The following is a 57671-nucleotide window of genomic DNA, read 5'->3' as shown; positions in this document are numbered from 1 at the left end:
TACATTTCAATCCAAGATGATGGATTGTTATTTGTATAAATCTCCATTGCTTCTTTTATAAATTGTAGATCCTTATCTGTAAACGGATTGGGAAATGGGAAAGGTCTTGTGTGCGGCAGTGTTTCTTTAAACAAATCAATATTCCCTTTCATGGTTTCATTCACAAGCAGCATCAGATTTTCTATAGTTTTTTGCGATTTCATAGAAGACGGCGGGGTTTCAGTAGAGATTAAATGTTTGATTTGAGTTAAAATCTTAGTCCATTTTTTATCTAGATCGATTTTTTCGGATTTATTTATATCCAATAATTCATTCACTACATCTTTAGAATAATGTTCTTTAAACCATCGTTCTGTTTCCTCTTCAAACATTAATTTTTGAACCATAGCACAAAATATATCGATATTGATCGTTTCCTCTTCCTCAATTGTTTCAATCATGTGATCTATATCGGTTAAAATATTCATAATCTCAAGCTTTTTGGCTTCAAATAACTGTTTTTGGTCATTTAGAGATTGTAATATCGCAGTGCCTTTAACAGTATGGTTTTTAAGCATGTTTTTAATATCTTTTAGGGATAGACCGAGAAACTGTAGGCATTTAATTTTTTGCAGAGTTATTATATCCTCTTTTGTATATAGTCTGTGTCCACCCTCTGTATAATCACTTGGTTTAAGCAAGTCTATACTGTCATAATATCGAAGTGTTCGAATGCCCGTACCAGACTTTTGCGCAAATTCTCCAATGGTAAAAATGTCTTTTTCCATAATTTCACCTCCTCTGTCCTAAATGGACTTAAAAATCCTATAGTTCAGACTTTAAAATAGCGTATAACGGGGTATGAAAATATTTTTCCCTTTAAAGCATAAGCTGCTGCAATAATAATCAGTATGGTTTCAATTACAAGAAGTGCCTTAGAAAGAATTGAAGCTGCACTCCATATTTGAGAAGTAAAGGTTAATGCCAAAAAGATGGGGAAAAAAGTGAAGTGAAGGTTCATACCTTCTTTTGCATGATCAGCCAAATATTTATTTTTATTTTTTGATATAAAGTATACAGCGATTGGTAATGCAAAGGTTAGTAAAATCGAAAATACATGCACTAAACTTGCCAATATCCTATTCAGTAAACTTTCTTTTTTCATAGTACTTTACCTCCAAAGTGTATTTGATGGTTACCTTTTTATTAACAACTGAAGTCATCATAAAAGGTGACGTAGCTAGAGGTTCAAGTACCAAATTCAAATTTAATGGAAAAAATTATTAGCGTGGCTAAAAGCATCGAACTTAAGAATGGTAGTATCCTGTAGCGGTAGGAAACTGATGTCTGATGGGGAAGGGAGTGTTTCACTGCGGTCAGTTAACTTGATGGAACTTACATGTCTCGCATGGTATAAGGCAGATCTATTGTTGCATAATAGGTTTCGACTGTTGCGTAGGTGAGTATGGAAGAGATGGTGATTTCACTGCTGTCGTTCGATATGATGTAAGAATTTCAGTAGAAGCGCGTGATAGCGTGCGTATGCGGAGAGATGGCTATATGTGCAGACTTTGAGCAGCTGAACCAGTAGGATTCAAGTTAATGTTGTAAAAAGTGTAACAAAATTACTGAAATTAGACGGTTAGGGGCGAATTGTTGTATTTATACAACAATAGGGATAGGAAGCCACCTATTTAGTAGATATCGTTGTAGAAATTACAACAATACCAACTTGCTTGGGCATTTTGCGGTTCTAGTATTGTAGAAATACAACATTACTTATCGGATTATGTTTGACCACGGCCTTACGGGCCGACTGCGAAGCGTATCCTAACGATGTCTATGCTCCGACGAACTCCCAACTGTGGTTCTCACCCTTCTGGAATACGCAAAAAAACCGCCATAAAGGCGGTTTTACTCAGAACGTCCCAGAAGGGATTCGAACCCCTGACCGACGGCTTAGAAGGCCGTTGCTCTATCCAGCTGAGCTACTGGGACATATTTTTTCAAGCAGGGAATATCATACCATGTGATAAAAATAAATTCAAGAGTTAAATTCAAAAAAATAACGATTAAACATAACCGCATCGTGTTATATATTTTAGATATACTATATAATCACGTATTTTATAACAGCCAATGTATATGAAAAAGCGTTACTCTTCCTTGAGTTTTTCTGTTTTTTTATCTTGGCGGGGGATATGCTATAATCTACAAATATGAAAACGGAAAAGAAAGGAGGTGTCCTTTATAAAGGACTCCTACTCCCCAGACCAACAAGACAAAAATATCATCCTGTTTCCGAAGACATTGGATTACTACCAGATTCAACTCACCGTCATGCTCGAAAACGAACGTTACGGGGAGGCCATGGAGCTCCTCCGATTTCTGCTTCAGTGCCAAGGCCAGAACGAACGGAATTACGAAGAATGGCAGGCGCTGCTGGAGTGGCTGGAAGCTGCTTTTCCACAAGCTGTATCCGGTCCCGCCAGTCAAGAGGAAGCAGATAGCGAGAGTGACGAGGAAGAGGCAGACATGGCCCGCCGCATGGTTCAAGATAAACTTGCTCAGGACGCTGGTTATGCGGATAAATTGCTGGACACGGTCATGAACGGACCTCTAACGGAGCAAACGGTACTAGCGCTGGAACAACTGGCTTATCTTGATCGGCCGGAGGTCGATGTGGCTCTGACTACATGGCTTAAGGAACAACCTCTTCATCCGCTGCTGCAATTCCGTGTACTGCAAACTTTGCGCCGCCGAGAGATGACCGGTTTCGTAACACTTCAGAGAGGGGCGGAGACGGTAGAAATCGAGGTTGAGCATGTGCCTTTGAGTCATAGCGAATTTCCGAATGCCATCCTGCAAATATTGGAGCGTGTGGCCGAAAAGACCGAAATCCATGAGCCGACGCTGTATTATTTTGCTCAAGAGTTGTGGACACAGTTTGTTATGGCAATTTATGGTACGATGGATTATCTTTCCATGCTGGATGGCGAAGAAACTACTCTGGATATATGGGCTGCGGCTCTTCATGATATCGTCTCCGAAAGTTTGAAAGGCATGCGCGCTGAAGAGGAAGTCCGGTCTTACTATGAGATTACGGATACGATGCGATTCAGATACGAGGGGGCATATCGCTCTCTCAAGCAATTTGTCTCGGCAGGCGTAGAGGATTGACAGGGGCGGGGAAACGTTTTCGATGTGGAGCCATAAGGGTTCGCCCTTGAAAAAGGATTTAATGTTGTTTATACTATAGTGGTTATTCGGTACGTGATATATTATCTACGCCGACCACGTGAATTTTTTTGGAGGGGAAAGCATAAATGAAAGCAACTTGGGAAAAAATAGAGAAGAACCTTGGCGTTCTTGACGTTGAGGTTGAAGCGGACCGCGTAGCGGCTGCCCTCGACAAAGCTTTTAATAAAGTAGTTAAAAAAGTGAATGTACCTGGTTTCCGTAAGGGTAAGGTACCGCGTTCAATCTTTGAAACACGTTATGGGGTAGAAAGCCTCTACCAAGATGCTATCGACATCCTTCTTCCTGAAGTATATGGCGAAGCTGTTGAACAAGCGGAAATCTTCCCTGTAGATCGTCCGGAAATCGATATCGAGCAGTTCTCCAAAGGCGAAGCATTCAAGTTTAAAGCAAAAGTAATCGTTAAACCTGAAGTGAAGCTTGGAGACTACAAAGGTATTGAAGTAGCAGCAGTGGCTGCTGAAGTCTCCGACGAAGAACTTAGCCAAGAGTTGGAGCGTCTGCAAGAGCGTCATGCCGAGCTCGCTGTAATCGATGAGGGAACAGCAGCTTCTGGTGACATCGCAGTCATCGACTTTGACGGTTCAGTTGACGGAGTTCCTTTCGAAGGTGGACAAGCTGAGAGCTATTCCCTCGAACTTGGAAGCAACACATTCATTCCAGGATTTGAAGAGCAGGTTATCGGAATGGGAACTGGAGACTTCAAAGACGTTGAAGTAACATTCCCTGAAACGTATCATGCGGAAGAGCTCGCTAACAAAAAAGCAGTCTTCAAAGTAAAAGTACACGAGATCAAGCGCAAACAGCTTCCTGAGCTGGATGACGAGTTTGCTAAAGATGTGAGCGAATTTGATACTCTTGACGAGTACAAAGAAGACCTGAAGAAGCAACTGTTGAGCCGTAAAGAGCAGGAAGCTAAAGGTGTTCGTGAAAACGAAGTTGTCGAAAAAGCGGCAGCAAACGCTGAAATTGAAATTCCTGAAGCGATGGTTCAATCCGAAGTTCAAAACATGATGCGCGATTTTGACAATCGTCTTCGCCAGCAAGGCATGAACCTTGAAATGTTCCTCAGCTTCTCCGGTCAGTCTCAAGCTGACCTGGAAGGTCAAATGAAGGACGATGCTATGAAGCGCGTTCGCAACAACCTGGTTCTTGAGCAAATCGGGAAAGAAGAGAAGCTCGAAGCAACTGAAGAGGAAATCAATCAAGAGCTTAGCAACATGGCAGAACAGTACAAGCGTCCTGTTGACGAAATCCGTAACATTTTGGCTTCCAATGGTTCCCTTGACAGCCTGCGTGAAGAACTTGTTCTTCGCAAAACGATCGACTTCTTGCTGGAAAACAGTGTAGAAGGTGCACCGGCTGCAAAAGAAGAAACAGCAACAGAAGAATAATAAATAAGGCTGCTGCAGAAGCTGCCATTACATTGGATAAGGCACGTATTTTATGACGTGCCTTATTTTTACCTAAAAATACCCAATTTATTACTAAATATGACATGAAATGGGTGTTTTTTGCGGAAATACATAATGAGACAAGTTGGCAGGATATAATTTTTGAGAAGTTCATAGAATGTAAACATGGTTAAAAAATGACATAGGGCGTTGAACATGTTAGAATAACTTTTGTAAAGCAAAAGTATAATTTTCAAGGAAAAGAGGTTGGTCGCATGAGTCTGGTACCTATGGTTGTGGAACAAACCAATCGAGGCGAGAGATCTTATGATATCTATTCCCGATTACTGAAAGATCGCATTATTTTCCTCAGCGGTGCGATCGATGACGATGTCGCCAATCTTGTCATTGCCCAGCTGCTTTTCTTGGCTGCGGAAGATCCGGAAAAGGACATCCATTTGTACATCAATTCTCCTGGTGGTTCTGTAACAGCCGGGATGGGTATATATGATACGATGCAGCTTATCAAGCCAGATGTATCCACCATTTGCGTGGGTATGGCCGCAAGTATGGGTTCACTGCTGTTGACTGCCGGAGCGCCGGGTAAACGTTATGCGCTGGAGAACAGTGAAGTAATGATTCACCAACCGCTCGGTGGTGTTCAAGGCCAGGCTACTGATATTCAAATCCACGCAGATTGGATCATCAAGACTAGACAGAAGCTTAACCGTATCTATGTGGAACGCACGGGTCAATCCCTTGAAAAAATCGAACGTGATACGGACCGCGACTATTTCTTGAGCGCGGAGGAAGCGAAGTCTTACCGGATTATTGACGAGGTCCTGTCTTCACCGATCAAATCTTAAGAGGTGGTATAGTATGTTTAAATTTAATGACGACAAAGGGCAGCTGAAATGCTCTTTCTGTGGCAAATCGCAGGAGCAGGTCCGCAAATTAGTTGCAGGGCCCGGCGTTTATATATGTGACGAGTGCATTGACTTGTGCTCCGAAATCGTGGAAGAGGAACTTGGCCACGAGGAAGAAGTGGATCTGAAAGATATTCCGAAGCCACGGGAAATCCGTGACATTCTGGATCAGTACGTTATCGGACAGGATCAGGCGAAAAAATCGCTTTCTGTAGCCGTTTATAACCACTATAAGCGTATCAATACGCAGAACAAAATTGATGACGTTGAATTGCAAAAGAGCAATATTTTGCTGCTTGGACCAACGGGTTCCGGTAAAACACTACTTGCGCAAACCATGGCTAAAATCCTTAACGTTCCTTTTGCTATTGCAGATGCGACTTCCTTGACAGAGGCCGGATATGTGGGCGAAGACGTTGAGAATATTTTGCTGAAACTCATTCAAGCTGCAGATTTTGATGTGGAAAAAGCGGAACGCGGCATTATCTACATCGATGAGATTGATAAAGTGGCCCGTAAATCCGAGAACCCGTCTATTACACGTGACGTTTCCGGTGAGGGTGTTCAACAGGCTCTCCTGAAGATTTTGGAGGGAACTGTAGCTTCGGTTCCACCTCAAGGAGGACGAAAGCATCCGCATCAAGAATTCATTCAGATCGACACAACCAACATTCTGTTCATTTGCGGCGGAGCGTTTGACGGTCTGGAGCAGTACATCAAGCGCCGGATCGGCAAAAAGGTTATCGGCTTCAACGCTTCCGGTGAAGGTCAAAAAGACCTTAAGCCGGGTGAGTACCTGACAATGGTACTGCCGGAAGACCTTCTGAAATTCGGGCTGATTCCGGAATTCGTAGGACGTTTGCCAGTCATCTCCACGCTGGAGCCGCTGGATGAAAAGACGCTCGTTCGGATCTTGTCTGAGCCGAAGAATGCTCTTACGAAGCAGTATCAGAAGATGCTTGAACTCGACAACGTTAATCTGAAGTTTGAACCGGATGCGCTGGAAGCTATTGCTCGCGAAGCGATTAAGCGTAATACTGGTGCGCGCGGTCTTCGCTCCATCATCGAAGGCATTATGCTGGATGTGATGTATGAAGTTCCGTCCCGTGATGATATAACAGATTGCGTCATTACCGAGAAAGTTGTTCAGGATAAAGTCATCCCTGAACTTAAAGGAAATGGCAATAATGACAAGAAACAGGAAGAGAGCGCCTGATAAAGCGCTTTTGAAATAAATCAATGCCGATTCTCCACCCCTATCCTTTGTTAATTCATCTGGGTAGAGGTGGAGCTTTGGCGTTATATGGGAGAGATACAACCATGTTTTTGAGACAAGACACACGGCCCGTAAAAGTGGGGAATCTCACGATCGGCGGAAGCAATGAAGTCATTATTCAAAGCATGTGCACAACCAAAACCGCAGATGTTGAAGCCACAGTTGCTGAGATACTGCGATTGGAAGAAGCCGGATGTCAGCTCGTACGGGTTACGGTAAACAATGACGAGGCTGCAGCAGCCATTAAGGAAATTAAGAAACGAATTCATATTCCGCTGGTCGCAGACATTCATTTCAACTATAAATTGGCACTCGCCGCCATTGAGAATGGAATCGATAAAGTCCGCATTAACCCCGGCAACATCGGTAAACGTGAGAAAGTCGAAGCTGTCGTGAAGGCGTGCAAAGAAAAGGGAATTCCGATTCGCATCGGTGTAAACGCAGGCTCTTTGGAGAACCACTTACTGGAGAAATACGGTTACCCGACGCCCGAAGCTATGGTGGAGAGTGCCTTATTCCATATTGGTATTCTTGAAGAACTGGATTTCCATGATATCATTGTGTCGCTTAAAGCCTCTGATGTGCCTATGGCTATTGCCGCTTATACAAAAGCTGCGGAGGTCATTCCTTATCCACTGCATCTTGGTATCACTGAAGCCGGAACTTTGTTCTCTGGAACAGTAAAAAGCGCGGCTGGACTTGGTGTCCTATTATCCACGGGAATCGGCAGTACAATGCGGATTTCACTTAGTGCGGATCCGGTTGAGGAAATTAAGGTTGGTCGTGAATTGTTGAAAACATTCGGCTTGATCTCTGACGCTGCAACTCTCGTATCATGTCCGACATGCGGCAGACTAGACATTGATCTATTCTCCATTGCTAATGAAGTGGAAGAATATATTGCGAACATTAAGGTACCGATTAAAGTATCTGTCCTCGGGTGTGCCGTTAACGGTCCTGGCGAAGCTAGAGAAGCCGATATAGGTATTGCCGGAGCACGGGGTGAGGGACTGTTGTTCCGCTACGGAGAAATGATACGTAAAGTGCCTGAAGAGACGATGGTCGAGGAATTGAAAAAAGAGATTGATCATATCGTTAAAGTGTATGAAGAAACCGGTGAGATTCCGGGCAGAAAGCATAAAACGGGTGTGTAAACACTCGAAATAACTATAACTTAGAGGCTGCCTGAGGATTTATCCTTGGGTGGCCTTTTTTTGGCTCCGCGGTCTATGCTACGTTTCACTAGCAGACTGATGTGGTTGACACATAAAGCGCGCTACGGATTCGGACTCACATTCCACTATTTGCTGCAATCGACGAGTTTCGAAATTGTTCCGGCCTGTGATTCCGTTATTTTCTTAAAACATACCTGGTTTCGCATGAATAGGCGTAAATAACGGCTTCTCAGTCCGTGACCTCACTTGAATAGACGAAATTGCTCCATATAACGGAACGGGTGTCCCTCAAAATATCGCATATTTATTTTAAGGGCACACATTAATTTTCAGATTCTTTGCATTTCCTTTCAATGAGCCGTTTTACCATCCGATTAACAGGCAATACTACCATGTATTAACGTTTGATAATTGACATAATGGTAAAACGGGAGGAATGACTTATGAATCTGAATATTGTGCTCATGCTGGTTCAGCTGTTCTTTGCAGTGATTATCGGCATTTATTTCTGGAATCTGTTACGTGGACAAAAAACAAGTAAAACAGCGGTTGATCGGGAGTCCCGCAAAGAGCTGGATAAGCTCCGGAAGCTTCGATCGATATCGCTGACCAAACCTCTTGCAGAGAAGACCCGGCCACAGACGATGGATGATATCGTAGGTCAGAAAGATGGGCTCCGTGCCTTGAAGGCGGCTCTGTGCAGCGGCAACCCTCAGCATGTTATTGTATACGGGCCTCCTGGAGTAGGTAAGACGGCAGCGGCGCGTGTGGTCATGGAAGAAGCGAAGAAGAACCCGCAGTCTCCTTTTAAATTTGACGCCAAGTTTACGGAAATTGATGCGACAACCGCACGATTTGACGAACGGGGTATTGCCGATCCGCTGATCGGTTCCGTTCATGACCCGATTTATCAAGGGGCAGGAGCCATGGGAGTAGCCGGAGTTCCTCAACCAAAGCCAGGTGCTGTCACAAAAGCGCATGGAGGAATCTTATTTGTTGATGAAATCGGTGAATTGCACCCCATTCAGATGAATAAGCTGTTAAAAGTGCTGGAAGACCGCAAGGTGCTTCTCGAAAGTGCGTATTACAACTCGGAAGATGCCAACACGCCGGCGTATATCCATGATATTTTCCAAAACGGTCTGCCTGCTGACTTCCGATTGGTAGGTGCGACAACACGATCGCCAGAAGAGATTACGCCCGCTTTGCGATCGCGCTGTATGGAAATATTTTTTCGTCCTTTGCTTCCAGAAGAAATTGGACAAATTGCGGAAGATGCGATACAAAAAATTGGCTTACTTCCGTGTCCTGAAGCGGTGGAGGTTGTGAAACGGTACTCTACCAATGGGCGTGAGGCTGTTAACATGATTCAGCTTGCGGCAGGTTTGGCGCTTACAGAGAAACGGGAGACGCTTCGGGCAGCCGATGTGGAGTGGGTGGCGAGTAGCAGTCAGCTACAGCCGCGTCCGGACCGTAAAATTCCGGAAAGACCGCAGATCGGTCTCGTCAACGGCTTAGCCGTCTATGGTCCGAACATGGGAGCACTGCTTGAGATTGAGGTTTCAGCTGTTCCGGCAGAGAAGGGCCAGGGAACTTACAATATTACAGGAGTGGTCGATGAGGAGGAATTCGGAGGCGGTTCCCGTAAGCTCCGGCGCAAGAGCATGGCCAAAGGCTCCATAGAAAACGTGCTCACTGTACTTGGCTTCATGGGGTATAGACCGAAGGATTTTGATCTGCATATCAATTTCCCAGGAGGAACGCCAATCGATGGTCCTTCCGCGGGCATAGCGATGGCAACGGCGATTGTGTCAGCCATTAAAGGGATTGAAGTTGACAATAAAATCGCCATGACCGGCGAGATCAGCATTCACGGTAAAGTAAAGCCGATTGGCGGTGTCATCGCCAAGGTGGAGGCTGCATTCCAGGCAGGAGCGACCACGGTTATCATTCCGAAGGAGAACTGGCAAAGTCTGTTTCAGGATCTGAACGGTCTACGGGTTATTCCGGTGGAATCCGTTGATGAAGTGTTCGCTCAAGTGTTCGGGGGAGCCGTTACACCGGGAGTGGTTCAAATGCCTCAAGCGGAGACTTTTCCAGCGGCTTCGCCCTCTTTGTTGCAGGCGACTCCGCCGCGCAATGGGAAGATTACAGATGCAGGCAGCTGTTAACACCTACTTTGTTGGTTTTTATATGAAGATTTGATAAAATAGGAATAGTGTCAACATTGAGAGCCATTGGAGGTGTGAAAGCGATGGGACCCAGTAAATCAAAAGGTCGTCGTTTTCCTTTACTGCCTTTGAGAGGACTTCTCGTCTATCCAAGCATGGTATTGCATTTGGACGTAGGGCGGGAGAAATCGGTTAAGGCATTAGAAAAGGCGATGGTTGAAGACAATTTGATTCTCCTATGTTCTCAATCGGAAGTGAACATTGAAGAACCGACGCAAGAAGATATTTTTCGGATCGGTACAGTTGCGAATGTAAGACAAATGCTCAAACTTCCGAACGGTACCATACGTGTGCTTGTGGAAGGTATGGAACGGGCGGAAATTATTCAATATACGGATAACGAGGATTATTATGAAGTCCTCGCGCGTGAGCTTCCTGAAGAGGAGAACAGCGATTCCGAAGTAGCCGCTCTCATGAGAACGGTTCTGGGGCAATTCGAGAATTACATTAATCTGTCCAAAAAAGTGACGCCCGAGACACTGGCTGCGGTATCCGATATCGAAGAGCCGGGCCGGCTTGCGGATGTGATTACAAGCCACCTGTCCCTGAAGATCAAGGATAAGCAGGAGATTTTGGAGACGATTGATGTCCAGAAGCGTCTGGAGAAGCTACTTGATATCCTGAACAATGAGCGCGAAGTGCTGGAGCTTGAGCGTAAGATCAATCAGCGTGTCAAGAAACAGATGGAAAAAACCCAGAAGGAATATTATTTGCGTGAGCAAATGAAAGCGATCCAGAAAGAACTGGGGGAGAAAGAAGGGCGCGTCGGCGAAGTTGAGGAACTTCGCAATCAGCTGAAGGAACTTGAACTCCCGGAGCGTGTTAACGAGAAAGTTGAGAAAGAGATCGATCGTCTGGAGAAGATGCCGGCCAGCTCAGCTGAAGGCGGTGTCATCCGCAACTATGTGGATTGGCTGCTAGCACTGCCATGGACAAAACAGACTGAGGACGATCTGGATATTTTGAAAGCGGAACAGATTCTGGATGAAGATCATTATGGTCTGGAAAAACCGAAAGAGCGTGTTCTAGAATATCTGGCGGTTCAGAAGCTGGTAAAGAAGCTGAAAGGTCCGATTCTTTGTCTTGTTGGCCCGCCAGGGGTAGGTAAGACTTCCTTGGCCCGGTCCATAGCCCGTTCCCTTGAACGTAAGTTCGTACGTATTTCACTAGGCGGCGTGCGGGATGAGGCGGAAATCCGCGGTCACCGGCGCACCTATGTAGGTGCCATGCCGGGAAGAATTATTCAGGGCATGAAGACAGCGGGATCGAAGAACCCAGTGTTCCTGCTTGATGAAATCGATAAGATGGCTTCCGACTTCCGGGGGGATCCGTCATCTGCTCTGCTCGAAGTACTGGATCCGGAACAGAACAATACATTCAGCGATCATTTTATTGAAATTCCGTTTGATCTGTCACAGGTTATGTTTGTAACGACAGCCAATGCGCTGCACAATATTCCACGTCCGCTATTGGATCGTATGGAAGTTCTTTATATTCCAGGTTACACGGAGCTGGAGAAGCTGCAGATCGCTTCGCGCTACTTGCTTCCGAAGCAGAAGAGCGAGCACGGGCTGGAAGCAGAACAGCTGCAACTGGATGAGAATGCAATTTTAAAAGTGATCCGGGAATACACGCGTGAGTCGGGTGTACGGAATCTGGAGCAGCAAATTGCGGCATTATGCCGTAAAACGGCCAAAAGAATCGTAACGGATAATTCCGAAAAAATCACCATCGATGAAGAAGATATTAAGGACTATCTTGGCGTTTCGAAGTTCCGCTACGGTATGGCTGAGCTTGAGGATCAGGTGGGCAGTGTAACCGGTCTAGCCTGGACCGAAGTCGGTGGTGATACCCTCACCATCGAAGTTACCGTTGTCCCAGGCACGGGCAAGCTGACGCTCACAGGAAAACTTGGTGATGTCATGAAGGAATCTGCTCAAGCCGCATTCAGCTACACGCGGTCCAAAGCAGTGGAGCTTGGGATTGAACCGGATTTCCATGAGAAGCTGGATGTGCACATCCATATTCCAGAGGGCGCTATTCCGAAAGATGGACCTTCCGCCGGAATAACAATTGCTACCGCGCTCATATCATCATTGACGAAGCGTTACGTAGCACGCGATGTTGCCATGACTGGCGAAATTACTTTGCGCGGCCGGGTGCTGCCGATCGGCGGCTTGAAGGAAAAATCCCTTGCAGCCCACCGTGCAGGTTACAAAAAAATTCTACTACCGAAAGACAACGAACGGGACTTGCGCGATATACCAGACAGCGTAAAGAACGATGTTGAATTTGTTCCCGTATCCCATATGGATCAAGTGCTCCAGCACGCGCTGGTGGAGCAAACGGGAGTGCATTAGAGAGGAATACTGAATATGAAAGTAACAAAATCAGAATTTGTTATCAGCGCTGTAGGTCCCGACCAATACCCTGTAGACGCCTTGCCGGAGATTGCTCTGGCAGGGCGTTCCAATGTGGGTAAATCTTCGCTTATCAACAGGATGCTATCTCGTAAAAATTTGGCCCGTACAAGTTCGACTCCAGGTAAAACACAACAGTTGAACTATTACCGTGCGAACGATGATTTATATTTGGTGGATTTTCCGGGGTATGGTTATGCGAAAGTATCCAAAACACAACGCGCTGCATTTGGTGAAATGATTGAGAGATATTTGCTGAACCGTGAGGAGCTAAAACTTGTTCTGCTCGTTGTAGATCTGCGTCATCCGCCATCAAAAGATGATATCATCATGTACGATTGGCTTCAGTATTATGATCGTGATGTCTGTGTCGTAGCAACCAAGGCCGATAAAATCCCGCGAAGTCGTTGGTCCAAGCATATCAAAATGGTGAAGGAAACGTTAGGTTTTCGTCCGCATCATTCGATGGTCATGTTTTCATCCGAAAGTGGTTTGGGTAAGGATGAATTATGGAGTATTATTCAGTCTTATACAAACTATGAATTAGAAACAGATGAGGTCAATGAAGGCGATGAGGACGATACTTTCTCTATAGAAAAGGGACTGGAATAAGGGTTGCCTGCTTATTTCCTGTGAAATCATTTTTTCATCATATAGCGTAGAGATATGGTGCATTTTCTGTGTGAAAGTGAGAATCCCTTTGAAATTGTTAGAGAAATTCCGTCTTAAACCGTTTTTTTATGAAATTTGCTGAATAATCTCAATCCGTTGACAAGAAAAATCCTTGTAGCCTGCGTTATAATGGTTGTAAGGATTGTTAAAAGAATTGAGGAGATTTTTATGGCTCATAGGTTAGCCACAGAATATGTTAATGCCACCATGCAAATGACAGACGTTCAAATGAATCAATTTCTGCAGAGTACCATAACTTCCCAGATTAATTTTCGGGTTAAGGTGATGGACGGCGGAGGGCAGGAGATCGTGCTCGAAGACGAAAGCGGGGAAGAAGTTCATTTGCCTTTTGAACGCAAAGATGGCTTTTATGTCTGTGAGCTGTCCTGCCGATTGGTAACCCCTCAACTGACCAATGCCGTGCGCAAGCTTTTTTCGGCTTTCAAAGGATCAGGTAAGGTAAATCGGATTTACCGTGGATTCATTATGAGCTATGACTACCATGATGGAACAGTAAAGCGCATTGAACAGCTGGCAGAAGACGACTGCAGTCTGGTTTATGAGTACAAGAATACGGCAGGTGAACTGCAGCGCCTGTACAACAGCAATGAAACAGAGAAAGAGATCGAGTCCATTCACCTTCACATTAACGATCTTCTGGATCAGAGAATAGCTGCGGTTACCATGTCGAGCATTGAAGGTATCGATGAGCAGCTTCGGAATTTCAATCAGCGACTGTTTGTACTAGAGGCTTAAGTAATTATATTGTATTAACTAAAAGCTACCCTTTTATTCGGGGGCTTTTTTTGTTAGGCCTCTACCCCTAACAAAGACATTTAACAAGCTGAAAATACAACTTGTCCATGATGAGCAAACCTTTATTCATTTTCATATGCTGATCTGTAAAATAAATATCATCAATTTTCAAAAATGTATTGCATTTCAACCATATTGATGTTATTTTTAATCTCGTTGAAAAGAATATAGGAACCAGGATTCACTCAGGACATGTAATGTTGCGAGAGATTATTCCCTCGGGAAGTGAATGACGTAGGTCCTAGCGGATGAAATTTTTCAAACATTTTATTCCTAGGAAGGGGGAAACCGAAAGATGGAATACTCAACTTTCGGAAGACACGTTGCTGTTGATACTTGGGGAGTCGACTTTGAACTACTGAACAGTGCTGAATTTTTGCAAGCTCAGATGGTGGAAGCCGCTGAAGCCTGCGGAGCAACGGTAATGTCCGTCCAGTCCAAGCAATTTGAACCACAAGGTGCTACAGTTCTTGTGCTACTGTCGGAAAGCCATCTCTCTATTCACACTTATCCTGAGAGAGGTTTTGCTGCGATTGACTGTTATACCTGCGGGGAAACGGTAGATCCGCAATTGGCTATTGATTACCTGGTATCCGTTTTAAAACCTGAAAAATGCTTTGCAAAAAAACTCGTACGCGGTTTAGGCGAAATGACTGTCGAAACGCCCGAGATGAAACAGGCCGAATTGGTGTAAGTAGGCCTCCTAAATGTGTATACTGATAACCATGGAATTCTCCATGGTTATTTATTTTATACGAATAGAGTAACAAAGGGAATTGCTCCGTATATCTCCAACTGAAACATACCACAATAGTAAGGGGACTTCATAAACATTTCATAAAATAGACAAGGAATTTCGACAACCTGTGATATAATTATCATGGTCAAACAAGTCGTTTTATTGTAAGTGTAATGTACTATACTGAGCGCATTAAAAACCATTAGGCAGGTGAACACGCAATGCACATCGTCGTTGTTGGGTTGAACTATCGCACGGCGCCTGTGGAAGTCAGAGAACGTTTTACATTTGCGGAGCAAGATTTGCCCGAGGCGTTGAACCAGCTGAAGTCAACCAAGAGCGTATTAGAGGGCGTCATTGTCGCTACCTGTAATCGTACTGAGATTTATGTGGTGGTTGACCGCCTTCATATGTGCGGCTATTTTATCCGTAGTTTTATGGAGCAGTGGTTTGACATTAAACGTGAAGAGTTTACACAGCATCTCTATATATATGAAGATGAGCAGGCAATTTCGCATTTGTTCAAAGTGACCTGTGGTCTGGATTCCATGGTTATTGGTGAGACGCAAATTCTAGGACAGGTACGTAGTGCCTTCTTGAAGTCTCAAGAGGAGAAGGCGACAGGCACCTGGTTTAATATGTTATTTAAGCAGTCTGTTACCTTGGGGAAACGGGCTCATTCCGAAACTTCTATCGGAGAAAGCGCAGTTTCTGTAAGTTATGCAGCTGTTGAATTGGGCAAACGAATATTTGGAACATTTAACGATAAAAAGGTGCTTATCTTGGGCGCCGGAAAAATGAGTGAGCTAACCGTCAAGCACTTGTATGCCAATGGTGCAGCTGAAGTCATTGTAGCGAACCGAACGATAGTTCGTGCAGAGGAGCTTGCTCGTAAATTTCGGGGAACTCCGTGCAGTATGCTGGAAGCGATGGAGCGCCTTCATGAGGTAGATATCGTCATCAGCTCCACAGGCGCGAATGATTATGTGCTGAGTCCGACACGGGTCAAAGAAAGTATGAAGAAACGTCAGTCCCGGCCTCTCTTTATGATCGACATTGCCGTCCCTCGGGACATTGATCCTGCGGTGGGCGAAGTATCCAACGTATTCTTATATGATATTGATGATCTGGAAGGTATTGTGGAGAGCAATATGGAGATGCGGCGTGCGGAAGCAGCCAAAATCGAAGTTATGATCGAAGAGGAAATGGATGCATTCTATCAGTGGTTGAAGACGCTTGGCGTCAGACCTGCAATCCGGGCATTGCAGGATAAATCGAACAACATTCATGAGGAAACGCTTGAAAGCTTGTTTAACAAACTTCCTGAGCTGGATGAGCGCCAGCGCAAAGTCATTCGTCGTCTGACGAAGAGTATTGTGAATCAGATGATGCATGACCCGATCAACCGGATCAAAGAAATGACGGGCGGAAAGCATGGCGGTGAAGCACTGGATTATTTCACGCAAATTTTCGCTTTGGAAAGTTTGATGGAAGAGAATGAACAAGGAGCAGACAGTAAGGCTCTGAGTAATGCAAACCCATCTGAGGTGGAGTCTTTGGTCAAATCGGCGGATCAATCTGCTGAGCAGAAATCGGTGCGGATTTCTCTGACCCCTGCCGCTCTTTAAGGCAGGTGACGTAACTCATGTTTTTAAACCTAATCTATGATGCTGGCATTTGTATCTATGCCCTGAGCCTTCTGTTTTATATCTCGGATTGCGTGAAACGCAATCGGGCAGCGAAGCGGATAGGCACAGGGCTTCTTGTTGTTGCAGCTCTTTTTCAGTGTGGTGCCATTGGAATACGGGTAGGGGAAACAGGAACATTCCCCGTTTTTACTTCTTTTGATTTTTTGCTGCTCAGTTCGTTCAGTGTAACAGTGACATCCATTGCCATTATTTTTACGAGGCGGGCGGAATTTGCTGCACTTCTTATGAATATAATCGGTTTTTGCGTTATGTTCCTTAATGGGTTGTTGCTTACCGCAGGATATAATCCCTTGGAGAGCTGGCAGACGGTTCATGGGCTGTTAATGCTGCATATCGCACTTGCAAGCATCAGCTTTACGGCGTTAACCGTTGGAGCGGTCTTTGCGGGGATGTACATGTTTCTGCACCGTAAGTTAAAGCACAAGAAGTGGAACGATATAATCCGAAGACTTCCCAGCCTTGAGATATTAGATAAATATTCATATTATGCTCTATTAACGGGTACACCAGTGCTGATATTGTCTTTGGTCATTGCGGTGTTGTCCATTGCCACTGAGGGACGTTGGACGCTTCTGGCGGATCTGAAGGTACTGTCAACCGCAGTTGCACTTGGCATTTATATATATTACTTCGTGCGGCGGCATTTGCAGCACCGGTCTGGGTTAGAGACCGCAGTGTGGGCATTGATCGGATTTGCATTTATCGTGTTGAATTTCTTTTTAAATGCTTGGTCTGAGTTTCACCGCTGGTCGGGAGTGTGATTAGTAAATATGGTTCATTATGTTCCGGTTATGTTGAACTGCGAGGGTCAGACTTGCATTATTATAGGTGGGGGCCTGGTGGCTGAGCGAAAGGTTGAGACGCTGCTGGGTGCCGGTGCCTTGGTACATATTATAAGTCCTCACATAAGTGAGGGGCTTCTTCAACTGGTTGATTCAGGACGGATTCAATGGACCTGTAGAGAATACAAAGACGGCGACATCAAAGGAGCATTTTTGGTGCATGCTGCTACAGATGTTCCGGCAGTAAATGATGCGGTCGCCGCAGAGGCCCGCCAGCTTGGGGTATTGATTAACGTGGCAAGCAGCGGGGAATCCGGTAACTTTATCAATCCGGCTGTTATGAAGAGAGGCAGGCTTACGATCGCGGTGTCTACGTCCGGTTCTGGTCCGCTTGTAGCGGTGGATATATGCAACCGACTGGAGGAACAGCTTGGGGACGAATTTGAGCTGTACCTTGAGTTTTTGTATACCATGCGTTGCGCGGTCAAGAAAGAGGTGTCATCGGCTTCTGTACGGCGGAAGCTTTTGCGAAAAATACATGAAATCGATATACTACAGGACATAAGGCGGGGAAGTTATACTCCGTGGAGTCCGGAACAGATCCAACAATGGATCAGTCACAATCAGGAGGAATAAGTATGCGTACAATTGTGGTTGGTAGCAGACAAAGCGCACTTGCGCTTACCCAGACAGGCCAAGTTATCGATGATTTGAAACGATTGGCCCGCGAGAACGGAATGGAATTTGATTTTGAAGTTAAAAAGATCATTACAAAAGGTGACCGCATTCTGGATGTCACGCTGTCTAAGGTTGGCGGCAAGGGACTGTTCGTCAAGGAAATCGAGCAGGCGATGATCGATGGCGAAATTGATATAGCCGTCCACAGTATGAAGGATATGCCCTCTGTTCTGCCTAAAGGCCTCACGACGGGAGCTGTTCCGCGCAGAAAAGATCCCCGGGATTGTCTCATATCACTGGAAGCTGACAGCTTGGACAGTCTGCCACAAGGAGCGAAGGTAGGGACAAGTAGTCTTCGCCGTTCCAGCCAGCTGAAGGCATACCGTCCGGATTTGCAGCTTGAATGGATTCGCGGTAATATCGACTCCCGTCTTCGCAAGTTGGAGAACGGAGAATATCAGGCTATCATTCTGGCAGCAGCGGGTCTTCAGCGGATGGGGTGGGAGGATCGGATCACATCGTACTTGTCTATTGAGACGTGTCTGCCTGCGGTAGGACAGGGTGCACTCGGCATTGAGTGTCGGGAAGTTGATGCAGAGCTTTTGGCGCTGCTTGCCCTTTATAATGATGAAGAAACAGCCCGGACGGTAGCCGCTGAACGTAAGTATCTGAATGAGCTCAACGGGGGCTGTCAGGTACCGATAGGTGCGTATGCGGTGCTGACCGAGGCTCCAGCAGGTCATTCCCTAGAAGGACAGAGCATTATTCAATTAACCGGCATGGTGGGTTCGCCAGACGGAGATCTCGTATTGAAGGAAAGTGCTGAAGGAACAGATCCGGAGGCTTTAGGCGTAGAGGTTTCAGATAAGCTGAAAGCTAAGGGAGCGGAGCAGATTCTAGCGCAAGTTAGGGGATGATCGGATGATAGGTAAGGTTTACTTAGTTGGAGCAGGGCCTGGCGATGCGCGGCTGATTACGATTAAGGGGAAGGAATGCATCGAAAAAGCGGATGCTGTAGTATATGACCGCTTAGCCTCTCCCCGTCTGCTGAGATGGATGAAGCCGGGAGCCGAGAAAGTGTATGTTGGAAAGCTTCCTGACAGGCATACGATGAAACAGGAAGAAATCAATCAACTGTTAGTTGATCTGGCGCTTACGGGAAAGACGGTTGTCCGGCTCAAGGGCGGTGACCCTACGATCTTCGGAAGGGTAGGGGAAGAGGCGGAACTTTTGTACCGCCACGGAATCGCTTTTGAAATCGTTCCAGGCATAACATCGTCGATCAGTGTTCCTGCATATGCAGGTATTCCGGTCACCCATCGCGATCTTGCGTCCTCGTTGTCTATCATTACAGGGCATGAGAGTCCAGATAAGCTGGACCGGATGATCCAGTGGGATAAGGTAACAAATGCAACGGGCACGCTGATCTTTATGATGGGTGTAGCCAAAATCGGATATATTAGCCGCCAATTAATTGCTCACGGAAGGCCGCCGGAGACCCCGGTGGCTCTTGTGCGCTGGGGAACGCGTGCTGAGCAGGATACGATTACCGGGACGCTTGCTGATATTGAAGAAATCGTAAAGGCAGCCAATTTTCAACCTCCGGCGGTTATTGTCGTGGGTGAGGTTGTTCTGCAGCGTGAGCATCTGAAGTGGGCCGAACAACTGCCTTTGTTTGGCAAACGAATCCTTGTGACCCGGTCTCGCAGCCAGGCTAGTCAGCTTATAAGCCGGATTGAGGATTTGGGCGGGGAGCCATATGAATTCCCGGTCATCGAGACCATTATGCCAACCTCGAGCCTGGATATGTCGGAGATTCATCAAGCACTGGATAAGCTTAATCAGTATGACTGGGTGTTTTTTACAAGTGTGAACGGAGTGGATTTTTTCTTCCGTCACCTGAATGAGTCAGGCAAGGATATACGGGCTCTGGCAGGTGCCAGAATCGCAGCGGTTGGACCTGCAACAGCGGGTGCTTTACGTGAACGTGGGATTACTGCTGAAGTGCTGAAGGAACGCTACCAGGCAGAAGGACTTGTGGATGCATTCGGACCGGAGTTGAAGGCAGGTCAGCAAGTACTTCTTCCACGTGGAGATCTCGGCCGGAGCTGGCTTCCAGAGGAACTGACCCGAATGGGACTGCATGTGACAGACATCAAGACATATGAAACGATCCTTTGCGGTGAGGATGACGACGAGCTGCTCAAACTGTTTGAGGAAGGCGGCATTCATGCCGTTACGTTCACCAGTTCTTCGACCGTTACGAACTTGCTGCGTGTCCTGGAACGGATGGGTGGAGACGCGCACACACCACTGGAGCTGCTTCGCGATAGTACTATTGCCTGCATCGGTCCGCTGACAGCCGAAACGGCCAAGGAGGCAGGGCTGAACGTATCGATTATGGCTGAGGAAGCGACAATCGATAGCCTGGTCGATGCTTTGTGTGAATGGAATAAGGACGAACCGCGCCGCCACCGGGATTGATTTATAAGGGACTTATAAATTTAATATGAGACAATTCGACATTATACTTTTTTAACCTGGAGGGATTGAACATGAGTTTTCCGATTGTACGCCACCGCCGGTTGCGTCAAAGTGCTGGCATTCGCAACATGGTCCGTGAGACAGTATTGAACATCGAAGATTTAGTGCAACCCATCTTTGTAACCCATGGAACCGGAGTAAAGACTGAGATTTCATCCATGCCGGGAGTGTTTCATTTCTCTTTGGATACGCTGAAAGAGGAAGTGAACGAAATTGCTGCTCTTGGAATTCCGGCTGTGCTGCTGTTTGGTATACCTGAAAGCAAAGATAGCGTGGGATCGTCCGGTTTTGCGGATGATGGGATCGTTCAGGAAGCAACACGGCTTATTAAGGAATGGTATCCTGATCTGTTGGTAATCGCCGATACTTGCCTTTGCGAATTTACAGATCACGGACATTGCGGTATGGTTCATACGTTTGAACGTGACGGGCATGTCCATGGAGACGTAATGAACGACGAATCTTTGGAACTTCTGGCACGTACAGCGGTTTCCCAAGCAAAAGCCGGTGCTGATATCATTGCTCCTTCCAACATGATGGACGGGTTCGTGCAAGCAATTCGGACAGCGCTAGATGAAGAAGGCTTCCAGCATATTCCGATCATGTCTTATTCGGTTAAATATGCTTCTGCCTTTTACGGGCCATTCCGTGAAGCGGCTGATTCTGCTCCGCAGTTCGGCGACCGTAAGACATATCAGATGGATCCTGCTAATGTACGGGAAGCGCTGCGTGAAGCTGAAAGTGATGTGCTCGAAGGTGCTGACATGCTTATGGTCAAGCCGGCTCTCGCATACCTGGATATTGTGAGATTGCTTCGGGATCAGTTTGATCTGCCGCTTGTAGCCTATAATGTCAGCGGTGAATACTCGATGGTCAAAGCAGCTGCAATGCAGGGATGGATTAATGAACAGGCAATCGTGTTGGAAATGCTCACAGGAATGAAGCGAGCCGGAGCAGACATTATTATTACTTATTTCTCCAAAGATGCAGCTCGCTGGATCCGGAACCGTTAGAAATAGTATTGTCATTTGACAGATAGGAGTGGCATGAAATGAGTCAAGGTATGCGAAAAGAAGAAGCGTCACGTGTCGCCTTTGAAGAGGCGAAACATTATATTCCAGGCGGCGTCAACAGTCCGGTACGGGCATTCAAATCGGTGGGGTTGACACCGATCTATATGGAACGCGGTGAAGGAAGTCGCGTGTATGATATTGACGGCAACAGCTTTATTGATTATGTCGGATCATGGGGGCCGCTTATTATGGGCCATGCCCATCCTGACGTTGTAGAAGCGCTGCGTGAAACGGCTACCAAAGGCACGAGCTTTGGAGCACCGACACTGCTCGAAACAGAGATGGCGAAACTTGTCTGTGAACGTGTACCTTCAATCGAAGTTGTCCGGATGGTGAATTCCGGGACGGAAGCAACGATGAGTGCGATCCGTCTTGCTCGTGGTTACACCGGCCGCAGTAAGATTATTAAATTCGAAGGCTCTTATCATGGGCATGCTGACAGCTTACTTATTAAAGCGGGTTCAGGTATCGCAACGCTGGGTTTACCGGATAGCCCGGGTGTTCCAGAAGCGGTAGCAACGAATACGATTGCTGTTCCGTATAATGACCTGGAGTCGGTGCAACTGGCGTTTGAACGCTTTGGCAACGAGATTGCGGCTGTTATTGTGGAGCCTGTAGCAGGGAACATGGGTGTTGTGCCTCCACATGAAGGGTTCTTGGAAGGTTTACGTAAGGTAACGACGGATTACGGCAGCCTGCTTATTTTTGATGAGGTTATGACTGGCTTCCGTGTGGACATTCATTGTGCCCAGGGAAGATTCGGTGTTACGCCGGACTTAACTTGCCTTGGAAAAGTAATTGGCGGAGGTCTGCCTGTGGGTGCCTATGGCGGTAAACGTGAGATTATGGACCAGATAGCGCCAGCCGGTCCTATTTATCAAGCAGGAACCCTGAGTGGTAATCCGCTTGCCATGGCAGCCGGCTACACCACGCTTAAGCTGCTGACGCCGGCTATATATGATCAACTAGAAGAGCGGGGAGCACAGCTTCAGGCTGGCTTAGAACGGAATGCTCGTGAATTCGGTATACCACTATCCATTAATCGCATTGGATCGATGGTCTGCCCATTCTTTACAGACCAGCAGGTAATCAATTTCGATACGGCCAAGAGCAGTGATCTGGACTTGTTCCGCCGTTATTTTGCAGCGATGGTTCAGGAGGGGGTTAGCGTACCTCCATCTCAGTTCGAAGGCATGTTCATATCGGCGGCGCATACGAAGGAAGACATTGATGCGACGATCGAAGCTAATTACAATGCCTTTAAAAGCCTGTGAGCTACCAAGGGAACTGGGTTCGGCGCGGTGAGTGGCTGGAACTGACGCCGGGCAAAATTCTGACTGGACAGTCTGATCGTGAGGGTGCTACGGCAAAGTGGCTGCTCGAAACCGTAGGAATGCCGGAGAAGCTTTTGCGAAAGCTCCAGCATACTGAAGGCATACAGTGGAGAGGAGATCGGCTGCGGCTGTCTCTTTTCCCAGCGAGGGAGGCGGGCATCGAACCGATATGGAGCGAGCTGGAGATTCTATACGAGGATGATTTTTGCCTCGTCGTGAACAAGCCTGCCGGTATGGCCGTTCATCCGGATGACCGTGGAACCGAGACGACATTGAACCACGCTGTAGCTGCTTATTACGAAGTATCGGGAGTGGAAGCGGCTGTCCGCCACATTCATCGCCTTGATAAAGATACAACGGGCCCTGTGCTATATGCCAAAAACGAGTATGCCCAGCTCAAGCTCGATGAAGCGATGAGACAGAAGGAAATTGTCCGGATTTATGCGGCTATTGTCCAGGGACGTGTGTCACCGGACTTGAAGGTGATTGATCTGCCGATCGGCAGAGATAGGCATCATGCCCAGCGCAGGCGTGTATCGCTGACCGGTCAGTCAGCCGTGACGCGGGTGATTGAATCCGAAGTGTATAGAGAAGCCAGTGTGCTGTATTTAAGCCTGGAGACTGGGAGGACCCATCAGATTCGCGTCCATTTAAGCCATATGGGACATGCTATTCTCGGAGATTCACTGTATGGCGGATATTCTGTCAGCTTCGGCCGTCAGGCGCTCCATGGGGCGCGGCTGAGCTTTTCTCACCCGTTTACGGGAGAGATTATTGAGGTCTCCGCCCCGTGGCCTGAGGATCTTCTCCGGCTGAAGGAAGAAATATCAAGTAAACTTTTTCTGAGATAGAGGCCGTTTTGAACGGCCTTTTTTGTTTTGGTTTTGGATATTGTTTTACGCAATGAGGGATTTAACAGGTGAATAGGGGTTCCGTTAAGTGATTTCCGGATAGTGCCCGCAAAAAAGTCATGCTCCCCCAATTTTGGCATATAGATAAGTTGAGTGACAAAAATGGGCTCATGCCGCGGGATCAGCCCGCGGATAGTATATGCCGAAAGGAGGACATTCCCGTGTTCGACCAGTCCTACGGATTGCGGTTTGATATTTACGAACGCATTATTTTATCGGAAGATCTGCCGGGAATTGAAGAACTGGAAGAGGTTGAATTAATACCGCATATCCAGGTAATCAGTCAGGAGGAGCAGGCGACACTTCGCGGCCATCTGCTATTGGCGGGGCTGTATCGAGGAGACACCGAAGCGGGGGAGTCCGAGCCGCTGGAACATTGGATTCCGGTGGAAATCACCGTTCCTATGAATCGGGTGTCTTCGCTGGACGATATTGCAGTGGAGATTGAAAATTTCGATGTCGACCTGCTGTCTACTCGAAGTCTGAATATCACAGGAGTACTCTCGCTAAAAGGTATTCAAGCTGCCGTTCAGGGGCCCAATGACGGTGCTTGGAACAATGAGGAAATCACTGTGGTACATGCTCCCGACACATTCGCAGGAGATGGTTTAGGGCATGACACAGCGGCACGCCAGCATGAGAGTATTCAGTCGGAGGGCCCGTCGCCATTTTATTCCCCTCAAGTACAGGAAGTTTATGCACAGGATGAGCAGATAACAGGCTTTGATTTGCACGCGCAGGCTAGCGGTCGCCCTGAGGAGTTCCAAAGTGAGCAGCATCAGGAGGGTTCTGGGTTCGGCGACCAGGGATCCGTTAACTTGTATACAGCGGATGGAGCTACAGGGCAGGAGTTACATAGAGAGCAGCCATCACAGGAATTTGCTCCATCTCAACCAGCTGAACCGCCGTTTTCGGACCCAAGCATTCAGTCGGCACAGAGCATATCGCAATCGAATCCGAATGTATGGAATTTTGAACGGGTTGATCAATCGGAAAATAGTGATCAGAGCCTAACGAGCAATATTTCAGGAATTACAGAAGAGAGTGAGCAAGATTCAATACCGGTATTGGCTTCTTCACATCAAGAGGTGGATGAGTCACCCGAGGACAAGGAAGATTCGGTAGTTGCTTCTGTTCAGGAGACCGTATTTCTTGCCGATGAGTCTCCGATTCAAGAGGAACCTCTGGCGAAGCCAGAACTGAAAGTGGCGTTTACGAGTAAAAACAGCACGGTAGGCAGTTCATCAGGCGTCGGCCTTTCTTCGCTATTGCAGTCAAGCCGTACCGTTCAGGAACAGGAAGTTGCGGCACGCGAGGAAGAGGAACAGGTAGAGGATCAGGCAGAACCGCTTGCATCGGATGATGTTAAGTGGAAGTCGTTGTTTCTTGGAAGTCGGCAGGAAGACACTCCTTTCCGCAAAGTTCGATTATGCATCGTACAGCGTGAGGAAACATTAGAAACTATCGCCGAGAGGTACCAACTGAGCCCGCGCGAGCTATTACTTTATAACAGGCTGTCGGAACAGAGTATAGAGGAAGGCCAAGTCCTGTATATCCCGTAATACCTTGTATGAACAGAGACATTTCTTGAAAGATCACAATCAGGCTACTCGAGGACTTATCCTGGGGTGGCCTGATTGGTTTTGCGGTCAAGGCGCTGGAATATCTTCTAGATCTTATGATAGATAAAGTTGAAGCTTCCTGAAATATTGACTATAAACAATAAGCAAGTTATAGTTGACTATAGTCAATTCAGGCATATTGGAATACAATATGGTAATACTATACAGAGCATTTGCAAATTACAAACAACTGTGAACGGGAAGAGTAGGAAGAGAAATGGCCTTCAGAGAGCGGAATTGTAGCGCTGAGAGATCCCGCAGGAACCATCTTGCCGAAGTCGCCCCGGAGTTGCCTGCTTGAACTTTAGTGCATGGATGATCCTGTGCAAAAGCTAGAGCATGCCGGCTGCAGCCGTTACCTGTGTAAAGTGTCGCATCGCTTGGATTTGCCGTACCTAGGCAGTCATGAACCAACGGTGCGAAACAAAGGTGGTACCGCGAGAGAACAACAGTCTTTCGTCCTTTGAGGACGAAGGACTTTTTTTGTTTTTTAATGAAAAAGTTCTTAGAAGTAAAAACGGCTAAAACGATTCTGTATGGCAATGCTGACTAAGTAACGGAGGTACGAGAATTATGGAACAAAAGGACAATCAAACCTCGGCACAAATGCCGACCACTTATGATCCAAAAGCAGCAGAACAAAAATGGTATACCTACTGGAAAGAAGGCGGGTTTTTCAACGCTGGGCAGCGTCCGGATGCAGAGCCTTATACGATTGTTATTCCGCCGCCGAATGTTACCGGTATGCTTCATATCGGTCATGCTTTGGACTTCACATTACAAGATATTTTGATCCGTGTGAAAAGAATGCAGGGGTACGATGCACTGTGGCTTCCAGGCTCCGATCATGCGGGAATCGCTACACAAACAAAGGTAGAACAGAAGCTGCGTGAGCAGGGCATCTCTCGTTATGATCTTGGACGCGAGAAGTTTCTTGAGAAGGTATGGGAATGGAAAGAGCAGTATGCTAATACGATTCGTGATCAATGGGCTAAAATGGGTCTTTCTCTCGACTATTCCAGAGAGCGTTTCACACTGGATGAAGGGTTGTCTAAAGCTGTCCGCGAAGTGTTTGTGAAGTTCTATGACAAAGGGCTCATCTACCGCGGCAAACGTATTATTAACTGGGATCCTGCAGCACGTACTGCATTATCCGACATTGAGGTTGAATATAAGGAAGTTCAGGGACATCTGTATCATTTGACCTATCCGTTGAAAGATGGAAGTGGCAGCATTACGGTTGCGACTACCCGTCCGGAAACGATGCTTGGTGATACGGCTGTAGCTGTTCATCCTGAAGATGAAAGATATAAAGATATGATCGGAAAAACGTTGATTCTTCCTATTATCGGACGTGAAATTACGGTTATTGCGGATGAATATGTTGAGAAGGATTTCGGAAGTGGTGCTGTGAAAATTACGCCTGCCCATGATCCAAATGACTTTGAAATGGGTCTTCGCCATGACCTGCCACAAATAACCGTTATGGATGAAACCGGTACGATGAACAGTCATGCCGGCAAATATGAAGGTTTAGACCGTAGCGAGTGCCGGAAACAAATTGTAAATGATTTGAAAGAGTCCGGTGTACTCATTAAAATTGAAGATCACGTCCACCAAGTAGGTCACAGTGAGCGCAGCGGCGCTGTTGTAGAGCCTTATTTGTCAACCCAGTGGTTCGTGAAGATGCAGCCTCTGGCTGAAAGAGCGATTGAAGCGCAAAAGTCAGGTGAAGGCGTGAATTTTGTACCTGAACGCTTCGAGAAAACGTATCTCCAGTGGATTGAGAATGTACGTGATTGGTGTATTTCACGTCAACTGTGGTGGGGTCATCGGATTCCGGCATGGTACTGCGGACAATGTGGAGAGATCCATGTTGCTCATGATGAAGTTGCAGCCTGCTCCAAATGTGGAAGCACGAACATGAAGCAGGATGAGGACGTACTTGATACTTGGTTCAGTTCCGCGCTCTGGCCGTTTTCGACTTTGGGATGGCCGGAAGATACCGAGGATCTCAAGCGTTATTATCCGACGAGTGTCCTGGTTACTGGATATGACATCATTTACTTCTGGGTAGCTCGTATGATATTTACGGCACTCGAATTTACAGATGAGAAACCTTTTAAAGATGTCCTTATGCACGGATTGGTTCGTGATGCCGACGGTAAGAAAATGTCGAAATCACTTGGCAACGGGGTGGACCCGCTGGATGTTATCGAGAAATATGGTACCGATGCAATGCGCTATATGATCTCGACAAGCAGCACGCCGGGTCAAGACCTTCGTTTCCGCTGGGAACGGGTGGAACAGGCACGGAATTTTGCTAACAAAATTTGGAACGCCTCCCGCTTTGCATTAATGAATCTGGAAGGCTTTAAACATAGCGATATCGACATCAGTGGAAACCTAGGAACAGCGGATCGCTGGATTCTTCACCGTCTGAACGAAACTTCACGCGATATTACGCGTCTAATTGATGCCTATGAATTTGGCGAAACAGGTCGACTGCTCTATAATTTCATCTGGGACGACTTGTGTGATTGGTATATTGAGTTTGCGAAGCTGTCGCTTTATGGCGAGGATCAAGCTGCAAAGAAAAAGACCCAGTCTGTACTTGCCTATGTTCTTGACCGTACGATGCGTCTGATTCATCCATTCATGCCATTTATTTCGGAAGAAATTTGGCAACATTTGCCGCATGAAGGCGAGACTGTTATGCTCTCCTCTTGGCCGACCTATGACGCTTCCTTGGAGAACAAAGAAGCTGAGGCTGAAATGGATCTGCTGATGGACGTTATCCGTGCCGTTCGTAATATCCGTGCTGAAGTAAACGTACCGATGAGTAAAAAAATAGAGCTGATGCTCAGTGCAGCAGATGCGAACGTACTGGGCATTGTTGAACGTAATGCGGATTATATCCGTCGCTTCTGCAACACCTCAGAGTACCAAGCCGGTCTTGGCCTTGAGGCCCCGGATAAAGCGATGACAGCCATCGTAACAGGAGTTGAATTGTATCTCCCACTGGCTGGTCTGATCGATATTGAACAAGAGATCGCTCGCCTTGAAAAAGAAGTTCAACACTTGACCAGCGAGGTAGATCGTGTGGAGAAGAAGCTAAGTAATCAAGGCTTCGTTTCCAAGGCTCCGGCTAAAGTGATTGAAGAAGAGCGGGCTAAACAGGCGGATTACTCTGAGAAGAGGAACAAAGTAATCGCCCGGATTGAAGAGCTGAGAGGTTAAGATAACACTAATATAGACCTGAAGGTGAGAAGCATGGGTAACCATAATGGGGCTGTTCTGCCAGCCCCTCTACTAAGTTATGAGGAAGCGGTAGATTGGATTAACGGACTGATTCCATTCGGTATCCGGCCGGGTATGGCTCGTATTCAAGCATTGCTGGAACGGCTGGGAAATCCGCAGCGGCGTCTAAAGTTCATTCATGTTGCAGGCACGAATGGCAAAGGGTCGACCTGTGCGTTTTTGACAGAGGTTCTTCTGCAGAGTGGATATGATGTGGGCACCTTTACATCTCCTTACATTACGAAATTTACTAATCGGTTCCAGTTTAATGGGAAAGATATATCTGAGGATACGTTGCTTAAGCTGGCAAACCGATTGCATCCGCTCGTTCAGGAAATCGCAGAAACAGAGCTCGGTTCTCCAACGTTTTTTGAGGTATCTACAGCTCTTGCCATTTTGTATTATGCCGTGGACAGTGTTCCGGATGTCGTTGTGTGGGAAACAGGCCTTGGTGGCAGGATGGACGTGACAAATGTTGTACATCCCGTCATCTCGGTAATTACCAATATTGGTATGGATCATACGGATATTTTGGGAGAGACCGTCGAAGAGATTGCCTCGGAAAAAGCGGGAATTATTAAGCCAGGTGTACCTGTTGTCAGTGCTGTAACTCAGCCTGAGGCCATTAAGGTCTTGAAGGACGCAGCTGAGCGGAATCGCTCGACTCTGTATCTGGCAGGTGAGCAGTTCTCTTATGAGCGGATGGGAGGCAATGAAGAGGTTCAGACGTTCCACTTCTCTGGGCCTTTCCGCAGCTTGGATATCAGCATTACTATGCAGGGTGAGCATCAATGTTCGAATGCAGCCTGTGCAATGATGAGTCTTGAGGTGCTTCGTCACTACATGGCTTTTGTTATTGAGGATGACAATGTTCAAAAGGGGTTTCATGCTACCAAGTGGGCTGGAAGATTGGAGCAGGTATGCTCCTCTCCCCGGATTATTGTAGACGGGGCCCATAACCCGGAGGGGGCCGAATCTTTGGCCAATAGCCTTCCGAACATTTATAAATACCAGAATCTGAATTTAATGATGGGAATGCTGGCAAATAAGCATCATGAAACGTATTTGAAGCATATACTGCCTATAGTGGATACGCTTATCCTGACCGAACCGGATTTTCGGAGAAAAATGGACGCCAAGGCGTTAGGAGACATCGTAGAGCAGATAAGGGGAAAATACGCCAAACAAACGCTGCAAATCATCATAGAACCAGACTGGAAAAACGCACTTGAATTGTTGAAGTCACGGACGGAAGCGGAGGATCTTGGGGTGGTGTCGGGCACGTTATATTTGATTGCCGACGTGCGTTCCAACCTCCTGGGCCTTTCCGATTCTGAAAAAGGTTGGTGATAACTGTTGGATACTTCAGAACATGTTCATTTTATAGGAATTGGCGGCTACGGTATGAGCGCCATTGCAAGAGTTATGCTGGAAATGGGTTATAAGGTCACGGGTTCTGATGTGGCATCCCAGGAATTAACAGAAAAATTGGCAGCTAAAGGCGCCAAAATATATATTGGCCATACGGCTGAGCAGGTACAAGGAGCTGATCTGGTCGTATATTCGACAGCCTTGTCCAGAGATAATGTGGAGCGGGTAGCTGCGGAACAGCAGAACATCCCGGTTCTTCATCGCGCTCAAATGCTTGCAAGGCTGCTCAATGAAGGCAAGGGTGTTGCCGTAGCGGGCGCCCATGGCAAAACGACGACGTCTTCTATGATCGCGCTCGTTATGGAAGAGTGCGGAGTCGATCCGACCTTCATTATCGGCGGAGAGATTATGAACGTTGGTACGAATGCCAAGGCAGGCAAAGGCGAGTATGTGGTAGCTGAAGCAGATGAGAGTGACGGTTCATTCCTGCAATATCACCCATGGCTTGGTGTTGTATTAAACATTGAAGCCGATCACTTGGAGAACTATGATGGTGATTTTGATCGTTTAAAGGCAGCTTATGTGCAGTTTCTGACCCAAATCAGAGAAGATGGCACTGCAGTTGTATGTGTGGACGATCAGAACATACAGGCTATATTGCCGGAGCTGAATCGTGTAGAAATGACCACTTATGGAATTCATACCGATGCAGAGTATATGGCCAGCGATCTGGTGCTTGGAGATCGTCATGTTTCCTTTATGATGTCTCATAAGGGGCAGGTTTTGGGAACAGTCGAGCTGTCGGTTCCGGGGAAGCATAACGTGTATAACGCGATGGCTACAGTGATAACCTGTTTAAAGGCTGGCGTGCCGTTTGAAGATATCGTAAAAGGTATCTTCAAATTTACCGGAGCCAAGCGTCGCTTTCAAGTGCTGGGTGAAACGGATGATATACTCGTGATTGATGATTATGCTCATCATCCCACTGAAATCGAAGCTACGATTAGTGCAGCAAAAGCGACCGGAAAACGGATCATTGCTGTATTTCAGCCGCAGCGTTACTCTAGAACCTTTTTCTTGCTTGATGCATTTAGCCGTGCTTTCGAGGATGCAGATGAAGTGATCATCACGGATATTTATTCACCGGCCGGCGAGAAGCAGATTGAAGGCGTAAGCTCTGCCAGATTGGTGGAATTGATTGTAGAGAACAGCAATGCAGGAGCAAGATACCTTCCTTCCAAAGAAGAGGTTCTTTATGACCTCAAAGGACGAGTGAAACCAGGTGATCTTGTCTTGACTATGGGTGCGGGAGACATATGGAAAGTTGGGGCTGCTTTGGCCGAGTCCTTAAAAGAAAATAAGTAAGTTCAATAACAAATGAGTTTATACCTCATTCGATGCCCGCATGTCCTGTTATTTGATACAGGATGTGCGGGTATTGTTTGTTTTCAGTTTGTCCGCATCCGCACATAACTTTCCTGAATCTATCATATAGGTAGTTATAGATAAGGAGACAAGTGAGGTGTGCAGTGGAATGAACAAAGCGCGTATGACAATAAGGTTTGACCATGAAACTCCCAATGGACAAGACAGCGGACATACAAGAGAAGTACATACCAGGTCCCGCCTGCAGCCTGACATGGGTAAGGGGAATGTCAGCGATAACTTTGAGCAGGATTTTTTCCAGAAAGAAGTGCAGTCACCTTCATACCAAGGGGTAGAAGATGAGGATTTCCGGGTTATACCGCTGCCTGTTGAATTGCTGGATAATCGTAATCCAAACCTTAATGATAATCAAAACAATCGCTTTGAGAATTTCCGTGTTAATGGTCGCTTGGCGGCGGAGAGACGGCGAATGGAGCAACAGTACGACAATGAGCGTTATGAGGATGAGTGGAGCTACGGTAGACCGGAACGGCCTTACATTGAGAGTGGGAATTCAGAGTATCCCGAGATCGATGAATGGCCGTCAGAACATGATTTTATTCATGATTCGCTCGATGGTAAGAACAGAGATCAGTCATACCTGTCAGTTGAACAAGTTTCCTCTAACACCAGGAATGATTATGGATACTATCGTTCTAAGAAACCAAACTCTGTGTGGAAACTTGCAGGGTCTATTACAGGTGCGATTGTTACAGGACTGCTGTTTGGAACGGTTGTATTGTCGATGTTTAACGGCGGGGACTCCGGTGAGGATTACACAACCACAGAGAGTAGCCAGGGGACGGGGGTTTTACCCCCGGAAAATACAGCTGTAAACGAGGGGATTAATGATCAGGAAGCAGCAGCTGTATCTGTTTCAATCCCTCAGCAGACCTTCTACATGCTACAGTATGGCGTCTTCAGCACAGCAGAAAGAGCAGAGCAGGCTAAGGGTGAACTGACTCAATCAGGTATTGCGGCCTTTGGAGATTCCTCTGCGGAGAACCGCGTATACGCCGGTGTGTCGCCGGATCGGGAGCAGGCGAAACTGCTTAGCAGTCAGTTAAAAGGTGAAGGTGTTGAGCTTTATGTCCGGGAGATCGTATTACCTGGTGCCCAATCTGCCGTATTTGCCGGTGAGGCTGCCGCACTCGACATTTTCTTTGAAGTGAGTGGCGATCTGGCGGCCAACCTTAGCTCTTTATCAGCCTCCTTATTAGGTCAGGAAATCCCCGGACCGGTGGACGCAGAGACCATGAAGACGATTACTGGTCTTCATCTCCAGTGGACAGAAGCAGTTAAGCTTGTATCTCCTGGAATGAGTCTGGAGACAGGGGCAAGCCTTAAAACTATGGAGCAGGAAATGAGTGAAGCTATTACAGCATTGACAGAATACAACAAAAATCGATCCAAGGGGCATTTGTGGGAAATTCAAGCAGGAATGATGAACTACATCATGAGTCAAAGGAAGCTTGTGGAAAGCTTCTAGTCCTAAAACCGCATTCAATCGCAGAAATCCGGCAGGAGAACTGGAAATAGTTCCCCAAGCCGGATTTCTGTTTGTATTGCTTACCGATTCACCGTATAATAATTAGGGTGTCAAAAAATGGCGAGGGAAGAGGACGAATGAAGAAAAACGCAGGAGTGCTTATCTTGTTTATACTGCTGGGGTGGCTAACCGGAACGTGGATTGCAAAATTGCTGCTGCCTGTCAAAGCTCTTTCTTTTCTAACTGCTTCTACAACATTGAAGTGGTCGCCCGAAGCTAATTTGGACATCATAAATTATGACATTAACATTGAATTCAAACTTTGCCTGCTGGGCTTGATCGGAATGATTACGGCGGTTTGGCTGTATCGTAGGCTCTAACAACAAAGGAGACATTCCCTCGTGAAAGAGAAGGCATCGCGGCACATCATACTGGCGTCAACTTCTCCACGGCGTCAAGAATTAATAGCTTCACTTCGGTTACCATTTGAAATCATGCCGAGTGATGCCAATGAAGACACACCCTTCGGCTGGGAACCCAGCATGATTGTAGAGACCCTTTCGCTGCGCAAGGCGGATACAGTGTACCGGAAGCTGTCCGAATCGGACAGTAATGCAATCATTGTGGGGAGTGACACGATAGTTGTACTAGAGGGTGATATACTTGGGAAACCGACGGATGATAAAGATGCCGTACGAATGCTTTCCATGCTTCAGGGGCGTACTCATCAGGTGTATACAGGCGTAGCCTGCGTGGATGCCTTGACCGGACAGAGTATTGTTCGCCACCGGATAACATCTGTAAGTATGAAGTCGTTAAACGATGAACAGATCATGTCCTATGTACGGAGCGGCGAACCTGCCGACAAAGCCGGCGCTTATGCCATTCAAGGTCTCGGTGCTGCTATTGTGAACAGCATTGAGGGTGACTACTTCAATGTCGTAGGGCTGCCGATATCCTTGCTTAGTGATATGCTTTCAGAGATGGGAATGGATGTATTATCTTAATTTTAGATTTTGACCGTGTTATGATTTAAACATAGGAAAAGAGGGGAATATATGGAGTCGCCCGCATTTTTGCTGCGCGACATCCCCCATGAAGAACGACCAAGAGAGCGCATGATGTCTTATGGGGCGAGCGCCTTGAGTCATGCTGAGCTGCTGGCGATATTGTTAAGGACGGGAACTAGACAAGAATCCGCTATACACGTAGCACAACGGATCTTGAAGCAAGTGGGAAGTATCCGTCAACTCGTTGATCTCAGCATTGAAGAATTAACACAGATTAAAGGAATCGGAATCGCCAAGGCGGTACAGCTGAAAGCGGGTATCGAACTTGGAAGACGTTTAGTCAGTTCGAGACATATGGAGCCGGTGATTATACGCAGTCCGCGTGATGCTGCGGACCTGTTGAGCGAACAGCTACGCTATCTCCAGAAAGAGCATTTTGTTTGTCTTTTTTTAAACACGAAAAATCACGTCATAGCCCAAGAAACGCTTTCCATGGGAAGCCTTAACGCCTCCATTGTTCATCCCCGCGAGGTGTTTAGAGCCGCAATCAAATGCAGCAGTGCGTCTTTGGTTTGTGCGCACAACCACCCAAGCGGCGATCCTACACCGAGTCCAGAAGATATATCCCTGACTTCCCGTTTGGTAGAAGCCGGGAATATTATTGGAATTGATGTTTTGGATCATTTGATTATTGGAGATGGAACGTTTGTTAGTTTGAAGGAACGGGGCCTGATGTAATATAATAGTTCAGATTGAGAAGGAAAGGGAGATTGCAGCATGTTTGGTGGTTTTACGAAAGATTTAGGAATTGATTTGGGGACGGCTAATACACTCGTCTATGTCCGTGGAAAAGGAATTGTCGTTAGAGAGCCTTCTGTGGTAGCTCTGCGTACCGATACAAAAACGATTGAGGCGGTTGGTGAATCCGCTAAGAAGATGATTGGACGTACACCAGGCAATATTCGTGCGATTCGTCCGATGAAGGACGGCGTTATTGCCGACTTTGATACAACCGCAACCATGATTAAGTATTTTTTACGTCAAGCGCAGAAGCAGCGTTCCGTATTTCCGCGCCATCCGAACGTAATGGTATGTGTACCATCAGGCATTACTGCGGTGGAGCAGCGCGCTGTGGAGGACGCTACGAAGCAGGCGGGAGCTCGTGAAGCATACACGATTGAGGAGCCTTTTGCAGCAGCAATCGGTGCAGATCTTCCTGTTTGGGAGCCGACTGGCAGCATGGTCGTTGATATCGGCGGTGGTACTACAGAAGTTGCCGTAATTTCACTTGGCGGAATCGTTACAAGTCGTTCCGTACGTGTGGCCGGAGATGAAATGGATGATTCCATCATTTCTTATATCAAGCGCCAGTACAACCTGATGATCGGTGAGCGTACCTCTGAGCAATTGAAGATGGAAGTGGGATCTGCGATGCCGCTTGAAACGGTGGAGACGATGGAAATCCGGGGGCGTGACCTGGTAACAGGTTTGCCTAAGACGATTACAATCACTTCCGATGAAATTAGTGAAGCTTTGGCAGATACCATTAATGCCATTGTGGACGCTGTGAAAGTAACGCTTGAGAAATGTCCACCGGAACTGGCTGCCGACATTATGGACCGAGGCATTGTACTGACCGGAGGCGGAGCGCTACTGCGCAACTTGGACAAGTTGCTTGCTGAGGAGACAGGAATGCCTGTCATCGTAGCTGAAAATCCGCTGGATTGTGTAGCGATTGGTACGGGGAAAGCGCTCGATAATATTCATCTGTTTAAATCCCGCAGCAGCTCTACCGTCCGTTCGAAGCGGTAGTCAGGATTGTGTGTCAACCCCTGGTGTGTGGGAGAGAAAACAGTAACGTTAGAGGGTGTTGAAAACTGTTTAAGCTGCTAGGTAACAAACGATTGTTTATTATGCTGATCGGGCTAGTAACGTTTATTGCACTTATGGGATTTACCCTTGGTCCGAGAGTGGGGTTATCTTGGCCTGAGAAGTTTATGAGGGATACAGTAGGTTTTGTACAAGGTGTTTTTTACAAGCCCGCTTCTTACATAGCGGGCTTCTTTGAAGATGTACGTGACATGAAAGAAGTGTACGAAGAGAATGAGCGTTTGAAGAAGGCTGTTGCGCAGTACGCACGTGAGAGCGCAGAGTACAATCTTATCAAAAATGATAACAAAGTTTTAAAGGATAATCTTAAGTTCACAGAAGCTCAAAAGAAAAGGTATGACTATGATTACCGTCCGGCTAATGTGTTAAGTGTGAATCAGGATCCGAACAACCATACGTTGGTTATCGATTTGGGGGCCAAGGACGGTGTTCGGCTAAACATGTCCGTTACCTCTGTTGAGGGAATGGTCGGTGTTATAAGCCATGTTGGTAATTTCACCTCTACCGTAAAACTGCTGACGACCCTTGATCCCCAGGACGCTAAGCGGCAGCAGATTGCAGCCACCGTCTCTAACAAGGACACGTTCGGAATTATTGAAAGCTATGACAAGAAGACGAAAATGCTCAAAATGACGCGGATTCCGGAAGATGACCCGGTCAAAAAAGATGATTTGATCGTTTCTTCTGGTAACGGAGGGGTTATCCCGCGCGGGATGATTATCGGTACAGTTGAGAGTGTCGAGGTCGGAGAATTTGGTCTGAACCGTACGGCCACTATTAAACCGGCTGCAAGCTTTCAGGACTGGAAAACACTCCTTGTCGTATTCGCGCCTGAGGAGCCTAAAGGATGAAGCGCCATCAGGTTTTGATTCTGCTGTTGTTTCTTTTGTTTATTCTACAGGGGACGGTAGGTTTTTGGATTACGCCAAGCTCGCTGCAGGGCAAAATCACGCCTAACTTTATGTATGTTGCCATTCTGTTTGCGACCATTTACCACCACCGTCATACCGGCCTTGTACTTGGTCTCGTATTCGGGATGCTCCATGACGTAGTCTATTACGGTGAAATGATCGGTACATACTCATTCGCAATGGGGGTATCGGCATATGTAATCGGATTTTTATTTAAAACGCCACGGGCTCCATTGCCGGTTATGATGACGGCAGTCATATTGGGCAGCTTACTGCTGGATAGCATGCTATTTGGGATCTATAAGTTATTCCGAATTAATCCAGATTCTTATAATTGGGCCCTGCTGAATCACATGCTTCCCAATCTTCTGATTCATTTTGCATTTGCCTTGATGATTTATGTACCTCTTCGGAAACAGTTTGAGCTACTTGCTAAAGCTCCGAAGAGAAGCAAGGCTTCTTGACCGTCAATCCGACATTTTACGAAGACTAGCAGGAACTTGAAGGTCCGAGCGCGAAATGTATGAAGATGGGAGGGACAGGCTTATGGCTGTAAAATCCAATCATGTAACGATTAAGGGCATCAAAGATGGCCTGGTATTCCTGCTTGACGATCAATGTGAGTTAGAAGAACTGCTCAGTGAGCTTCGTTATAAACTTGAGCATAGTCATCAGAATATTTTGACCGGACCTATTATTCATGTGGATGTTAAACTGGGATCCCGGCGTATTTCCGAAGAAGAGAAGCAGTCTATTCTTGATATACTGAAGCAGAAGGGGAATCTGCTAATACGTACGGTGGAATCGCCGCCCCCCGAGCCGGAAGATGAGGTAGTATCAGGTCCGGTTGTTAAAACTGGCATGGTCCGATCCGGACAAGTTCTGCACCACACAGGAGACTTGCTTTTCTTGGGTGATGTAAACCCTGGTGGGACGATTACGGCAACTGGAGATATATACATACTGGGTGCTCTTCGTGGAACAGCACATGCCGGCATCGAAGGAAACGAGGATGCAATTATCGCCGCTTCGTATCTAGCTCCTACCCAGCTTCGTATTTCAGATATGATCAGCAGACCGCCGGATGAGTGGGAAACACGGGAAACGGTCATGGAATTTGCGTATTTGCAAAACGGAAGTATGCAGATAGACAAGATCAGTAACATTGTTCGATTGGGCCGGGATTTTAATGTGTTTAAAGGGGTGTAGAATATGGGAGAGGCAATCGTCATAACATCAGGCAAAGGCGGAGTCGGAAAAACGACTACTTCGGCGAACATCGGCACGGCTCTGGCACTTCTGGGCAAAAAAGTGTGTCTGGTAGACACCGATATCGGTCTTCGTAATCTCGACGTAGTTATGGGTCTGGAAAACCGAATCATTTATGACCTATGCGACGTCGCCGAAGGGCGCTGCCGTCTCAATCAGGCGCTTATCAAGGATAAACGCTTTGACGAGCTTTATATGCTGCCTGCCGCCCAAACCAAGGACAAGAACGCCATTTCGCCTGATCAGGTGAAGGATATTGTCTTGGAACTGAAGAAGGACTACGAATACATTATTATCGATTGTCCTGCAGGAATTGAGCAGGGATTCAAGAACGCCATTGCCGGGGCGGACAAGGCTATCGTGGTAACGACACCGGAGAATGCTGCAGTGCGTGACGCTGACCGTATAATTGGATTGCTTGAGAGCTCCCATGTAGAATCTCCGAAGCTAGTTGTTAACCGGATTCGCCCGAATATGGTTAAGTCAGGTGATATGTTAGAGATCGAAGATGTACTGCAAGTGCTGAATATTGATCTGATCGGTATCGTCCCAGACGATGAGATGGTGATCAAGGCAGCGAACCTTGGAGAGCCGACGGTTATGAACCCAGATTCTGCAGCAGCTATAGCTTATAGAAATATTGCTCGGCGTATTCTAGGGGATACCGTTCCATTGATGCAGATTCATCAGAAAAAAGGGATGTTTACAAAGTTTAAGAAATTTTTCGGTATGGGGTAATTGTATATTCTTATTTTTTGACTGGCCGGTGCTAAATACTGCACTGGCTTTTTTCTTGTAGGAAACCGAGATCCACGCTTGGTGAAGGCTTGTTCTAAACATCTTTCTTGTCCTCATAAGATAGAGTAAAACAAGCCCCAAGGGGGAGAGTATTTTGGACATTAAAACATCTGTAAAACACAGGAGAGAGGCACGAATCCGTGAACTATTGAATGAAAATCTGACGGAAGAGAGTACAGAATTGAATAATTTCCGTTCCAATCCGGTTACTAACGCCTCCAAAAAACCTGTTCTTCGGCAGAATACACTTCAAGAGCCTGTTCACACCGGACCAGAAATCGAGCGGGATCCCGAAAAAATGTGGAAACAAGGTCACCGCGGGTGGTATGACAATGCCATCGAGCCTGTAATTCCTCCTCGTAATTCATCTTTTATAGCAGGGTTGGTGCGGCGCTTCGCGGCCAGCGTCCTTTTATTTGGAGCGGTTTGGGGGATTTTCTCGGTCCATGAACCCTGGGCTTTGCGGGCACAAGGTTATATTGTAGAAGGCTTAAGCCGAGAAATGGACTTTCAGGCCGCTCAAGTATGGTATGAAGAGCACTTTGGCGGTCCACCCTCATTTATTCCGATATTTGGCCAAAGTGATCAGGATACAACAAAGGTAAATGCATCGACTACATTAGTACCACCGTTAGAAGGACAGCTTGTGCAATCCTTTGCGATTGATCTCAAAGGAATTCTCATAGTGCCTAAAGGGGATTCGCTTTCCTCTCGCGAGGTTAAAAGCGTAGAAACGGGCCGAGTTTTGGAAGTTAAGAAACTTCCGGATGCCAGCGTTACGGTTACAATCCAACACACAGGGAAAAGGACCGCCCAATATAGCAGGCTTTTAGTATCTGACTTGAAGGTGAATGATTGGGTTCAAGGCGGAGATGTTGTTGGTACATTGCCGGTGCTACAGTCCGATGGAGAACAGTCTGCCCTTTACTTTATGTTAAAAGATGGAGACCGCAGCGTGGATCCAACGGAAGTGATTTCATTTGATTAGCATCCGGGGTATTGTTCTGTCACTACATCCTCTATTTGTTATCGTTATGCTGGCCTCCGTCATAACCGGTCGCTTCTTGGAATTGCTGACTCTATTTGTTATCGTGTTCATACATGAACTGGGTCATGCTGGTGCTGCAATAGCCATGGGCTTTAAAGTACGGTCTATTCAAATGCTGCCGTTTGGCGGTGTTGCAGTGATTGAGGATGACGGACGAATGAATGCCGCACGAGAATTGATCATCGCATTGGCCGGTCCTCTTCAGAATGGAATTATGATAGGAATTGTATGGTTATGTCAGGCGGCCGGTTGGGGAGACGGCCCCTTTTTGTCCTATGTGATACAGGGGAACTTGATTATTGCGCTGTTTAATCTCCTTCCAGTTCTGCCTTTGGATGGAGGGAAAGTAATGCAGGCTCTTGTCAGTTTGCTCCTTCCCTATCATGCAACGCTATTATGGACTGCTCGCGCAGGAATGATCTGCAGTTTGTTTATGATTGGCTACGGGCTTTCTCCGCTGCTTTCTGGCGGCGGTGTAAAGCTGAATCTGTTAATGATCGGTCTTTTTTTGGCTTATTCGAACTTTGAGGATCACCGTAATGTCCCTTACCGTTTTATGCGATTCCTAGTGAACCGGAATGGATTACATGAACATCAGCAGGAAGGTATCGGAACTGCTCAGCCAATAGTTGCAGATTCTTCGAAACCTTTGGATGATATTATGCGTTTATTTAAAAGAGAGAAGTATCATTTGATTTACGTTATGAACCGCCGGGGAGGTTTAATGGCTGTCATACCGGAGCAGCATGTCATTGCCTCTTATTTTGCGTCTGATAGGCCCCATTGGTATGCATGATTTTGTTCAAAAGAAATATTGTACAGGAATTCACTAAGTAATATATCCCGTCTGAGCTGACTCATGATAGGATTGTACAATAGATTAGTCTTCCATAAAGAGGTGAAGCCATGAAACAAATGATTGTTCACTGTGAACCGGATACCATTCAGATGGCCCTCATCGAAGATGGCAGGCTCGTGGAATATGCAGCAGAGCGAGGTCGGGAACAAAATGTCGTTGGTAGTTTTTATAAAGGAAGAGTGGTCAATGTGCTTCCAGGCATGCAAGCGGCCTTCGTTGATATTGGATTGAAAAAGAATGCTTTTTTATATGTGGATGATGTTCTTCATCCCCATTTGGAGAAACAACCAAAGAACAAGCCATCGATTGCGGAACTGCTCTCTGTGGGACAAGAATTGGTTGTCCAGGTTATGAAAGAACCAAGGGGAGGCAAAGGGGCAAGGGTTACAACCCACTTCTCACTGCCTGGTAGATGTATGGTGTTTATGCCAAAGTCCGATTATGTGGCCGTGTCCAAGAAAATACAGCGTGAAGCTGAAAGAATGCGTCTCAAAATGATCGGTGAGCGATTAAGGAGCGGAGAAGAGGGTATTATTATGCGTACCGTATCCGAAGATGAACCTGTTGAATCTGTTGCGGGAGATTTGGAACTGCTGCGGATGGAGTGGGAGCGGATTATCGAACGCTCGCATACATCGGAATCCCCTGATCTTCTACATCGCGATTTGGGGATTCTTCAGAGGTTTCTCCGGGATGCCTTTGATCCGCTAAATGATGAATTGATCATCGACCGTGAACGGGAGGCGATAGAAGCGGAATGTTATTTATCCGATTTGGTGCCTGGAATTAAACCTCAAGTGCGGGTATATGAGGGGAAAAATCATATTTTTCAAGCATACGGTGTAGAAGAACAATTAAAGTCGGGGTTCTCCCGACAAATTTCACTCCCGGGTGGAGGAACGATCGTTGTCGATCAGACCGAGGCCCTTACCGTTATTGACGTTAATACAGCGAAGTATATTGGCGGAGATAATTTTGAGGATACAGTCACCCGGACCAATCTACATGCTGCCCGTGAAATTGCGAGAATCATCCGGCTTCGGGACATCGGTGGTATTATTATTGTAGATTTCATCGATATGGAAGAGGAAGAGCATAGACATGAGGTTATTGCTGCAATGGAAGCGGGTATCCGAAAAGACCGGACCAAAAGTTTTGTAGTAGGCTGGACGAAGCTTGGACTGCTTGAAATGACTCGAAAGAAGGCACGTGAAAGTTCGGTTGCCCCCTATTCTAGAACTTGTACGTCCTGTGGTGGGACAGGCATGGTGTAAGTGTGGTAGGTATTGACGGAATGAGGGGCAATATGATATGATCTTCAGGTATGTGTTTAGTGAGCAATTGCTGCACATGCTGTAACCGCTCCGATCGGGTATACAAGGACGGTCATTATATGATCGGACACCTGAATTAGGCGAGTCTGAGACATGAGGAGGTGCAAGCAAATGTACGCTATTATCGAAACTGGTGGTAAACAATACAAAGTTCAAGAAGGCGATGTATTGTTCATCGAGAAGCTGAATGCAGGTGACGGAGAGAGCGTGACTTTCGACCGTGTACTGGCCGTTTCCAAAGAGGACGGTTTGGTAGCAGGTACACCAGTTGTTGCTGGTGCAACTGTAACTGCTAAAGTGGAGAAACACGGTAAAGGCCAGAAGGTCGTTGTATTCAAATACAAGCCGAAGAAAAACTACCACAAAAAGCAAGGTCATCGTCAACCTTACACAAAAGTAACCATCGAGAAAATCCAAGCGTAAGAAGGTGCGGTAATGATTACTGTACAGATTACGCGCAAGGAAGACGGCCGAATTCATAGCTTTGAAATCAAGGGACATGCAGGTTATGCTCCGCGAGGACAAGATATCGTGTGCGCTGGTGTATCCACTGTTACGGTGGGAACGGTAAATTCCGTTGAGGCGTTAACCGGTACCGTTATGGAGACCAAGATGAAGGGTGGCTTTCTCAGCGGTGTACTACCGCATGTGGAAGACGAATCGGTGTCTGGTCAGGTGCAGTTGCTTCTCGAATCTATGGTTCTGATGTTACGAGGAATTGCAGATTCATACCGTGAGTATATTCAAATACAAGAACAGAATACTAAAAGAAGGAGGTAGACAACATGTTGAAATTGGATCTTCAGTTATTCGCATCGAAAAAAGGTGTAGGTTCCACAAAGAACGGTCGTGATAGCCAAGCGAAACGTTTGGGCGTGAAACGTGCAGACGGTCAACTCGTGACTGGTGGTAGCATCTTGGTTCGTCAACGTGGAACGAAAATTCACCCAGGTACAAACGTGGGCATCGGTAAAGACGATACTTTGTTTGCGAAAGTCGAAGGCGTTGTGAAATTCGAACGTTGGGGTCGTGATCGCAAGAAAGTGAGCGTCTACCCGGTTGAGGTCGCTCCTGTAGCGGCTGCAGTGGAAGCGTAAATCGTTTCTTAAACGGCTTACAGATTAAGAAGTCTCCGGCAACTATGCCGGGGCTTCTTTTTTTTGAAGAAAATAGCAATAAACTTGAATACGAGTGGTGAATCCCTGCTAAAGACTATGGTATACTGTGATTTGGTGAATGTAACCGATTGTTGTGGAGGAACGGGGAGAAACGATGAATTCCTGGAAATGGATAGCGGCTGGTATTGGATTATCATCCGTGCTGCCTGCAGCCTGGATGTTGTGGAATCCTACGTATGCAGCCGGAATAATATTGACAATTTGGTCTGCAGCCGCCTCGTTCGGTGCTGCTTGGTATGCCCGGCGTACAGAAGTACAAAGACAGCGAACGAACCAGCAAAGCTTGGAGCAGAACGCCATTCAGACACTGAACCACCACCGTCACGATTGGATGAATGAGCTTCAAATTTTATATGGATATATTCAACTGGGGAAGCTTGATAAATCGGTGCAATGTGTGGAAAGAATAAAGGAACGTATGCTGCAGGACAGTAAAATTTCGAAACTGGGCATTTCTTCGTTGGTTCTTTATCTTCATTCATATCGAACGTTAAACACCGGGTTACAATTGGATGTTGACGTTGTGGATTTTGTCCAATTGGATGGGAAGCTGACGACGGAGGCTGAGGAGAATTTTACGCAGTCTATTATGGAAGTTGTGCAGGCATACCAAATTGGTGGGCGCTCAACGTGGGAAGATGACCGGCTGTTGACTCTGACATTTATGGAGCAGGGAGACGAATTGATTGCTGAATTCGATGGAGAAGGTTTTTTCGGTGATCAAGACAGCTTAAAGCAGAAGATACAACTTGCAGTACATGATAAAGGTATCCGGGTGGAGCAGATCCATACGGACAATACGACATATCGGCTCTGTTTACCGTATGTGACTTGAGGAAGGTGAATCCATGTTTGTAGATAAAGCAAAAATTTATGTCAAAGGCGGAGACGGCGGAGATGGTCTCATTGCATTTCGCCGTGAGAAATATGTGCCTGAGGGCGGTCCTGGCGGAGGAGATGGCGGCAATGGTGGAGATGTGATCTTCCGCGTTGATGAAGGACTCCGTACACTAATGGATTTCCGTTACCAGCGGCACTTTAAAGCGAAACGGGGAGAAAAAGGCCGGAACAAAAGCCAGCATGGGGCTAATGCCGAAAATATGGTTGTAAGAATTCCTCCTGGAACGGTGCTTATTGATGACGATTCAGGAGAAGTGATCGCGGATATGACTCGCCATGGACAACAGGTTGTCGTTGCTCGCGGTGGGCGGGGCGGACGGGGGAATATCCGTTTTGCCACACCGAATAATCCAGCGCCGGAGCTTGCCGAGAATGGTGAAGAAGGCGAAGAACGCTATGTTATTATGGAACTGAAGGTGATGGCTGATATCGGACTTGTCGGTTTTCCAAGTGTCGGGAAGTCTACATTGTTATCGGTCGTTTCGGCAGCACAGCCTAAGATTGGAGCGTACCACTTTACAACGATTACGCCTAATCTGGGCATGGTTGATGTTGGCGACGGACGAAGCTTCGTGATGGCAGATCTGCCGGGTCTGATTGAAGGCGCGCATGAAGGAGTAGGACTCGGACATGAATTCTTGCGTCATGTGGAACGTACACGTGTCATCATCCATGTTGTGGACATGGCGGGTTCCGAAGGAAGAGATCCGTTCGAAGACTGGCAGAAGATCAACGAAGAGATCAGACTGTACAACCCGACATTAGCAGAGCGACCTCAAATCGTTGCAGCTAACAAAATGGACATGCCTGATGCGGAAGAAAACCTGAAAGCGTTTTGTGAACAAGTTAAGACCGTGCGGTCGGATCTCGAGATTATGCCGATTTCATCGCTGACGCGCAAAGGGATTCAGGAACTCTTGTATCGTGCAGCTTCTATTTTGGATGAGATTCCAGAAGAGCCTGTAGTTGAAGATGTGGCCACGGTTGCAGAGCGTAAAGTATATAAATTTGATAAAAAGGATGACAATGCGTTTACGATTACTCGTGATAACGAGATGTATGTCGTGCATAGCGAGCGCATCGAGCGCATGCTGAAGCGGATGCAGATGAACTCGCATGATGCGATTCTGAAGCTTGCCCGTACTCTCCGTCATATGGGAGTCGATGAGGAGCTTCGCCGTCGCGGTGCGACCGAAGGCACACTGGTGCGCATTGGAGATTTTGAATTTGAGTTTGTAGAAGGAAGCAGTTATTACTAGAAGACCATACCGCTTAACTCTAATCATGGGGTTAAGCGGTATTTTTATTATTTTCCAATTTTTTGATCCAAAATGTCCTGATTTTCGTATACAATAATGTAGTAAATAAGTACCTACTTTAAATAGAGCTTAAGATGTGCTGAATTGAGACGTAAAAGGAGTATGAAAGATGGCTATCATTGAGGTTATTAAATATGATGGACCGCCGGGAGTTTTCGCTTGGCGTTATCCCAATCAGGAGCTTGGCACGTGGACCCAATTGATTGTAAATGAAACACAGGAAGTTATTTTGTTTAAAGGTGGTCAAGCACTGGATTTGTTTACAGCAGGACGCCATACGTTAAGTACGGCGAATATTCCGATTTTATCAAACATTGTGAATCTTCCTTTTGGCGGAAAGTCACCTTTTTCTGCTGAAGTTTGGTTCGTTAATAAGCTTCGTTCGCTGGATGTAAAGTGGGGAACGAATTCACCTATCCAGCTTCAGGATCCTAAATACAACATTATTGTATCGCTGCGGGCTTTTGGCCAATTTGGTGTGCAGATTGAAGACTCACGCAAGTTTCTGCTCAAAATGGTGGGGACGCTTCCATCGTTTGATCAGAATACTCTGGTTAAATATTTTCGAGGCGTGCTCATGTCGAACATTCATGAAATTATATCCTCGTATATTGTTCATAAAAAAATCAGTGTGGTGGAGATTAACGCCTACGCCGCCGAAATATCGAAACATATTCATGGGGCCATTGCCCCTGCTTTCCAAGACATTGGGCTGTCTTTACTAAACTTTTATGTGGATTCGATCAATATCCCAGATAACGATCCAGCCGCGATCCGTTTAAAAGAAGCACTAGCTAAAAAAGCGGAAATGGACATTATCGGTTATACATATCATCAGGAGCGATCCTTTGACACTTTGGAAGGTGCAGCGAAAAACCCTGGGTCAAGCTCCGAATTCATCGGTGCCGGACTTGGTGTAGGAATGGGCCTCGGAATGGTTAACCCTATGTATGATGCAATGAACCGTATAAGCGGAGAAGTAAATATTCAAGGATCGGGCGATTTGACCGTAGAGCAAAAAGCCTGTTCCAAGTGCGGTAATCTAAATCATTCAGAAGCGGTTTATTGTTCCGGATGTGGTCAACCCGTCCGCACAGGACAGCAAGATACTGCAACTATGATGATGTGCAGTGATTGCGGCAATCCAATTCCCCCCAATTCAAAGTTTTGCCTCCACTGTGGTGATCCGTATCATCCATGTCCGTCCTGTGGACAAGATGTGGCCCTTGATGCAGAATCATGCAGTAGCTGTGGGAAATTCATGCCTAGGCCTTGCCGTGAATGTGGTGAACCGCTAAACGAACAGGCAAAATTCTGTCCAAGCTGCGGAAGCAGTACTGTTCTCAAATGTGATAGCTGTGATCATGAAATCAAGCCAGGGCAAAAATTTTGCATGGAATGTGGAAATAAACTGACGTAAAGCGAGGGAACAGTTTGACTAAAAGGGTTGATATAAGAAATTGGATTTTGGGTGCCGGGGTACTACTGCCTCTGATAACAATACTGCTGTTTGGTTTTATCGGAAACGGAGCTGGAACAAGAACGCTGCATCCATGGATATCCGGAGCGGCAGCCGCGTGCGCAGAGGGGATGATCCTACTTTTTATGTTTCGTATGGTAAGTGGTACGGATCGGTTTGCTGTTCGCGCACCTTTTTATATTGCTTCTAGTGTTGTAATCGGTATTTATGCTTTTACTGTGCTCCTTGAAATTGTGCTCTTCGGGTATATGTTTAGGTTAACGGTGAATGCATATCTATCTATTCACTTGATTACATTCCTCTTAACCGTAGGTGTGCTTGGTCTTGTATCTCTAGTCGGCAAGTATGCCATCTCTCAGGAAAATAAAGAAAGTTCGTCCCTGTCCACTCAGAAAGAGGCTGTCGCATGGGTTGCATCCATCCGCGAGCAACTATCCGGACTTGCATTGGAGCAGGGTAGCGTCTTAAACAAGCTTCTGCTTGAGCTGGAAGAAAGCTTCCGTTACAGCGATCCGATAACGCACCAATCTCTTTATGCCATCGAGGACATCATACGGCAAAGAATCAGTTTAATCGAGGATCAAGTGAAACTAATAACAGGAGCCGAGCATGATCTTCAAAATAAATTAGCTGAAGAGACCATTCAACAAATACACGAGATTCTAACAATATTAATGGAACGCAATACTCAGTTGGTTCGGTTAAAAGCTGGTACTTCATAAGTCAGATAACAAGCGATTGACAGGAGGTGTTGAAAGAATGAAGACCGTAACTCCGGTGGAATCAATAGAAAATCATAAGTATTCCGTTACTAAGTTGGATGCTGTAATTCTTATGGGAACCTTATTGTTCTTCCCGGTGTTTATTCCGCTAGGGGTGCTCCGTGTTTTATTGACACATCGGCATAATTACCGGAAGGGATTTAATTTTAGAATGCTGTCCGTTCAACTGGTCATCAGCTTTATTGTTGTTATGTTCCTTGGAATGATCGGATACAATGATCTGCCAGCTGAAGAGAGGGTACAAGCAGTTCAAGATTATATGATCATTTTCGGCATTATATTTATGGTTCCGGTGGCGATGCTCGTGTTCTTTGAAATAAAAGAAAAAAGTCGCTTTGTTCGATTGATGCAGCTGTATAAGGAATTGATTCTTGATCATCAGATTATCCGGATTCATGAGATCGCTGAGAGGTCCCGGCAAAAGCCCAAATGCGTTATCGATGATCTGCAGTACATGATCGATCATAAACTTCTGCCTTTCGGTACGGTTGGGAATGGAATAGTGGAGTTAAAACCGCTTCCTTCTAAAATCAAAAGAGAGGTGCAAACTCCGTTTAGTGCCAGTAAGAATGTTATTAATATTAATTTTGGCCAAAACGATAGATTAGAAAATAATCAGGATGCACCAGGAGCATCCGAGTCTAAACTTCCGAAAACAATGGAGTGCCCCGGCTGTGGTGCCAAAACGACGATTAATCCTAGTGAAGCTAAGGAATGCGATTACTGCGGGAGTATGGTGATTTATGCATAGATTTGTTTGGAGGTTTAGAGATTGGAAAATATTACGCCCTTGAATAAAATCAAAAATTATAAGCCAGCACAAAATAAACAAGATAACTGGATTTGTTTTGGTAACCTTATTTTCTTTCCGGTTTTCTTCCCGCTGGGGCTGATACGAGTAATTAAGACACATCGGCATAATTATCGCAAACCAGTGAATTTTCATTTTATAAACAATCAGTTAGTTATGATTTTTATAGCTATTTTAGCATTCACGTTTATTGGATATCTTGATCTTGGGACGGAAGAACGGTTTGAAGCGATGTTTACATTTACAATACTTTTTGGCCTGATTACTCTTATTCCCGTAAGTATCATTCAATTTATAACATGGATCGCGAAGAAGCGATTCATCCGGCTAATGACAAAATATTATGATGAGATATATAAGCATTACAATTCTAATATCTCGAGAATAGCGGAACAGGTAAAACAACCTGCCGAGCGTGTTATCGAAGATATTGAATATATGATAGAGAAACGAATCTTGCCATACGGGACGATTGAAGATGGATATTTGGTTTTGGATGGTTTTTCTCGTGGAGGAACCAGGGGGAAAAATTTCAAAACAGGCGATAATATCATTAATATTAATTTTGGACAAAACAATATTAATTTTGAACAAAATAATACGTTTTATAATAATTCGGAAACACCGGAGCAAAAGACCAAGCAGCCTAAGGTTATGGATTGTCCAGGCTGCGGCGCCAAGATGTCGCTTAGTCCTGATGAATCGAAGGAATGCGAATATTGCGGGGGACCCGTAAATTACGCATAGGTAGATGGAAAATGTATAATAGAATTTAGGAACTTTATTTGTATTGATTGTTGTTCTGGGTTTAATGGGTGGTTATCACCACAACAATCTTATCCAATTGATGGAGCATTACTGGGAGATCGTTATTGAGCAGCGTATCGTTCAAATCGAAGAAATTGCTAAACGAGTCAAGCAAACGCCTGAAACGGTTAGGGATGATTTGCAGTATATGATGAAACAGAAGCTTATTCCTCAAGGGAGTATAGAGGATGGAGTTGTGGAGTTTGAATCTGTACCAAACTCGTTATGGGATGACGATGTGAACATTCAGGGGAACTGGAGTTCGAGTGTTGTGAATATTAACATTGAATCGAGCAGTTATACGTCTCTCTATACAGAAAAATCGCCATCTGAACCTAAGCTACCGAAGGTGATGGAGTGCCCTGGCTGTGGTTCCAAAACAAATGTTGATCCTGATGAATCGAAGGAATGCGAATACTGTGGAAGTGTCGTGCTTTACGCATAACACAGTTTGGAATTTTATTGTCCGTAAAACCTCCCAAAAGAGTAGGGAGGTTTTATTTTATACAGATTTATTTAAACAAACCTTTATACGACTATGACAACAACATGGTGATTTTTAAAAAATAGACTCAAATGTATTGCCCTCAACCAGGTTATCCAGTATAATGTCCACTATACAAAAACACGAGTCTTTGAGGAGAGGACGTTTGTGAAAGAACGCTATTATCTAGTTCGTGAGGATATTTTGCCAGAAGCCGTGGTGAAGACTATGCAGGTTAAAAGGCTGCTCGCGTCCGGTGATGTGAAGACGGTTCATGAAGCCGTTGAGCAGGTTGGCCTAAGCCGGAGTGCTTTTTATAAGTACAAAGATGGCATTCATCCCATCAACCAGTTGGAGCGGGATGAGATCGTCACGATTTCCATTGATATGGAGCATCGTTCCGGCATGCTGTCCGAGGTGTTGGGTCTGGTGGCTGGAGAGGGCGGTAACGTACTTACCATACATCAAAGTATACCGCTGCAAGGTATTGCGAATGTTGTTATTTCTGTGGAAGTATCACGGCTCAACGAAGAGCTGGATGATTTGCTTGATGGATTGCGCCGGGCAACGGGCGTAAGAAGAGTCCAAATGATCGGACAAGGATAGTTAGTTATAATAGAGTACAAGAATGGTTGGAAATAGGAGGAGACATATATGAAGCCAGTTAAAGTAGGATTGTTGGGATTAGGTACTGTAGGTACAGGGGTTGTCCGTATTGTCGAGGGACATCAGGAAGATTTGAGCAGCCAAGTGGGGTCACCTATTATTATAGAAAAAATCGCAGTTAAAAATACAGAGAAAGATCGCAGTGTAACGGTGGACAGCAGTAAGCTGACAGATGATCCTTGGGATGTGATCCGCGATCCAGAAATTGATGTAATCGTGGAAGTAATGGGCGGCATCGAGCAGACGAAGTCTTACATTTTGGAAGCTTTGGATCGAGGGAAACATATCGTCACAGCGAATAAGGATCTGATGGCGCTTCATGGGGCGGAAATTATGGCGAAAGCTCAGGAGAAGCAGTGTGATGTATTCTATGAGGCAAGTGTAGCTGGCGGTATTCCGATTATCCGTACCCTGATCGAAGGTTTTTCTTCGGACCGAATTATGAAAATTATGGGGATTGTTAACGGAACAACGAACTTTATTCTGACAAAAATGAGCCAGGAAGGTGCTTCGTACGAGGATGTATTGGCAGAAGCCCAGCAGCTTGGATATGCGGAAGCAGATCCAACTTCTGATGTAGAAGGATTGGACGCAGCACGTAAAATGGCCATCCTGGGCACATTGGGCTTCCGTACGAATGTTGAGTTGAAGGATGTAAGTGTAAAGGGAATCTCACAGGTGTCCAAGGAAGACATTCTATATGCGAAGCGGCTGGGTTACGAAATGAAACTGCTCGGTATCGCTGACCGCGAGGATGAGCAGGTCAGCATCAGTGTACAGCCGACGATGGTGCGTACGAGTCATCCGATTGCTGCGGTGAACGGGGTATACAATGCTGTTTACGTATACGGAGAAGCGGTTGGCGAGACAATGTTCTATGGACCCGGTGCAGGTGAAATGCCGACGGCAACTTCCGTCGTAGCAGATTTGGTCGCTGTTATCAAAAACCTGAAGCTTGGCGTGAATGGTTTGAAAGCGATTGTGCCTTACAAAGCGAAAAAGCTGAAGAGCGATGAACAGATCGTGTTTAAGAACTTTATTTTGCTCCAAGTGGACGATAAAGCAGGGGTGCTTGCAAAAATCACACAGGTGCTCGCTGAATTTGATGTAAGCTTGGAGTCTGTGGTTCAGCAGCCGAATGATCAGAATCCTGATGCGGAAATCATCATTGTAACCCATAACGCGAGCAAAGCTAGCATAGATAAAGTGCTTAACCATTTTGAAAGCTTGGATGTTATACGCCGCATTAAGAGTGTGTACCGTGTAGAAGGCTAATCTGCTACCCGTAATGATCCATAAATAATATATAAATTTTATATTTGAAGAGGAGAATAAGAGAGATGCCATATGAAGGTTTGATCCAGACGTATAAGGAATATTTGCCTGTTAACGAAAATACACCGCTGTTAACGCTGAAAGAGGGAAATACACCGTTGATCCGTGCAGAGAATCTGTCCAAGGATTTGGGCATTGATCTGCATTTCAAATTCGAGGGGTTGAACCCAACCGGATCGTTTAAAGACCGTGGTATGGTTATGGCGGTAGCCAAAGCTATGGAGGAAGGGAGCCGCACGATCATGTGTGCTTCTACAGGAAACACCTCTGCAGCAGCTGCTGCATATGCTGCACGCGGCGGGCTGAATTGTATAGTCATTATACCGAACAACAATATCGCACTTGGAAAACTGGCGCAGGCAATGATTTACGGTGCAAAGGTTATTGCGATTGATGGTAACTTTGACCGTGCGCTTGAGATTGTGCGTGAAATTACAGCGAAACATCCAATTACATTAGTGAATTCCGTAAATCCATATCGAATTGAAGGCCAAAAAACCGCCGCGTTTGAGGTTGTCGACCAGCTCGGCAAAGCACCGGATGTTCTGGCTATTCCTGTAGGTAATGCCGGAAACATATCGGCTTATTGGAAAGGATTTAAAGAATATCACGCTGCGGGGAAAGCTTCTTCACTCCCGACTATGCTTGGTTTTGAAGCGGAAGGGGCTATGGCTATTGTAAAAGGTGAGCCAATTCTAAATCCGGAAACTGTGGCTACAGCGATCCGTATCGGTAATCCAGCCAGCTGGAAAACAGCTGTTGCGGCAGCGGATGAATCAGGTGGTCAGATTAACTACGTAACAGATGATGAAATCCTGGAGGCTTACCGCACTATTGCATCACGAGAGGGGATTTTTGCCGAGCCAGGTTCCGCGGCATCGATTGCCGGTGTGTATAAAATGAAACGTGAAGGATATTTCAAAGGTGGAGAAACGGTTGTATGTGTTCTTACCGGACATGGACTGAAGGATCCGAATATCGCTATTACAACCGTCAAGTCTGAGCCGCTTGTTGTTTCCGATACGGAATCTGCCGTTATGGATGCTATTGCCAAGCTTGAAGGGGCGGCTCAAGTATGAGTTTGTCCGAAAGCGTCCGAATCAAGGTTCCAGCCAGCACGGCTAACCTTGGCCCCGGATTTGATACATTAGGGATGGCATTATCTCTCTATGCGTGGATTGAAATGAAGCAAGACGATCGCACTACTTTTCATTTGTACGGAGATGAAATGACAGGTGTACCTGAGGATAAGAGCAATCTTATATATAAGGTTGCCCAGATGGTTTTTGATGAGGCAGGTGTTTCTGTGCCGGAACTCGCGATTTCCATGTACTCCGAAATTCCACTGACCCGTGGACTTGGAAGTAGTGCTTCAGCCATTGTTGGTTCACTGGCGGCTGCTAATGCTCTTATCGGATCGCCTTTACCGGATAGCAAGCTGTTTGATATGGCTACAAATCTTGAGAAACATCCGGACAATGTAGGTGCATCCTTATTCGGAGGCATCATTGCTGCAGCTTGGGACGGTAACCATGCGGATTATGTCCGGATTGAACCGCCAGTTAATCTGGACACGCTGGTTGTGATTCCTGACTTTCATCTATCGACTGCTAAGGCGAGAGAAGCGCTACCGAAGCAGTTCTCATTATCCGATGCCGTTTACAATATAAGCCGTTCCTCCTTAATGACGGCTGCGTTGGCATCTGGACGACTGGACCTAATTGGAGCAGCTATGCGAGATCGTATTCATCAACCGTATCGTGCCGCATTGGTGCCGGGGATGGCCGAGATATTGAATGAAGCACCTAACAGAGGGGCACTTGGTATTGCTTTAAGCGGAGCGGGTCCTACGTTAATTGCCCTGATTCAGCGTGGAGATGAACGTGTCGAATCATTAAAATCCTATCTCATGGAAACGATGAAGAAAGAAGGGATTTCTGCATCTAGTTTATTACTACAACCGGATGGGGAAGGGGTAAAGGTGTTTGATAATATACAGAGCACTTCATTTTTGGATATGATCAGAGGGGAAGTGACAACATGAAACGTATAGCATTGCTGCCCTCGGGCTCGGTATCTCATGAGGCAATTTTATATTTGTTAAAAGGTGAGTCTGCACAATTCATACACCATAAACTGATATCTGATGTGTTCATGTCGACCGTAGACGGGAGAAGCGATTACAGCGTGATTCCGATCGAAAATACAATCGAAGGCTCAGTCAGTCTTCATATGGATTGGTTGGTAAACGAAGTGGATATACCAATGCAAGTGGAATGGGTATATCCTTCTATACAGAACATCATCGGTGACGTTTCGGAGTTCCGTGCTGAGGACGGTAGTATTGATTTCGGTAAAATCAAAAAAATCTACTCTCACCCGGTGGCTACAGCCCAATGTCGCCAGTTTTTGTCCAAATATGTTCCCGGGGCCGAGCTCGAACCTTGCGGAAGCACTTCTGAGGGCGTGAACATCGTAAAGGAAAATCCGGGTAAAGGATGGGCGGCCATCGGTACAACTTTGGGATCTTCAACGCATGGACTAAATATTTTAGCTGAGAAGATCACGGATCATGACAACAACTACACGAGATTTGTTCTGATCGGACCTCATCCCATCGAGGTTCCGCGTTCATCAGAATATGTGAAGACTAGTATACTGGTGACGCTGCCAGAGGATGTACCGGGAGCTCTTCACCAAGTCCTTTCAACCTTCGCTTGGCGAAGATTGAATCTGTCTCGGATCGAGTCCCGCCCAACTAAAAAGAAGCTGGGGAACTATTATTTTTACATTGATGTGCTGGATTCAGCAGATTCCGTGCTATTAACGGCAGCAATGGGCGAGATTGAAGCCTTGGGATGTCAGGTTCGCATACTTGGATCTTACCCGGGGTTTGCATACGAGAGAGAAAAAACGGAGGTATAGCAGACATGGCTGAACAATGGATCTACTTAGATGGAGAACATGTTACGAAAGAGAACGCAAAAATCTCGGTGTTTGATCACGGATTTCTGTACGGTGACGGTATATTTGAAGGTATCCGTATTTATAACGGTAACATTTTCAAATGTAAAGAGCATCTTGATCGTTTATATGATTCGGCTAAATCGATTGATATGGTAATTCCTCTTACACAAGATGAAATGCTGGAAGCAATGGCCGAGACGATTCGCCGTAACGATATGCGTGACGGATATATCCGACTGATCGTATCCCGGGGTGTGGGTAATCTGGGACTGGATCCGCGCCGTTGTATCAAACCTTCGGTTATCATTATCGTGGAGCAGCTTGCCATTTATTCCAAAGAGGCTTATCTGAATGGCTTGAAGGCTGTATCTGTCGCGCAACGACGTAATATTCCTGATGCACTTAATCCGAAGATTAAGTCTCTGAACTATCTCAACAATATATTGGTGAAAATTCAATCCAACTTTGCGGACGCAGATGAGGCCATTATGATGAATGCGCAGGGCTATGTAACGGAAGGCTCTGGCGACAACATTTTTATTATTAAAAACGGTGTAATCACAACGCCTCCTTGTTACTTGGGGGCACTCGAAGGAATTACCCGTCAAGCTATCATCGAGCTGTGTGAGAAGTTTGATATCCCTCTTAAAGAAGAACCATTCAGCATGCATGATGTGTATATTGCAGACGAGGTCTTTTTCACAGGGACAGCTGCCGAAGTTATCGCCGCACGTGAGATTGACGGTCGAACTATTGGAGAGGGCCAAGCAGGTCCAATTACCCTCCGATTGCTAGATGAGTTCCGGAAAATCGTTGATCAGGACGGTTACAAAGTGTGGGAAGCGTAAGCTAATAGACTTGTACGACTCTAACAAACGGAATATAGGAAAAAATCCTTTCATATCGATGAAAGGATTTTTTTTGCTTCTAGGGATGTCAATCGCCCATCTCCTGCATAGGATGTAGTAACGAATGCGGGCGAAATGCTTCAAAGCGCCTAGAAGAGTGTAGGAGGTTTTAGCGGCGTGAAAATACACATCGTCAAGAAAGGCGACACCCTATATGAGCTATCGAAAAAATATGGAGTCCCTTTGGTTAAAATCGTGGATGCGAATCCGCAATTGGTTGATCCCAATAAACTCGACATCGGCATGAAAATAAAAATACCAACTGAGCCCGTTCCCGTACCTGACGGAACTCAGCCCATTATTCATAAGCATGCCGTGAAGCAAGGGGATTCGCTATGGAAACTCTCTAAGGCGTGGGGCGTTTCATTAAAAGAGATTATTGATGCGAATCCTCAGCTCAAAAATCCGAATGCACTGCTAGTAGGGGAAGTTGTAAACATACCTTCTTCCGGAACATTTATGAACACAGGGGATTCTCATCATACCGGTGGTACAGGAAACGTAGCAGATAAGACGGTACCCGGTAGTAAAACTTATACTGGGCCCAAGGAAGAAATGACGGCCCCCCAGCCTACTCTTCCTGAAATTCCACAGGTACCTGTACTCCCAGAGGTTGAGGTTATGCCTGAAATTAACGTCATGCCGGAGGTTACAGTTATTCCCGAAATCATTGTAAAACCGGAAATAACAATTATGCCTGAATTAATCGTAATGCCTGAAATGCCAAAAGAAATGGAAAAGCCAATGTTACCACCTATGGAGCCAGTATGTGAGCCTAAGCCTCAAATGATGGAGCCGATATGTCCAGAGAAACCCATTGAACCAATGATAGAGCCATGTCCTCCTTTTCCGGAGTATCCTGTACATCATATGCCTCAGCCTTTTGATTGTTTCTCTCCGGATTTTATGTTTCCAACTGCTCCACAGCATATGATTCCTGGTGCACCTTGCGGCTGCCATGACAACGTAGCTATACAGCCGTTCCAGGATAGCTATATTCCTGAACATCACTACAGCTATCCACACCACACTCATAAAGCAGAGCATGACACTTACAAAGGATGGATGGCACCGACTTCACATTACCCGGGAATTACAGAACAACCGATGGCTGTTGAATATTCTCAGATCTCTGTAACAGATCCATATATGACAGGGACACCATCCTATACCACTTACCCAGCGCAAGTTGAAATGCAGCAACCCCACACCTCCTATGAAGCTATAATGGGAATGGGATATATGCCTGAAAAAAAACCATGCGGATGCCATGGTGGAACTGAAATGCCGACTCCTTATGGCGAACAGCAGGTTATGGCGGACCCTCCAAACTGGAATCCAATGTACCCACATCATCATTCACATCACTATCATCACCATCATGGTGACCATGGGCATTATCCAACAATGCCTAGCTATGGTGGGCCACATCAATCTTATCCTTGGTCTCACCAAGAAGCTACAGAGGGTATGGCAGAAACGATGGGGAGTTCAGCAATGCCTAGCTATGGTGGGCCACATCAGTCTTATCCTTGGTCTTACCAAGAAGCTACAGAGGATACGGCGGAAACGATGGGGAGTTCAGCAATGCCTTATGGAGGTATGGGGTACCCAATGCCTTGGCAAGAGAACACTATGGGATATCCGGAAAAAGACTGTGGTTGCCATGGCAGGGAGGATGAACAGAAATCTTTTGATGTCTTTAAAGCCGAGCCTGCATTTGACAATGGTATATCGATAAACAGTGCAGATGTTGCCGAAAAGGACTCCACTGAAGATAGATTGGAAGAC

Annotated in this window: 53 protein-coding genes, 1 tRNA gene and 1 other annotated feature (2 of these 55 running past the window's edge); of the genes, 51 read left to right on the top strand and 3 right to left on the bottom strand. The window is 46.1% G+C overall.

Annotated features, from left to right (window positions below):
• The 3 genes from AC2TF5_RS21140 to AC2TF5_RS21130 all read right to left on the bottom strand — a co-directional run.
• A protein-coding gene (locus AC2TF5_RS21140) for a MerR family transcriptional regulator (RefSeq protein ID WP_491299092.1) crosses the window boundary here: on the bottom strand, positions 1-767 show its 5' portion. 1 nt of this gene lie to the left of the window's left edge; the window shows 767 of its 768 coding nt (coding positions 1-767); its start codon is at positions 765-767; its stop codon straddles the left edge of the window (only 2 of its three bases are visible, at positions 1-2).
• Between the two features lie 44 nt (positions 768-811).
• Positions 812-1144 carry a magnetosome magnetite crystal formation protein family gene (locus tag AC2TF5_RS21135; protein ID WP_491299091.1) on the bottom strand — a complete coding sequence of 111 codons (333 nt, stop codon included), beginning with the start codon at positions 1142-1144 and terminating at the stop codon, positions 812-814.
• Between the two features lie 759 nt (positions 1145-1903).
• Positions 1904-1977, bottom strand: a tRNA-Arg gene (locus AC2TF5_RS21130).
• A 342-nt stretch (positions 1978-2319) separates the two neighbouring features.
• Between AC2TF5_RS21130 and AC2TF5_RS21125 the strand changes: the two genes are divergently transcribed.
• The 51 genes from AC2TF5_RS21125 to AC2TF5_RS20875 form a co-directional block, all read left to right on the top strand.
• Positions 2320-3159 (top strand): hypothetical protein, encoded by an 840-nt coding sequence (locus AC2TF5_RS21125; RefSeq protein ID WP_491302958.1) that lies wholly within the window; start codon positions 2320-2322, stop codon positions 3157-3159.
• 146 nt (positions 3160-3305) lie between these two features.
• On the top strand, positions 3306-4631 hold the full coding sequence (tig, locus tag AC2TF5_RS21120; RefSeq protein WP_491299090.1) for a trigger factor: 1326 nt from the start codon (positions 3306-3308) through the stop codon (positions 4629-4631).
• A 275-nt stretch (positions 4632-4906) separates the two neighbouring features.
• On the top strand, positions 4907-5497 hold the full coding sequence (gene clpP / locus AC2TF5_RS21115; RefSeq protein WP_208915327.1) for an ATP-dependent Clp endopeptidase proteolytic subunit ClpP: 591 nt from the start codon (positions 4907-4909) through the stop codon (positions 5495-5497).
• 13 nt (positions 5498-5510) lie between these two features.
• Entirely contained in the window at positions 5511-6773 is a 1263-nt protein-coding gene (clpX, locus tag AC2TF5_RS21110; protein ID WP_491299089.1) for an ATP-dependent protease ATP-binding subunit ClpX, read from the top strand.
• A gap of 104 nt (positions 6774-6877) precedes the next feature.
• Positions 6878-7987, top strand: a complete 1110-nt coding sequence (gene ispG, locus AC2TF5_RS21105; protein ID WP_491299088.1) for a flavodoxin-dependent (E)-4-hydroxy-3-methylbut-2-enyl-diphosphate synthase — start codon at positions 6878-6880, stop codon at positions 7985-7987.
• Positions 7988-8451: 464 nt separating this feature from the next.
• Positions 8452-10179 carry an ATP-dependent protease LonB gene (gene lonB, locus AC2TF5_RS21100; protein ID WP_491299087.1) on the top strand — a complete coding sequence of 576 codons (1728 nt, stop codon included), beginning with the start codon at positions 8452-8454 and terminating at the stop codon, positions 10177-10179.
• 83 nt (positions 10180-10262) lie between these two features.
• Positions 10263-12599, top strand: a complete 2337-nt coding sequence (gene lon, locus AC2TF5_RS21095; RefSeq protein ID WP_491299086.1) for an endopeptidase La — start codon at positions 10263-10265, stop codon at positions 12597-12599.
• 15 nt (positions 12600-12614) lie between these two features.
• Positions 12615-13271 carry a ribosome biogenesis GTP-binding protein YihA/YsxC gene (gene yihA, locus AC2TF5_RS21090; protein WP_491299085.1) on the top strand — a complete coding sequence of 219 codons (657 nt, stop codon included), beginning with the start codon at positions 12615-12617 and terminating at the stop codon, positions 13269-13271.
• Positions 13272-13499: 228 nt separating this feature from the next.
• The gene (locus AC2TF5_RS21085) at positions 13500-14087 is read left to right on the top strand and encodes a non-ribosomal peptide synthetase module (protein WP_491299084.1); all 588 of its coding nucleotides are present in this window, start codon (positions 13500-13502) and stop codon (positions 14085-14087) included.
• Between the two features lie 355 nt (positions 14088-14442).
• Positions 14443-14841 (top strand): adenosylmethionine decarboxylase, encoded by a 399-nt coding sequence (gene speD, locus AC2TF5_RS21080; protein WP_208915321.1) that lies wholly within the window; start codon positions 14443-14445, stop codon positions 14839-14841.
• 266 nt (positions 14842-15107) lie between these two features.
• The gene (gene hemA, locus AC2TF5_RS21075; RefSeq protein ID WP_491299083.1) at positions 15108-16514 is read left to right on the top strand and encodes a glutamyl-tRNA reductase; all 1407 of its coding nucleotides are present in this window, start codon (positions 15108-15110) and stop codon (positions 16512-16514) included.
• A 17-nt stretch (positions 16515-16531) separates the two neighbouring features.
• Positions 16532-17356: a cytochrome c biogenesis protein CcsA gene (gene ccsA / locus AC2TF5_RS21070; RefSeq protein WP_491299082.1), complete on the top strand. Its 825-nt coding sequence runs from the start codon at positions 16532-16534 to the stop codon at positions 17354-17356.
• A gap of 78 nt (positions 17357-17434) precedes the next feature.
• Positions 17435-18013, top strand: a complete 579-nt coding sequence (locus AC2TF5_RS21065; RefSeq protein WP_491299081.1) for a precorrin-2 dehydrogenase/sirohydrochlorin ferrochelatase family protein — start codon at positions 17435-17437, stop codon at positions 18011-18013.
• Positions 18014-18015: 2 nt separating this feature from the next.
• A complete protein-coding gene (gene hemC / locus AC2TF5_RS21060) occupies positions 18016-18972 on the top strand; it encodes a hydroxymethylbilane synthase (RefSeq protein ID WP_491299080.1) in 957 nt (318 codons plus the stop codon).
• Positions 18973-18976: 4 nt separating this feature from the next.
• Positions 18977-20539, top strand: coding sequence for a uroporphyrinogen-III C-methyltransferase (gene cobA / locus AC2TF5_RS21055; protein WP_491299079.1), 1563 nt, complete (start codon positions 18977-18979; stop codon positions 20537-20539).
• A 71-nt stretch (positions 20540-20610) separates the two neighbouring features.
• Positions 20611-21612, top strand: coding sequence for a porphobilinogen synthase (hemB, locus tag AC2TF5_RS21050; RefSeq protein WP_491299078.1), 1002 nt, complete (start codon positions 20611-20613; stop codon positions 21610-21612).
• Positions 21613-21650: 38 nt separating this feature from the next.
• The gene (hemL, locus tag AC2TF5_RS21045; protein ID WP_491299077.1) at positions 21651-22946 is read left to right on the top strand and encodes a glutamate-1-semialdehyde 2,1-aminomutase; all 1296 of its coding nucleotides are present in this window, start codon (positions 21651-21653) and stop codon (positions 22944-22946) included.
• The gene (locus tag AC2TF5_RS21040; protein ID WP_491299076.1) at positions 22943-23857 is read left to right on the top strand and encodes an RluA family pseudouridine synthase; all 915 of its coding nucleotides are present in this window, start codon (positions 22943-22945) and stop codon (positions 23855-23857) included. The genes hemL and AC2TF5_RS21040 overlap by 4 nt, the downstream gene beginning before the upstream one ends.
• A gap of 221 nt (positions 23858-24078) precedes the next feature.
• Positions 24079-25479 carry a LysM peptidoglycan-binding domain-containing protein gene (locus AC2TF5_RS21035; RefSeq protein WP_491299075.1) on the top strand — a complete coding sequence of 467 codons (1401 nt, stop codon included), beginning with the start codon at positions 24079-24081 and terminating at the stop codon, positions 25477-25479.
• 243 nt (positions 25480-25722) lie between these two features.
• Positions 25723-26006, top strand: a binding site (T-box leader).
• Between the two features lie 106 nt (positions 26007-26112).
• A complete protein-coding gene (locus AC2TF5_RS21030) occupies positions 26113-28779 on the top strand; it encodes a valine--tRNA ligase (protein ID WP_491299074.1) in 2667 nt (888 codons plus the stop codon).
• A gap of 33 nt (positions 28780-28812) precedes the next feature.
• On the top strand, positions 28813-30189 hold the full coding sequence (locus AC2TF5_RS21025) for a bifunctional folylpolyglutamate synthase/dihydrofolate synthase (protein WP_491299073.1): 1377 nt from the start codon (positions 28813-28815) through the stop codon (positions 30187-30189).
• Positions 30190-30195: 6 nt separating this feature from the next.
• Positions 30196-31575, top strand: a complete 1380-nt coding sequence (gene murC, locus AC2TF5_RS21020) for a UDP-N-acetylmuramate--L-alanine ligase (RefSeq protein WP_491299072.1) — start codon at positions 30196-30198, stop codon at positions 31573-31575.
• A gap of 169 nt (positions 31576-31744) precedes the next feature.
• Positions 31745-33124 (top strand): SPOR domain-containing protein, encoded by a 1380-nt coding sequence (locus tag AC2TF5_RS21015; protein ID WP_491299071.1) that lies wholly within the window; start codon positions 31745-31747, stop codon positions 33122-33124.
• A 137-nt stretch (positions 33125-33261) separates the two neighbouring features.
• Positions 33262-33504, top strand: coding sequence for a DUF4321 domain-containing protein (locus tag AC2TF5_RS21010; RefSeq protein ID WP_491299070.1), 243 nt, complete (start codon positions 33262-33264; stop codon positions 33502-33504).
• 21 nt (positions 33505-33525) lie between these two features.
• On the top strand, positions 33526-34131 hold the full coding sequence (locus AC2TF5_RS21005) for a Maf family protein (protein ID WP_491299069.1): 606 nt from the start codon (positions 33526-33528) through the stop codon (positions 34129-34131).
• Between the two features lie 51 nt (positions 34132-34182).
• Positions 34183-34872 carry a RadC family protein gene (gene radC, locus AC2TF5_RS21000; RefSeq protein WP_491299068.1) on the top strand — a complete coding sequence of 230 codons (690 nt, stop codon included), beginning with the start codon at positions 34183-34185 and terminating at the stop codon, positions 34870-34872.
• 39 nt (positions 34873-34911) lie between these two features.
• Positions 34912-35946, top strand: coding sequence for a rod shape-determining protein (locus AC2TF5_RS20995; RefSeq protein WP_491299067.1), 1035 nt, complete (start codon positions 34912-34914; stop codon positions 35944-35946).
• Positions 35947-36047: 101 nt separating this feature from the next.
• Complete coding sequence (mreC, locus tag AC2TF5_RS20990; protein WP_491302957.1) at positions 36048-36875, top strand: rod shape-determining protein MreC; 828 nt, start codon at positions 36048-36050, stop codon at positions 36873-36875.
• On the top strand, positions 36872-37399 hold the full coding sequence (mreD, locus tag AC2TF5_RS20985; RefSeq protein WP_491299066.1) for a rod shape-determining protein MreD: 528 nt from the start codon (positions 36872-36874) through the stop codon (positions 37397-37399). The genes mreC and mreD overlap by 4 nt, the downstream gene beginning before the upstream one ends.
• Positions 37400-37481: 82 nt before the next feature.
• Positions 37482-38144, top strand: coding sequence for a septum site-determining protein MinC (gene minC / locus AC2TF5_RS20980; RefSeq protein ID WP_491299065.1), 663 nt, complete (start codon positions 37482-37484; stop codon positions 38142-38144).
• A gap of 3 nt (positions 38145-38147) precedes the next feature.
• On the top strand, positions 38148-38942 hold the full coding sequence (gene minD, locus AC2TF5_RS20975) for a septum site-determining protein MinD (RefSeq protein ID WP_491299064.1): 795 nt from the start codon (positions 38148-38150) through the stop codon (positions 38940-38942).
• 154 nt (positions 38943-39096) lie between these two features.
• Positions 39097-39990, top strand: coding sequence for a peptidoglycan DD-metalloendopeptidase family protein (locus tag AC2TF5_RS20970; RefSeq protein ID WP_491299063.1), 894 nt, complete (start codon positions 39097-39099; stop codon positions 39988-39990).
• The gene (locus tag AC2TF5_RS20965) at positions 39983-40846 is read left to right on the top strand and encodes a M50 family metallopeptidase (protein WP_491299062.1); all 864 of its coding nucleotides are present in this window, start codon (positions 39983-39985) and stop codon (positions 40844-40846) included. The genes AC2TF5_RS20970 and AC2TF5_RS20965 overlap by 8 nt, the downstream gene beginning before the upstream one ends.
• Positions 40847-40956: 110 nt before the next feature.
• A complete protein-coding gene (locus tag AC2TF5_RS20960) occupies positions 40957-42183 on the top strand; it encodes an Rne/Rng family ribonuclease (protein WP_491299061.1) in 1227 nt (408 codons plus the stop codon).
• Between the two features lie 171 nt (positions 42184-42354).
• Positions 42355-42666, top strand: a complete 312-nt coding sequence (rplU, locus tag AC2TF5_RS20955) for a 50S ribosomal protein L21 (RefSeq protein WP_491299060.1) — start codon at positions 42355-42357, stop codon at positions 42664-42666.
• Positions 42667-42678: 12 nt separating this feature from the next.
• On the top strand, positions 42679-43023 hold the full coding sequence (locus tag AC2TF5_RS20950) for a ribosomal-processing cysteine protease Prp (RefSeq protein WP_491299059.1): 345 nt from the start codon (positions 42679-42681) through the stop codon (positions 43021-43023).
• A 5-nt stretch (positions 43024-43028) separates the two neighbouring features.
• Positions 43029-43340: a 50S ribosomal protein L27 gene (gene rpmA, locus AC2TF5_RS20945; RefSeq protein WP_208915294.1), complete on the top strand. Its 312-nt coding sequence runs from the start codon at positions 43029-43031 to the stop codon at positions 43338-43340.
• Positions 43341-43515: 175 nt separating this feature from the next.
• The gene (locus tag AC2TF5_RS20940; RefSeq protein WP_491299058.1) at positions 43516-44256 is read left to right on the top strand and encodes a Spo0B domain-containing protein; all 741 of its coding nucleotides are present in this window, start codon (positions 43516-43518) and stop codon (positions 44254-44256) included.
• 13 nt (positions 44257-44269) lie between these two features.
• Positions 44270-45580 (top strand): GTPase ObgE, encoded by a 1311-nt coding sequence (gene obgE, locus AC2TF5_RS20935; protein ID WP_491299057.1) that lies wholly within the window; start codon positions 44270-44272, stop codon positions 45578-45580.
• A 169-nt stretch (positions 45581-45749) separates the two neighbouring features.
• A complete protein-coding gene (locus AC2TF5_RS20930; protein ID WP_491299056.1) occupies positions 45750-47060 on the top strand; it encodes an SPFH domain-containing protein in 1311 nt (436 codons plus the stop codon).
• Between the two features lie 14 nt (positions 47061-47074).
• Positions 47075-47842: a hypothetical protein gene (locus AC2TF5_RS20925; protein ID WP_491299055.1), complete on the top strand. Its 768-nt coding sequence runs from the start codon at positions 47075-47077 to the stop codon at positions 47840-47842.
• Between the two features lie 37 nt (positions 47843-47879).
• Positions 47880-48653, top strand: a complete 774-nt coding sequence (locus AC2TF5_RS20920) for a hypothetical protein (RefSeq protein WP_491299054.1) — start codon at positions 47880-47882, stop codon at positions 48651-48653.
• A 21-nt stretch (positions 48654-48674) separates the two neighbouring features.
• Complete coding sequence (locus tag AC2TF5_RS20915; RefSeq protein ID WP_491299053.1) at positions 48675-49460, top strand: hypothetical protein; 786 nt, start codon at positions 48675-48677, stop codon at positions 49458-49460.
• 43 nt (positions 49461-49503) lie between these two features.
• Positions 49504-49965: a DeoR family transcriptional regulator gene (locus AC2TF5_RS20910; RefSeq protein WP_491299052.1), complete on the top strand. Its 462-nt coding sequence runs from the start codon at positions 49504-49506 to the stop codon at positions 49963-49965.
• A 207-nt stretch (positions 49966-50172) separates the two neighbouring features.
• Positions 50173-50610: an ACT domain-containing protein gene (locus tag AC2TF5_RS20905; protein WP_208915288.1), complete on the top strand. Its 438-nt coding sequence runs from the start codon at positions 50173-50175 to the stop codon at positions 50608-50610.
• 48 nt (positions 50611-50658) lie between these two features.
• The gene (locus AC2TF5_RS20900; protein WP_491299051.1) at positions 50659-51945 is read left to right on the top strand and encodes a homoserine dehydrogenase; all 1287 of its coding nucleotides are present in this window, start codon (positions 50659-50661) and stop codon (positions 51943-51945) included.
• Between the two features lie 65 nt (positions 51946-52010).
• Positions 52011-53084 carry a threonine synthase gene (gene thrC, locus AC2TF5_RS20895; protein ID WP_491299050.1) on the top strand — a complete coding sequence of 358 codons (1074 nt, stop codon included), beginning with the start codon at positions 52011-52013 and terminating at the stop codon, positions 53082-53084.
• Positions 53081-54049: a homoserine kinase gene (thrB, locus tag AC2TF5_RS20890; protein WP_491299049.1), complete on the top strand. Its 969-nt coding sequence runs from the start codon at positions 53081-53083 to the stop codon at positions 54047-54049. The genes thrC and thrB overlap by 4 nt, the downstream gene beginning before the upstream one ends.
• Positions 54046-54930, top strand: a complete 885-nt coding sequence (pheA, locus tag AC2TF5_RS20885) for a prephenate dehydratase (protein ID WP_491299048.1) — start codon at positions 54046-54048, stop codon at positions 54928-54930. Before thrB ends, pheA begins: the two co-directional genes overlap by 4 nt.
• 5 nt (positions 54931-54935) lie before the next feature.
• Positions 54936-55820: a branched-chain-amino-acid transaminase gene (gene ilvE / locus AC2TF5_RS20880; RefSeq protein ID WP_491299047.1), complete on the top strand. Its 885-nt coding sequence runs from the start codon at positions 54936-54938 to the stop codon at positions 55818-55820.
• 177 nt (positions 55821-55997) lie between these two features.
• A protein-coding gene (locus AC2TF5_RS20875; protein WP_491299046.1) for a LysM peptidoglycan-binding domain-containing protein crosses the window boundary here: on the top strand, positions 55998-57671 show its 5' portion. The gene runs 123 nt beyond the window's last position; 1674 of the gene's 1797 nt are visible here — the first part of the coding sequence; the start codon lies at positions 55998-56000; its stop codon lies beyond the right edge, outside the window.

It is taken from the genome of Paenibacillus sp. JNUCC 34 (assembly GCF_058269055.1).
Note: the sequence above shows the minus strand (reverse complement) of the source record. Positions and strands in the feature narration are given on the sequence as shown.

Coding starts and splice junctions, on each gene's coding strand:
- AC2TF5_RS21135 (WP_491299091.1), bottom strand. CDS start 1,144: ATGAAAAAAGAAAGTTTACTGAATAGGATATTGGCAAGTTTAGTGCAT.
- AC2TF5_RS21125 (WP_491302958.1), top strand. CDS start 2,320: ATGCTCGAAAACGAACGTTACGGGGAGGCCATGGAGCTCCTCCGATTT.
- tig (WP_491299090.1), top strand. CDS start 3,306: ATGAAAGCAACTTGGGAAAAAATAGAGAAGAACCTTGGCGTTCTTGAC.
- clpP (WP_208915327.1), top strand. CDS start 4,907: ATGAGTCTGGTACCTATGGTTGTGGAACAAACCAATCGAGGCGAGAGA.
- clpX (WP_491299089.1), top strand. CDS start 5,511: ATGTTTAAATTTAATGACGACAAAGGGCAGCTGAAATGCTCTTTCTGT.
- ispG (WP_491299088.1), top strand. CDS start 6,878: ATGTTTTTGAGACAAGACACACGGCCCGTAAAAGTGGGGAATCTCACG.
- lonB (WP_491299087.1), top strand. CDS start 8,452: ATGAATCTGAATATTGTGCTCATGCTGGTTCAGCTGTTCTTTGCAGTG.
- lon (WP_491299086.1), top strand. CDS start 10,263: ATGGGACCCAGTAAATCAAAAGGTCGTCGTTTTCCTTTACTGCCTTTG.
- yihA (WP_491299085.1), top strand. CDS start 12,615: ATGAAAGTAACAAAATCAGAATTTGTTATCAGCGCTGTAGGTCCCGAC.
- AC2TF5_RS21085 (WP_491299084.1), top strand. CDS start 13,500: ATGGCTCATAGGTTAGCCACAGAATATGTTAATGCCACCATGCAAATG.
- speD (WP_208915321.1), top strand. CDS start 14,443: ATGGAATACTCAACTTTCGGAAGACACGTTGCTGTTGATACTTGGGGA.
- hemA (WP_491299083.1), top strand. CDS start 15,108: ATGCACATCGTCGTTGTTGGGTTGAACTATCGCACGGCGCCTGTGGAA.
- ccsA (WP_491299082.1), top strand. CDS start 16,532: ATGTTTTTAAACCTAATCTATGATGCTGGCATTTGTATCTATGCCCTG.
- hemC (WP_491299080.1), top strand. CDS start 18,016: ATGCGTACAATTGTGGTTGGTAGCAGACAAAGCGCACTTGCGCTTACC.
- cobA (WP_491299079.1), top strand. CDS start 18,977: ATGATAGGTAAGGTTTACTTAGTTGGAGCAGGGCCTGGCGATGCGCGG.
- hemB (WP_491299078.1), top strand. CDS start 20,611: ATGAGTTTTCCGATTGTACGCCACCGCCGGTTGCGTCAAAGTGCTGGC.
- hemL (WP_491299077.1), top strand. CDS start 21,651: ATGAGTCAAGGTATGCGAAAAGAAGAAGCGTCACGTGTCGCCTTTGAA.
- AC2TF5_RS21030 (WP_491299074.1), top strand. CDS start 26,113: ATGGAACAAAAGGACAATCAAACCTCGGCACAAATGCCGACCACTTAT.
- AC2TF5_RS21025 (WP_491299073.1), top strand. CDS start 28,813: ATGGGTAACCATAATGGGGCTGTTCTGCCAGCCCCTCTACTAAGTTAT.
- AC2TF5_RS21015 (WP_491299071.1), top strand. CDS start 31,745: ATGAACAAAGCGCGTATGACAATAAGGTTTGACCATGAAACTCCCAAT.
- AC2TF5_RS21010 (WP_491299070.1), top strand. CDS start 33,262: ATGAAGAAAAACGCAGGAGTGCTTATCTTGTTTATACTGCTGGGGTGG.
- radC (WP_491299068.1), top strand. CDS start 34,183: ATGGAGTCGCCCGCATTTTTGCTGCGCGACATCCCCCATGAAGAACGA.
- AC2TF5_RS20995 (WP_491299067.1), top strand. CDS start 34,912: ATGTTTGGTGGTTTTACGAAAGATTTAGGAATTGATTTGGGGACGGCT.
- mreC (WP_491302957.1), top strand. CDS start 36,048: ATGCTGATCGGGCTAGTAACGTTTATTGCACTTATGGGATTTACCCTT.
- mreD (WP_491299066.1), top strand. CDS start 36,872: ATGAAGCGCCATCAGGTTTTGATTCTGCTGTTGTTTCTTTTGTTTATT.
- minC (WP_491299065.1), top strand. CDS start 37,482: ATGGCTGTAAAATCCAATCATGTAACGATTAAGGGCATCAAAGATGGC.
- minD (WP_491299064.1), top strand. CDS start 38,148: ATGGGAGAGGCAATCGTCATAACATCAGGCAAAGGCGGAGTCGGAAAA.
- AC2TF5_RS20960 (WP_491299061.1), top strand. CDS start 40,957: ATGAAACAAATGATTGTTCACTGTGAACCGGATACCATTCAGATGGCC.
- rplU (WP_491299060.1), top strand. CDS start 42,355: ATGTACGCTATTATCGAAACTGGTGGTAAACAATACAAAGTTCAAGAA.
- AC2TF5_RS20950 (WP_491299059.1), top strand. CDS start 42,679: ATGATTACTGTACAGATTACGCGCAAGGAAGACGGCCGAATTCATAGC.
- rpmA (WP_208915294.1), top strand. CDS start 43,029: ATGTTGAAATTGGATCTTCAGTTATTCGCATCGAAAAAAGGTGTAGGT.
- AC2TF5_RS20940 (WP_491299058.1), top strand. CDS start 43,516: ATGAATTCCTGGAAATGGATAGCGGCTGGTATTGGATTATCATCCGTG.
- obgE (WP_491299057.1), top strand. CDS start 44,270: ATGTTTGTAGATAAAGCAAAAATTTATGTCAAAGGCGGAGACGGCGGA.
- AC2TF5_RS20930 (WP_491299056.1), top strand. CDS start 45,750: ATGGCTATCATTGAGGTTATTAAATATGATGGACCGCCGGGAGTTTTC.
- AC2TF5_RS20920 (WP_491299054.1), top strand. CDS start 47,880: ATGAAGACCGTAACTCCGGTGGAATCAATAGAAAATCATAAGTATTCC.
- AC2TF5_RS20900 (WP_491299051.1), top strand. CDS start 50,659: ATGAAGCCAGTTAAAGTAGGATTGTTGGGATTAGGTACTGTAGGTACA.
- thrC (WP_491299050.1), top strand. CDS start 52,011: ATGCCATATGAAGGTTTGATCCAGACGTATAAGGAATATTTGCCTGTT.
- thrB (WP_491299049.1), top strand. CDS start 53,081: ATGAGTTTGTCCGAAAGCGTCCGAATCAAGGTTCCAGCCAGCACGGCT.
- pheA (WP_491299048.1), top strand. CDS start 54,046: ATGAAACGTATAGCATTGCTGCCCTCGGGCTCGGTATCTCATGAGGCA.
- ilvE (WP_491299047.1), top strand. CDS start 54,936: ATGGCTGAACAATGGATCTACTTAGATGGAGAACATGTTACGAAAGAG.